Below are 55,694 nucleotides of genomic sequence, written 5' to 3' on the forward strand. Positions count from 1 at the left end.
GCAACACCCTGTCCTGGGGATGCACCTGGAACACACGCCGCTGGGCAATGTGCAGGTTCGCCAGCGACTCATGGCTGTTGATGATGGCTTTCGGCTGCCCCGTGGTGCCGCTGGTGAACACGACGTACGCGGTGTTGCCCGGCATGACACCCGTGATCGGCGGTTCGGGTGCAGGAGTGGCCATGTCCAACAGGGTGACAGCCGCGGAGACATCGAGCCCTTCGATCCGGTCGGCGGTCATGTCATCGGTGAGGACCACCCGCACGTGCGCCTGCTCAAGCATCGTCTTCAGGCGTTCGGTGGGGCACGCGGGGTCCGCCAGGAGGAAGGCGCCGCCCGCCTTGGCAACAGCCAGTAGCGCCACGACGAGGTCCACGGATCGTCGCATGGTGAGGGCGACGACAGACTCGGGTTCGACGCCGAGCGCGCGCAGACGGTGTGCGTTGCCGTTCGCGAGCGCGTCGATCCTGGCGTACGAGTAGGGCACGCCTTGGTCCTCGACCGCAATGGCGTCCGGTGTCAGACGGGATCGTTCCTCGAACAGCAGATGCCAGCAGACCAAGGCGGAGGTGCCGACCAGGGCGCTGGTGTCGTTCCATTCCGGGACCAGCTGGTGCCGTTCGAGTTCGGTGAGCGGCTTCGGCTCTTGGGGGACATCCTGTGCCCCAACCGGTGGATCGATGCTGGGCGCGTTCTCCCTGGTCCCGCGCTGAACAGTCATCCTGGCACGGGCTCGGGACCGCGTGTTGCCATGCGGGCCCCACTGGACGGCGTCTGACGGCCCGTCGAGCGGTGTGAACTCCTGGTACTGCTCGATGAAGCCCTGAATCGCCCATCCGGCCAGTCGTTCCGCGAAGGGCGCGCCGAGGCAGTAGTGCGCTCCCGCTCCGAAGCCCAGGTGACGCCCCTCACTGCGGCCTATGTCGAAGACGAGCGGCTCCGTGAACTTCCGTGGGTCGAGGTTGGCAGCGCCAAGTAGCACGATGACACTCGCTCCGGCCTTGAGCTGCGCCCCGCCGACCTCGACATCGCGCACCACATGGCGTCCGACGTACTGACTCGATCCGTCGATGCGCATCAGCTCGTCCACCGTGGAGTCGATGAGGGACGGCTCGGCGCGCAGTCGCTTGAGCTGCTCAGGTTGCTCGGCGAGCAGCAGTAGGCCGGTGGACACCAGGTGAGTGAGGGTCTGATAGCCGCCGGCGAGCAGAACCATGGCGTTGCTCGCGACCAACTGCAGGAGTTCCTCGGGCGGTTCTCCAGAGGAAACCGAGCGAGGGCTGAAGTCGCCCTGCAGGCCGGTCGCGAGGGCGGAGAGGAGGTCGTCGCCAGGCGTGGCCAGACGCTCGGCCGTCAGCCGGCGGAGTCCGGCGAGTGCCTCGTCGATGACCGGAACGATCTCGATGTCCGTCCGGCTGGGAAAGGTGGACACACTGCTCAGCAGCCGCTCGTAGGCATCCGCCCACCGGGTCAGTTCCTCGCCCCGGCCGTCCATGCCCAGCAGATGCGTCATCAGGCACGTCGGCAACTGCTCGGCGAAGTCCGCCACAACGTCGACGGTCCCGTGATCGGGCAGCGAGCGCAGCAACTCGGCGACCATGTCCCGCATGGCGGGATCGTGCCGCCGCACGCTCGCCCGGGTGAACTGCCCGCGCAGCGCGTCCCGGATTCTGGTGTGCTCGGGCGGATCGCTGAACAGGAACTGCGCCGACAGCATTTCTGCGGTCGGCAGGAAATGTTCCATGCCACGCCGCTGCAGATCTGCGGGAGGATGATGACGGGCAGAGGAGAAGACCCGGCCGTTGGAAAGGATCTCGGCCGATTCGGAATAGCCGGAGCACACCCAGACGCCTCCTACTTCGTCGTAGAAGATTGACGGAAGCTCCGCAATCGCGTTCCAGTACAGTTGCGGATCGGCAATGACGTCAGCACGCCGAAGGTTGTGGACTCCGTGTCGCACCCGGTCATAGCCTGAAACGGGTGCGGGACGCCTGGGTACCACTGTCTGTCCCAGTTCATCTGCGCCGGGGGTCATCTTGTCACGTCCCTTGCTGGTGTCTCGTGATCTGGTTTGTGTGGCAGGGCGCGCCAGCCCGGTAACGTCGTACGGCGGGAATCCCGGGAACTCGATGACGTCGGCGGTGTTGATCTGCGTGTTCATTGAGTCAGTGCGATACAGGTCGTGGAGCCCGGGACCGCAGGGCGCCGGTGCTCGACCAGGACGACGCTTGTGCTGTCGGTGCTGCTCACCGCTGTGTGTCCGCCTCCAGGGCCTCTGCGAGGCCCGCGACGGTGGGGTTTCTGAAGACCAGGACCGGCGAGACCCGGCGCCCGAGTCGCTCGCTGAGCCGGCCCGCGACCGTGGTGATGGTCAACGAGGTGCCGCCGACGTGAAAAAAGTCGTCCTGCGGCCCGAAGTCGTCCTCGACGCCCAGGCACTCCCGCCACACATCGACGACGAGGAGCTGCTGCTTGGTGACGGCCCGGCCGGTGGCGGAGCCCGGGACGGGCACCGGACGTGGGTCGGGCAGTGCGTCCCGGTCGACCTTGCCGTTCGGGGTGAGAGGGATCTCGCCGATCACGGTGTAGCTCTGCGGCAGCATGTACGGCGGCAGTTGCTCCGCCAGATGGGCGCGCAGTTCCGCCGGGTCCGGGACGGGCCGGTCGGGGTCCTCGGGTATCAGGTAGGCCGCCAGCTGGTCCACACCGGCGGGCGTGCGGCGCACGGCCACCACACAGTCGGCCAAGGCGGGGTGGCTCTGGAGTGCTGACTCGATCTCGCCGAGCTCGATGCGGAACCCGCGCACCTTGACCTGGTGGTCGTTGCGGCCGAGAAAGACCAGATTGCCGTCGGGCAACAGCCGGACAACGTCACCTGTGGCGTACATACGGGCGCCGGGCTCCCCGGCGTACGGGTCGGGCAGATACGCCCCGGCCGTGCGGGCCGGCCTGCCGAGATAGCCGCGGCCGACAGCGCTGCCGCCGACGTACAGTTCGCCGCGACAGCCCGGGGCGACCGGGCGCAGCCTTGGGTCCAGCACGTAGAGGTGCGCGTTGTCGGTCGCCCGGCCGAACGGGACGCTGGGGCGATGGCTGTGCCGGTCCAGCAGTTCCTCGGTGATCGGGCAGAACGCCGAGGTGACGGTCGCTTCGGTGGGCCCGTACTCGTTGAAGACCTGGCATTCCGGCGCGGTGGCGGACAGGATGCGGCGGGCCACATCGTGCGGCACGGCTTCGGCGCCGGTGAACACCAGGCGTACGGAGCCGAGTCGGGGAGCGGGATCCGTACCGGATTCCAGCAGGATCCGCATCTGCGAGGGTGTCGCGTTGAGCGTGGTGATGCCGCGCTCGGCGACCTCTCGCAGGAACTCCTCGGGGTCGTAGGCGGCGGTGGGGCTCGCCAGGTGCAGTTCGGCGCCGGACACCAGGCACTGGAAGATCTCCCAGACCGAGTTGTCGAACGCCACCGAGTGGTTGAGCAGGGCCCGGTCCCGCCCGGTGAGCCTGCACAGCCGCTGGTTCCACTCCAGGAAGCCGGTGATGTTGGCGTGGGTGATCGCGACGCCCTTGGGGTTGCCGGTCGAGCCGGACGTGTAGATCACGTAGGCCAGGTGGTGGGGCTGTGTCTCCTCGGTCGGCCCGAGGTCCGCGCCGGGTTCCTGGTCCACCGCCACAAGACGCACGCCGTCACCGATCAGGGCCGAGCTGGGGTGCCCCGGGTCCGCGACGACCAGGCGTACGCCCGAGTCGGCCAGCAGGTACCGGAGCCGGTCCGTCGGGTAGCCGGGGTCGAGCGGGACGTAGGCACCGCCCGCCTTCAGCACGCCCAGCAGGGCGACCACCAGGTCCACCGAGCGTTCCAGGCAGACGGCGACCAGGCTTTCGGGGCGCACGCCCTGGGCCCGCAGCTCCCGGGCCAGGGCCGAGGCCCGCGCGTCGGTCTCGGCGAACGTCAGCGACCGGCCGTCGCCCACGACGCAGATCGCGTCCGGGGTGGTCCGCACCTGGCGGTCCCACAGGCGGACCAGGGTGGTCGGCTCGGGCAGCGGCTCGGCCCGGTTGCCGATGGAGAGGGCACGAAGCTCATCGGCCGAGACGATCTCCAGCTCGGACAGTCGGGCCGTGGCGCCGGACACCATCTGCTCGATCACCCGCAGGAAGTGCCGGCCGAGGGCCCGCACGAAGTCGGCTTCGAACAGGTCAGTGGCGTACTCGATGGAGATGCTGAGGTCACCGGCCCCAGCGGCGTGGTCCGTCACGTCGAAGGCGAGGTCGAAGCGGGCAGTGCCGAGCCGGCCTTCCAGCTCCTTGCGGTCGTACAGCTCGGTGACGTGACCGGCTTTCGGCTCCTCGTGCAGGGCGAACAGCACCTGGAAGAGCGGGTTGCGGCTCAGATCGCGCTCCGGGCTCAGCTCCGCCACCAGCTTCTCGAAGGGCAGCTCCTGATGCGCGTACGCCTGCCGCGCGACCTCGCGGACCCGGCCCAGCAGCTCGCGCCAGGTCGGGTCGCCCGACAGGTCGGTGCGCAGGACGATGGTGTTCACGAAGTAGCCCACCACATCGTCCAGTTCCGGGCGGGAGCGACCGCCTGCCAGGGTGCCGACGGCGACATCGCTCTCGTCGGCGTACCGGCCGAGCAGCACCTGCAACGGGGCCAGCAGACCCATGAACAGGGTGACCCCCTCGGCCCGGCACAGCGTGCGCAGCCGCTGCGTCAAGTCGACAGGGATGCGCAGCAGCTCGCGGCGACCGCGGTGGCCGGCGACGGCAGGCCGGGCTCGGCTGATCGGCAGCTCCAGGACGGGCACGCCGGACAGCCGGGTGCGCCAGTGGTCGAGCAGCCGCTCCAGCTCGGCGCGGGTGAGTCGCTCACGCTGCCAGGCCGCGTAGTCGGCGTACGTCACCGGCAGTGGTTCGGGGGTGGGGCGACGGCCGGCGGTGAACTCCGTGTAGAGCTCGCCCAGTTCCCGCACCATCAGGTCCACCGATGCGCCGTCGCAAGCAATGTGATGAACCGTCAACAGCGTGGTGTCACGACTCGGGGTGCGCAGTACGTCCGCGCGCAGCAGCGGTGGGCGGTCGAGGGCGAAGGGGGCGCGGATCCGCTCGGTCACCAGCGCGTCCAGGTCCTCCTCGGCGACCTCGGTGCAGCGCAGCGGCACCGGTCCCGGCTCGCGCACTTCGGGACGGACTCGGCCGTCGACGGCGACGAGCGCCGTGCGCAGCGCCGGGTGCCGGCGCACCAGCGCGGACAGGCAGTCCTGCAGCAGCGTCAGGTCGACGCGCCCGCCGGGCAGGCCGAGGGCAACCGGCAGGTGGTAGGCGGGACTTGCGTCGTTCAGCTGCTCGAAGAAGCAGATCCGTTCCTGTCCGAAGGAGAGTTCGGCGGTCGCGGCCGCGGGTATCGGCTCGTCCTCCGAGGGCGCCACGCCATCCAGGGAGGCAGCGAGCGCGGCCGGTGTCGGATGCGCGAAGACCGACGGCGTGTCGACCGGCAAGCCGAGTTCCGCACGCAGCCGGGCCACGACCCGTACCGCGGTGAGCGACTGGCCGCCCAGGCCGAAGAAGTCGTCGTACGGGGACACGTCGTCGAGCCCGAGCACCTCGGCCCACACGCGGCGCACCGCCGCGGTGTGCGGCGGCAGCGGGGCGGCGTCGGGCATCGGCCCGCGCGCCCGGACCGGGCTGTGCGGGATCCGCTGCACGGCGCCGCGGTCGGTCTTGCCCGCGGGGGTGCGGGGCAGCGCGTCGAGCACTGCGTAGCCTTGGGCCACCATGTGGGCGGGCAGCCGCTGTGCGAGGTGGTCACGGACCTGGCGGGGGAGGTCCTCGGATACGTTCCGCTCATCGGATACGTTCCACGCGTCATGCGCGGGCACGAGGTACGCCACCAACTGGTCACCGGCGGCTGCCTCGCGGTCGACGACCACCACGGCGTCCGTGACGAGGGGGTGGCTGCGCACGCAGGCCTCGATCTCGCCGAGCTCGATGCGGAAGCCGCGCACCTTGACCTGGTGGTCGTTGCGTCCCAGCACCTCCAGCTTGCCGTCGGCGGCCCAGCGGGCGAGATCCCCGGTCCGGTACAGGCGTCCGGAGGAGTCCCCGAACGGATCGGGCACGAACCGGTCGGCGGTCAGCGCGGGCCGGTTGAGGTAGCCGCGCGCCACGCCCGCGCCGCCGATCCACAGCTCTCCGGTGACACCCGGACCGGCCTCGCGCCCACCCTCGTCGACGACGTGCAGCCGGGTGTTGGACAGGGCAGTGCCGACCGTGACCCGGTCGGCCACGGCGTCGATACGGGCGACGGTGGCCCACACCGTCGCCTCGGTCGGCCCGTACAGGTTCCACAGGGTGCCGCCGGTGGCGAGCAGGTCGCGGGCCAGCTGCGGATCGAGCGGCTCGCCGCCCGACAGCAACACCCGCCCGCTCCCGTCCGTCCAGCCGGACGCCAGCAGCATCCGCCAGGTGCTGGGCGTCGCCTGGACGACGCTCACACCCGCCTCGGCGATGGTGGCGGCCAACAGCTCGGGGTCGGTGTTGGCGGCGCGCGGCGCCATCACCACCGTCGCTCCCCGGGTCAGCGGCAGGAACAGCTCCAGGATCGAGATGTCGAAGGACAGCGGGGTCAGCGCGAGGACCCGGTCATCCGCCCCGAGGCCGGGGCGTTCGGCCACACTCCGCAGGAACGAGGCGAGCGCCGCGTGGTCGACGGCGACACCCTTGGGCAGGCCGGTCGAACCGGAGGTGTAGATGACGTAAGCCAGGTGGTGCGGGTGTACCACCGGGGCCACCGGTGCGGCAGGTTCCGCGCGAATGCCCTCACATTCCGCGGGAATGTCCTCGACCAGCAGGACGTCGGCCATGCCGGACGCCAGGGCCTGCGCGCGGTGGTCCGCGTCGCACAGCCACAACCCGGCCCCCGAGTCGGTGGTCATGTGCCGCAGCCGGTCGGCCGGGTAGCTCGGGTCGAGCGGCAGGTACGCGGCGCCCGACTTCAGGATGCCGATCAGGGCCACGGCCATCTCGACGGAACGGCCGAGACAGACGCCGACCAGGTTCTCCGGTCCGATGCCGCGTGCCCGCAGCTCGGCGGCGAGTGCCGTGGCCCGGCGGTCCACGTCGGCGTAGGTGGCGCGGTGTGCTCCCGCGACGACGGCGACCGCGTCGGGTGTCGCGGCTGCCTGCTGCTCCCACAGTGCGACGAGGGTGGTCGGCGCCATGAACGATCCTTTCTCAGCCCCGTGCGGGGAAGGTGCGCGTAATCGTCTCTGCCAGCTGCCGTTCAGCGCCGCGCACATAAAGGTGAGGGGCGCCCGGGAACAAGCGCAGTTCGAAGTCGGCCGAGGTGTGTTTGCGCCAGCCGACGAGCTCCGTCGCGTCGACGCTGTGGTCGTCCGAACCGGCCAGAACGGTCAGGGGGCAGGGGAGGGGTGCCTCGGCCCGGTGCGTGTACGCCTCGCACAGCGTCAGGTCCGCGCGCAGCAGCGGCAGGAGCAGCTCCTGCAACTCGGGATCCACGCCGTCGAATTCGGCTGTGGCGAGCAGCTTGTCGTCCGGCAAGGTGTGCCGCGGGTCCCGGTCCGGCAGGCCGGGGGCGCGCATGCCCGACAGGAACAGGCGATCGGGTAGGGGCGCGCCGAGTGCACGCAGCCGCCGGGCCGTCTCGAAGGCGATCAGGGAGCCCATGCTGTGCCCGAAGAAGGCGTACGGCAGGTCCGCGTGGTCCGCGATGAGCGGCGCGAGCGCGCCCACGGCCTCGTCCAGGGACGTCAAGGCCGGCTCGGCGAGCCGGGTCTCCCGGCCGGGCAACTGGACCGTACAGACTTCGACGGTGTCCGGCAGGTACGCCGCCAGCCGATAGGCGGAGGCGCCGGCTCCGGCGTGGGGGAAGACGAACAGGCGTCGCTGTGCGGTGAGTTGACGGCTGCCGAGCCCGCGTATCCAGGTCGCCGCCAGGTCAGCGGCCGTCATCGTGACGCTCGCGCCGAGCGCGGGGTCAGGTCGGTCCACACCTGCTCGATGTGGTCCAGGCACTCCTGGCGGGTGCCCTGCGTGCCGGTGGCGGTCCAGCCGGCGGGCAGGGCACGGTCGGCGAACCAGACCGAGTACTGCTCCTCGTGGTTCACCACCACGATGTACGGGTCTCCGGCGTCGGCGTTGGCGTCGGCGTCGGCGTCGGCGTTGGCAGGGCGCGGGGCGGGTGAGGCGCTCATGTGTCAGACCCCCACCCCGGTGAAGAAGTCGCTCTGGTGATGGCCTCGGCCCGCGGCGACGACCCGGTCGTGTGCCCACTTGCCGACGGCGAGGTCGAGTACGCCGAGTCCGAACGGCGAGAAGATCGCCGGGCGTCCGAGGTCCCGGCGCAGCCGTCCGCGCAGCAGGTCGCCGAGGGTGCCGTCGATGAAGTCCCGGTTGCCGGTGCGCTGTTCGGTCAGGTGCAGCGAGGTGCGCTCGCGTACGGCGTGGTCGACGTCGTCGGTGAAGTTCTGGGCGGCGAGGATCATCTCGGGGGAGAGGTCGCGCAGGGACAGGTGCAGGACCACCGGGTTGTGGGCCAGCAGCCGGGGGTCGTGCAGGTGCGGTTCGCCGGCCACGGTGGTCAGCAACACCAGGTCGCAGTCGGTGAACGCGTCGTCCACCTTGTCGGCGACCACGATCTCGGCCTTGGTCTGCTCGGCCATGGCGGCACCGAAGCGGCCCGCCGCAGCCGGGTCGAGGTCGAAGAGCCGGAAGCCGTCGATCTCCCAGTCGAGATCACGAACGAACCGCCATACGTGCTGGGCGATCAGACCCGTGCCCACGATGCCGACACGGCGGGCACGGCGCGCGCCGAGCAGCGTCTGCGCGCCGAGCACCGCGGAGGCCGCGGTCCGCGTCGCCGAGACGATGGACGACTCCATGCACGCGAACGGGTAGCCGGTGACGCAGTCGTTGAGGATCAGCGTGGCCGAGGCGCGGGGGATTCCGTGCTGCGTGTTGTCCGGAAAACTGGCGATCCACTTGTTGCCGGCGACCTCGAACTCGCCGCCCAGATAGGCAGGCAGGGAGATGATGCGCGACCGGTTCTGGTGCGGGAAGCGCAGGAACGAGCTGTGCGGGTTCGAGCTCCGTCCGGCGTCGTGCGCGAGGTAGGCGGCACGGACGACCTCGAGGAGCTCCGGACGGTGACGGTCCGTCTCGGCGGCGATGTCGCCTGCGCCGATCACGGTCATGGGCGGTGGGGCCAGGGGGGACACAGGGGGGTTCTCCTTCAGTTGACGGCCAGGGCTTCGATACCGGCGGGCTGTACCGCATCCGCGCCCAGTTGCTGGACCCACGCGGGGTCGTAGACGGTCTGGGCGTAGGCATGGCCGCGGTCGGCGGCGATGAAGGCGACCCGAGGACGAGGTGCACCGAGACGGGGTGCGCCGGGACGGGGTGCGCTGCGACGGGGTGCGCCGGGACGGTGACGAGCGAAGTAGTCCTGGACGGCGGCATAGGTGCTGCCCGTCGAACCGCCCGCATACAAGCCGTACTTGGCGACCAGGGCGCCGCAGGCCTCAACGGCGCGCACCTCGGGGACGATCTCGACGTGGTCGATCAGCGCCTGACCACACAGCGGCGGCACGATGCTGGAGCCGATGCCGGGGATCCGCCTCTTCTTAGGCGGACCACCGAAGATCACCGAGCCCTCGGTGTCGACAGCTACGACCACGCAGCCCGGGTACGTCTCCTTGATCCGGTGGGAGAGCCCGGCGATCGTGCCGCCCGTGCCCACGCCGACGAAGAGGTAGTCGAGCGGGCCGGCCTGCGCGATCAACTCACCCGCGGTGAAGCGGTAATGCGCGTCGCGAGCATCAGGATTGGCATACTGGTTGGGCCAGTAGGCCGAGTCGAGGTCGACCAGGAGCTCCCGCACCCGGGACAGTCGAGACTTGAGGTAGCTGTCCGCCGCATCACGGATGGAAACCTTCTCCACTCGTTCGCACAGCAGCCGGAGTTGGGTCTCGGTGGCCTCGTTGCAGTTCGGATCGATGACCGGGACGAACGAGATGCCGAGCATGCGGCAGTAAAATGCCAGAGCGAGCGCGAAATTGCCGGACGACGACTCCACCACCGTGGTGTCGCGCGTTATCTCCCCGCGCCCGATCGCCTGTTCCAGAATCCACCGTGCCGAACGGTCTTTGGTACTTCCGGCAGGATTGCAGAATTCCAGCTTGACGACGAGGTCGCACCGCTCGTCCGCCAGGGGAATCAACGGAGTTTCCGTGAGGCCCCTGCGGAGTTCCATTGTCCGTTCGATCAGAAATTGATCAGCGCGCCTGTGGAGCATGGGGCGAGTCTGGCAGGGGGGCGGTCGAGGCGGCTCAACTGCGACTCAAGTGCGGTGCAGCAAAAGGTTGTCGGTGGTACGAGGGGACGCTGTCGTCCTGTGGCTCCGCGGTGAGCACCGCTTTTGTCTGCCGGGGATGGTGCGCTTGAGTGCCTAAGGGCTGTCCCGCTATCGGCGTCCTGTTCGACGTAGGGTCTGCAGGACGGTGCGGCTGGCGCTGTTGTCTCGGCGACACGAGAGGGCATCGTTGAACCCGAACCCCACCTGCTGTTTCTGCTATCAGGTCATCGATCTCGACCAGGACGGGGCAGCGACCGAGCTCAGGCTCGGTGCGATTGACCCGCTGCGAGGCGGTGCCGTGCGCCAGCAGGACTACTCACACTCCGGCTGCCTGCGCGAACGGGTCCACCCGCACATCGACCTGTGGTTCGAGTTCTGAGGCCGCGCTGACCTCCAGGACTGGCGACCCGTAGGTGCGATGATCCTGCGATGCCTCGTGTGATCACCGCGTCGGAACCGTCTTGGATAGCCCCGTTCACCGGGCTGAGCCCGCGCGACTTCAGCCGGCTGATGACCGTACTGCGCCGCGAGGGTGCGGACACGGTACGGCCCGGACGGCCGTGGGGCCTGCCGCTGGAGGACCGGGTTCTGCTGGTCGCGGCCTATTGGCGCACCAACCTGACGTTGCGGCAGCTCGCGCTGCTGTTCGGGGTGTCCAAGTCGGCGGCCGACCGGATCATTGACCACGTCGGCCCGCTCTTTGCGCTCAAGGCCCGGCGGCGGTTCCGCAAGGACGCAGTGCTGATCGTCGACGGCACCCTGATTCCCACCCGCGACCACATCGTTGCCGCGCAGTCCAAGAACTACAGGTACTCCACCAACCACCAGGTCGTCATCGATGCCGACACCCGCCTGATCGTAGCCATCGGCACACCGCTTCCGGGCAACCGCAACGACTGCAAGGCATGGGAGGAGTCCGGCACCAAGGCCGTCGTTGGCAGGACGACCACCATCGCTGACGGCGGCTACCCAGGAACGGGCCTGATCATCCCGCACCGTCGACCACGCGGAGGCGAACTGACCGAGTGGCAGGCCGCGCATAACCACAAGCACAAGCAGGTCCGCGCCCGCGTCGAGCACGTCTTCGCCCACATGAAGACCTGGAAGATCCTCCGCGACTGCCGGCTCAAGGGCGACGGCGTTCACCACGCCATGCTCGGTATCGCTCGCCTGCACAACCTCCTCCAGGCCACATAGGAAGCTCACGAGCCCTTAAATCACCCCGCTGTATCCCTCCGAAGATCAATTACGGGACAGCTCTTAGCCGGGCGAGAAGAGCCGATTTCACGTAGTCGCGGGAGAGATCGCTAGTCGAAGAGAGTGACAGCGAACGGGAGAACCACAGTTCCTGGGCCGTTTCGAAGTCCGACAGCCTGTGCAGGGCCTGCAAGATGATCGTGGCGGAAGCAGGGTCTGTGGCGGCACGTTCGGGCGTCCGTTCGTCGACGGATACGTGTCCGCGGACATCTCAGCCGGGAAGAGCTCGCTACGATGCTCGGCCGGGAACGCGAACACGCTCCCGGCCGGGACCAGATCCCGTCAGGTCTCCCACACGTTTGGCCCGACCATCTCGCCGACCCACTCGCCTATGGCCACATGACGAGTCTGGCCCTGCCGCTCACGTGGCAGGGCCATAACCCAAGATCTTCATCGACCGTCTAGGGGGCTTTTGATGGATCTGGGTGTTCCGGGACGCTCAGCCGCCGTACTCGATGGCCGCGCCGCCGACGCCGGTGCTCAACGGGCCGCAGCCGATACTGACAGTGGTGGTCCCGCCCGGCGTCACGTAGTACCAATTCGAGTAAGCGTCCGGGGACCAGCCGCAGATGGCGTGTACGGAGAACGCATGCAGCTGCGTCCCGGGGTTGAAGCACTCGCCGTAGGCGCGATTGTCCGCGACCCAGGCCCTGCACTGCAGCACATTTCCCTCCGCGGCCGCCGCGGGTGAGGCGGTCACAAGACCGGCTCCGCCAGCGAGAGCGATCCCCGCTGCTCCGGTGACGAGTGCGCGTTTCCAGAGGATCTTCATGTCCTGCCCTTCTGTTCCGCCCTGTGCCGGGCGTCCTGCGCGAAAGGCTAGGAGACAGGCAGGCGGGTGGGACCCTGACAGATGTCAGGGCTCCCGAGCATGGACACGGCGAGGCCCGGTGTGCTGCGCACGATGGTCACGGCAGTCCTCGAGAAACGCTCCCCTCGCGCACAGGCCGAGGGGATGGGGGTGAAGGAGAGTGAGGGCTGGGCCTTTCGGGCCAGGACGTGGCTGCGTGCTGCTCGCTGCCACCCGCCCAGATCGTCATCCGGTAGACCCGCGGGCGGAGCCCTTCACAGCGTGATCATGGCATCACACTGGCCGGGGAGAGGCGATCACCCCTCCGTGGAGATCGCGGTCAAAAGGGCGGTTCGCTGCTGCAGCCGCCCGCACACAGATCTGCGTCTTGATCGTCAGGCAGCACATCTGTGCCTTCTCCCCAGGACTTGAGACCACGGCCAGCAATGAAGCGATACGAACGGTTGTCGCTGGAGACCAACACATCACGGACCAGCGGCGTAAGACGGGCACGCTGCTGAACGAGCTCCGGGGCGTCCAGGAGCGAAACAGCCGCAGCAATGGCCGCTTCCTGAACAGCAAGGTCTGGAGCGTGGAGGAAAGCAGAGACAGCCTGGAAGAGCCTGGGACGCAGTGCCCGGACCTGGACGGACTCTGGATGCTCCTCCAGGCAAAGCCCCACATCTGCCATTTTCGCCTCTGCCTCGCTGTCGACCTCGATGGCCACCGACGTCACCCAGGCCAACAAGGCAGCGCGCAGCGGAAGGGCTTGGCCGTCACGATCGGCTACAACGGTGCCCGTGCGCGGGTCGCTGAGGATCGCCGCCACATACAGTGCCGCAGGCACGGTCGCGGAGTAGATAGTGTTCTGGTGATGCACCGGGTCGTTGAGGTGCCGCAGAGCCCTGGCCTGCGCGCCGGCGTCGTCCGCCAACAGTCCGGCCAGCAGAGCAGGGGTTCCTGCGGCCGACCCACAGGCATGCTCGAGCGAAGCCCAGTCGGCCCCCGCCAACAGATCCCATGGGTTTGGCAGCAGATCGTCAGCATCCGTGATCGTCACACGTTGAGTATGGCTGTTGCTCCCACGCCTGCCCCTGCCACCTCATGCGCATTGCGGGACAAGCCTTAGGGCTCGGCATTGATGGTCGTCGTTGTCGAGTTCGGCTTGCACGGTCCGTCCGGTGCGACTGGTCGTGGCGATGGTCCGGAGCATGACTTCATGGCTGGTCAGGGGCCTGCCACGCCAGACATGTACTCACTTTACGGGTGCGGCGCCACGGTTGGCGGGGGCAGGTCCAGCACCCGGGCCAAGGCCCCCGTGACAGGGACCGCGTGGTCAGGCAGGTGCTGAGAGAGCCAGTCGCCAGCGAGGGCATGAAAATCGGCCAGGTCACGCTCCGCTCCGGCGAGCAGGCGTCGCAGCTCCCCGACGGTCAGCTCGATCATCGGGCTGTCGTCCTGCTCCGCGTCGAGAGTCAACCGCACCATCTCGCCGAGGCGTTCGGCGGACGGAGCAGGGTTGTGTCCGAAGGAGGCATAGCCGCTGCCGTCGACGACTTCGTACCAGTCGCGCCACTCCTCCAGACCGTTGCAGCAGCCCGGTAGGAACTCGGTACAAGTGGAGGTCTGCGTGACCCGCAGGCCGCCGGCTGCGTAGAGAGTGTCGAAGGTGAGCAGTCCGTGCAGGAAGGCATCGAGGGGCTCGGCGGGCCGGGGCGGGCGGTCGTCCTCCGGGTCGATGTCATTGCAGCCGACGATGCGCATCAGCGCCGTCCCGACCTCGGCCGGTTTGAGGGTGCCACTGAGTGGCAGGAAGCTGAACGGCTCGACCTCGGTGACAGGCCAGAGGTCGAAGCCGTCAGGGGGGTAGATCTCCAGGACGGGCTGCATCACGATCACCTGGAGCATTGTTCCGAATCTCCGCTGATACCGCCTCCCGATAACGGCGCATCCAGCAGGTCAGATCAACGAAGTCCCAACTGGAGAAGAACGGAACCCCATCGATAGACCTCAGAGGCGAAGTCGATCGGTGCACGTACCGCTATCTGCGCCGACGGCGAGTCGTGCACGGTCACCTCCACCGGGTCAGCGGGAACCACGTCCACCCAGGCACTGCGGCCACCGGCCGGTCACGCAGCCCCCTCCTCGGCCTGAAGGGCATCGAGGCAGCGCTCCCGCTCGTCCAGATCCTCATGCGATACCTGCAGACCGACCCGCCCGTTGACGAAGCCGCTCATCAGAAGGATTTCGGCTGGCTAGTACCGCTCTTCGCCCATCGTCAGAGGCGCACCGGGCATCTCACCTCAACGGCGACGCCCTGGACCGTATCTGCGAACCGGAAGAGCGCGAACGTCTACACTCCGTCAACCACGCTTGTCTCTTACGTACTTGATGGACCAGGTTGCCCTTGATCCTCTCTCACGCACCGACCAGGACGACAGCATCGGCCTGACGTGCGGGACAGCCCTTCAGGCAGTCACCTCGGTGCCGTCGCCTGGGACAGAGCGGGGGCCGCGCTGAAGAGCGTGGACGGAGGCGCGGACCTGGTCTGCAACCACCTCGGGTGTGGAGCTGTCCAGCTTGCCGTCGAGGTGCAGGAACGCCAGGCCGTGGACGAGGGCCCACCCAGTGGTCGACAGCGCCTCCGAGTTGTCCGCACCCGGGAAGGCGTCGCGGACGATGCCTTGCACGTACGCGGTGATCACGGCAGTCGCGGCGACGCGTTCCTCGCTGGTCGGGTCGCAGGGCTCGGCGGACATCGCACGGAACAGAGCCGGGTGATCGAGCGCGAACTGCACGTAGACGACCACGGCCATCAACGGGTAGTTCCACGGGGAGATGATGGCGACGACACCCTTGGGGTGGCGCAGTTCGGTGGTGTGGGTGAGGGCGGGAATCGCGCCGCGCCGCCGCTTGGGTTTGAGGTACTTGGCGGCGTTGCGAGCGTAGTAGCGGGAGGTGATCGCGATGTCGACCACTTCGAGGTGCGCGTCGCGGCGAGTTTTGCCGTTCTCGGCCTGGGTGAGGTCGAGGGCTTCGTCCTGGCGGGCCAGGACGAGGTCGTGGTAGCGCAGCAGGATCTCTTGCGCTCGTCGAGCGGCATGGCCGCCCAGACCTTCTGTGCGGTGCGGGCGCGGGCGAACGCCTCCTCGACGTCTGCGGGCTTCGAGAGCGGCAAGTCGGCGAGCGGGACACCGGTGTAGGGGGCGTGGGTGGTGACCCGCGCGCGCGTCCGCAGCGGTCGAGACCCGAGCGGCCAGACGCTGGGAGCGTGGTGGGGGTGATGGACGCGGGCAGCCTCGGGCTGCGGGCAGAGGTGGGGCGGGTGGCGTGGTCGGTGGCCATGACGGGGGTTCCTCGCTACTTGTTCCGGCTATGGACCGAGGTGGGGACCGGCATGTGCAGGGCGAGCCGGCCTTCGGTCATGACATCGAACTGAATGGTCCTGAACGGCTTCAGCGATCGCAGGTCGTCGGTTACGCGGCCTTCTCCGACCTCGAGGGCGATGCCGCGGGTCGCGCGGGTCGTGCCGGCGCTGAGCACATGGGTCTGGCTCTGGGTCGAATGCCATGCGCCGTTGATCGTCGTGTACATCGTGCGCCGGGCCGTCGAAATCGTGCAGTAGAAGTTCGGGGTGAGCGTGGGGCCGATCGGAGAGTCGATCTGATCAACTCCATCCGGCGCGTAGGAGCGTGGAGTTGGACCAGGTTCTGCCTCAGCTGCCGTGCAGTGCTGTCCTCAGCGCGTCGACGGCGAGTGTGCGGGTCACGTTGGCGGCGCGGGTGTCACGGAGGCTGTCCAGGAGCAGGAATTTGATGGACCATCCCGGCGACGCGCCAGGAGATGACGTCGGCGCGGCCTGTTCGCCGACTGCTCTCCCTCGGCTTCTGCGAATCGCCGGCACGTTCTGGTTGATCGCCACGTTCGCCGCAACAGTCGGCTGCGGCTACCACCACGGCGTGGATCTGCAATTTGAACGCGGAGCTTGCTCGCCGACGCCAGGGCTGAGCCGTGGACAGCACCCCCCGGGCCGGCGCGAGGGCGTTGGCTGGGTGGGGTAGGTCAACAGGCGGCTCCTTCAAGAGGAGCAACCGCGTCTGCGCAGGGCTGGGTAAGATCCGCGGGTCGTCTTACAGGGGGAGGGGCCATGGCTGAGGACCGCGAAGTCACCAACAACAGCATCAACAGCGCTGCCGACGTGGTGGGGGAGGCGGTGGTGCAGTTGGCGTACCGGCCATCGCCCGCCGATACATTGGTCGGTCTGCGGGCCCGGCAGCGGATCAAGCGGTGGGGGCTTGTCCTACGAAGCGTGTTCCTCACCCTGTGGGTCGCCCAGTGGCTGTTGGGCACCGTAAGCCGGGGCAGTGTCGACGTGTTCTCAACGGTTCTGTTCCTGCTCGTTGTCCTGGTGGTAGGGGGCTATCCGCGGTTGCAGGCCGCCCAGGTGCAGCGGCTCGTCGGATGGCAGGGCGAGTACCGCACAGTGGTGTCTTCGGCTGGTATCACCACCAGCAGTGACCACAGCACGCTCATCCAGAAGTGGTCGGTCCTGCAGGGCTACCGGGAGACGCGCGGCCACTTCGTCCTGCTCAGCCGGGACCCCAACATCATGTGCATTGAGGTCCTGCCCAAGCATGGGCTGAGCACGGCTGACGACGTGGACCGGCTGCGTGCCCTCCTGGACCGGCACTCCAGCCGCGTCTGACATCCGGGCCGCCCTGCCCCAGGACGACGACCTGCCAGCCGTCAGGAGGTGGCAGCCCGCCTGGGGTCGGGCCTGGACAGCCCTCCCTATCCTCTGCCGACCTGCGGAAACGCCGTCTGGCTGGCTTTTCGGAGGTGTGGGGACAGCAGACCGGTGAGGGTGGCGCCGGGCTGCTTGGGTCAGGGTGGAGCTGCGGCCGGTGGTTTTCAGGCACCCGTCGGTGTCGAAGCGTCCCAGCAGCACACTGCGGGGGCGCCGCGGGGGAGCCGGTGACGGCGCCTACGATCGCGTCCTGGCTCTGGTGCACCTTGTACTTCCGCCACCCGCGCACAGCAGGCTGGTAATGCCTGTCGAGCCGTTCGAAGAGCAGTCCCTCCAGGCCGACCGCCGTCCACGTCAGCCATTCGCGGACGGTGTCCGGGTCGTTGGTCGAGGGGCACAGCGCCTGGTGGACGGCATCCGGAGCCAGCGAGTACTCGAAGAGGGACGGGGGCAGTGTCGTGATCGCGGAGCTGTAGGCGACGAACCGAGCCTGCTTGTCGGGGTGCTGTTCAACCAGTGGCAGTGCTCGACCGGTCTGATGTCGCGGCCGCCCACCGTCCGCAACGGATCTCACCGAACCCGGCGATGCCCCCGGCACGGTCGAAAGATCTGAACCATTACCGGGAATCAGGCCGCGACGAGCTCCTGCTCGCGGTCCGGCGTCTTGACCTTGGGCGTCTTGTTCGGCAGCGAGAGCCGAAAGACCTTGCGCCACGCGGAGAACACCTGCTTGGGCAGCGGCCCGGTGACGTACTCCAGCTCGTACTTCTCGAACAGCGCGCGCACCTTCACCGCGACCTCGGCGTACCGGTTGCTCGGGAGGTCCGGGAACAGGTGGTGCTCGATCTGGTGCGACAGGTTGCCGGTCATGAAGTGCATGGCCTTGCTGCCGCTGATGTTCGCCGAGCCCATCATCTGGCGCAGGTACCACTGGCCGCGCGTCTCGCCCTTGATCGACCGGCGCTCGAAGACCTGCACGCCCTCGGGGAAGTGCCCGCACATGATCACCGAGTGGGTCCAGAGGTTGCGGACCAGGTTCGCGGTGAACGTGGCGCCGAGCGTGGTGAGGAACGACGGGCCCGACAGCAGCGGGTGGATCACGTAGTCCTTGAGCACCTGCTTGCGGATCTTGCGACCCACGTCCTTGGCCCGCGCGCGGAACTCCGGGTTCTTGCGCCGGCGCTTGTGCAGGTTCTTGCCGAGCTCCAGGTCGTACGCTGCGATGCCGTACTCGAAGAAGCAGGCGTTGATGAAGTTCCACAGCGGCTGGCCGAGGTGGATCGGGTGCCACTTCTGGTCCTCGTCGACGCGCATGATGCCGTAGCCGAGGTCGTTGTCCTTGCCGATCACGTTGGTGTACGTGTGGTGCAGCTCGTTGTGTGAGTGCTTCCACTGGTCGGACGGCGAGACGTGATCCCAGTCCCAGGTGGTGGAGTGGATCTTCGGGTCCCGCATCCAGTCCCACTGGCCGTGCAGGACGTTGTGACCGATCTCCATGTTGTCCATGATCTTCGCCACGGACAGCCCGGCGGTGCCGATCAGCCACGCGGGCGGGAAGAACGAGAACAGCAGCACGCCCCGGCTGACCAGCTCCAGCTTGCGCTGCGTCGAGATGACCTTACGGATATAGGCGGCGTCTTTCTCGCCGCGGCCGGCGATCACCTCCTCGCGGATCGCGTCCAGCTCGCGGCCGAGCTCCTCGATCTGCTCCGCGGTCAGGTGGGCGGTGGGGTCGATGGCGGTCAAGGTGCTCCTACCGTTCGATGTCGCAGGGGCCCGCGGCGGCGGACACGCAGGTCTGGATGAGGACGCCCGGCTCGGCCTCGGTGATCTCGCCGGTGCGCAGGTCGCGGACGGCGCCCGCCTTGAGCGGCGTGACGCAGCCGAAGCAGATGCCCATGCGGCACCCGGAGGGCATGAGCACGCCGGCCTCCTCGCCGATATCCAGCAACGGCGTGGCGCCGTCCGCGTCGACGGTCTTGCCGGTGGTGCTGAACGTGACCTCGCCGCCGTCGCCGGCGACGACGATGGTGGGGCGGAAGCGTTCGGTGTGCAGGCGCTCTCGTACGCCGTGCTCGGTCCAGTGCTTTTCGGCGGCGTCAAGCAGGCCTGCGGGCCCGCAGGCCCAGGTCTCGCGCTCGGCCCAGTCGGGCACGAGTTCGTCGAGACGGGCGATGTCGAGCATGCCGTCCGTGTCGGTGTGCACCTCGGTGAGTCGCAGCTTCTTGTCCGCGACCAGGTCGTGCAGTTCGTTGCGGAAGATCACGTCCTGCGGCTGTGGCGCGCAGTGGACCATGACGACGTCGTCGAACTCGATGTCGCGCAGCATGCCCATCACGGGTGTGATGCCGCTGCCGGCCGTCAGGTAGAGCACCTTGGCGGGCTTGGCCTGCGGCAGCACGAAGTCACCGGCCGGCTGGTCGAGCTGGATCAGCGTGCCGGGTTTCGCCCTGCGGACCAGGTGGTTGCTGACCTTGCCGTCCGGGATCGCCTTCACGGTGATCGTGACGCGGCCGTCCTGGCGGTTTGTCGGCGAGGTGAGGGAGTAGGCACGCCACAGGCGCACCCCGTCGACGTCGACCCCGATCCGCACGTACTGACCGGCTGTGTGGCCGCGCCAGCCCCGTCCCGGCCTGATCACGATGGTCGCGGCGTCAGGCGTCTCGGGGTGCACGGCCTCGATGCGCCCACGCAAGTCAGCGCCCGCACGCAGCGGGCTGACCAGGTCGAGGTAGTCCGACGGCAGCAGCGGCGTCGTGACCATCTCCAGCAGTTTCCACGCCCTGCTGCGGAGGGCTGCACTCGTCATGACTCCAGCTTGCTGTGCCTCAGGGCGTAAAGTCCTGACCGCAGGACGTAAATCTGGTCGACCAAATTGTTCGCAGGGAATAAAAAGTGAGCCATGTGATCCGGAGGGCCAGCGAGCTGGCCCTGGATGAGACGACGGTCACCGTACTTCGGGCCGCGCTGAAGACCACCGCCGACGAGGTCGTCCAGGCGATCATCGACGAGGTCCCTTCCTACGCCAATGCCCTTTCGGGCCGCATGGGCGGCACCATCCGCCGAGCCGTCCGCACCGCCCTGGGGCACTACCTGGACCTCGCGAGCGGGAGCGCCACGGGCGGCGACGGCGGTGACGCGGCCTACGAGCTGGGCCGCGGCGAGGTCCGCGACGGCCGTTCGATGGACGCCCTGCTCAGCGCCTACCGCGTCGGTGCCCGCGTGGCCTGGCGATGCCTGGCAGCGGGTGCCGTGCCCGCAGGTCTGCCCGCCGCCGAGGTCGCCAAGTTCGCCGAGCTGACCTTCGCCTACATCGACGAGCTCTCCGCCGCGAGCGCCGCGGGCCACGCCGACGAACTGGCCGCTCAGGGCAGGGCCCACGAGCGCCACCTGGAACACCTGGCCCGCGACCTCCTCGCCGGCGCGAGCCCGGACGTGCTGCTGGCCTCTGTTCAACGGGCCGGGTGGCAGCCTCCGGTTTCACTGACCGCGGTCCTGCTGCCCGCCGCCCAGGCCCGGCCTGCCTACCGCGCGCTCGACCCGAGCACCCTCGTCCTCGACGATCTGCCGGACGCCACCGGTGTGCTGCTCGTCCCCGATGCCGACCGATCACATCTCTTGCGGCAGCTGACCGACCGCACCGCCGTGGTCGGCCCGGCCCGGCCATGGACTCGTGCGTCCGCCTCGTACGCCCGAGCCGTACGCGCGCGCTCCCTCTCCTCTGATATTCGCGACACCGAGGACCACCTGCCCGAGCTGGTGCTGAGCGCTGACGCGGACGCGTTCGCAGACCTGCGTGCCCGAGCCCTCGCACCGTTGCGGACCTTGCCTGACGCGACCGCACGGCGGCTGGAGGAGACGTTGCGGGCGTGGCTGCTGCACCAGGGCAGGCGGGACGAGGTGGCGTCGGCGTTGTTCGTCCATCCCCAGACAGTCCGGTACCGGATGTCGCAGCTGCGGGAGCTGTTTCCGGATCTCGCATCGCCACAGCGGGTCCTTGAACTGACGCTGGCGCTCGGTCTTCGGGTCAGCTGACGCGGAATTCGACCGTCCACGCCTGCGGCCGCGAGCAGTCCAGGAATCGTGCCTCGTTCTCGGTCCATCGGCTGGCTCACGCGGCCCGGGGAGCCCGAGCTCACCGCTGATGACCTCCCGCCCGGCGGCTCAGCGGGCCCCGGGAGTCGCATGCCGCCACTGCCTGACCCGACAAGCCACCGAACAGTACCTGCTCTTGGCGCGGCCCCCCGTTCCAACGGGGAGCCACACACCGGACAGTGCCGCTGCAGCGACTGCCCGACGACTCCGGACACACCGCAGGCCAGACCTGCTCACGTTCCTGTGTGGTGTCCAGGATCGGCCGTCGAGGGTGGGGCGCTTGTCGAGTCGAGCCGGACCGAGGGGCACCGGAACTGGGTGTCCGCGCCGTGTTCGTCCGACATCACTGACCTGCACATCAGCCGTGCGGGTTGGTGGTGATGGAGGGCGTATGCGACCCCCGCTACGGGCCGATCACGCTGGGGCTGACAGCATCCACCGTCGGCCAGCCGGTCACCAGGGTTGGCTCCCTCTTCGGGTGGCACCCGTGTCAGGTTCCTGCCGCAGGTCCAGGAAGCAGCGCAGCCGTACTCCGGGCTCACCGGGCTGCGGGGTTGTACGGTCCGTCGGCGCAATCGCCCATCGGGCGGCGAGCAGTTCCCGGACGGCGAAGGCGGTCTGGTCGTCGTAGGCCGCGACCTCGACCACGACCGGCCCCGGCTCCGCCACGTGTGCTTCGTTGCTCGGCCTCATGCACGGCACGACGCGTCGTCGCCCGCGGAAGTACTTCCATTTCGGTGGCTTCACCCGACCGAGTCGGGCGCTATCCGTTCGTCAGGAGGGGGAGTGCGGTCGGGCTGACGGCTGCTGAGGTATCGCATGCCTGGGCCCCACTTCTCCAGGGCGCGGCTCATGCACCATTTACACAGCGGCTGACCGCCGCGGCCGTACTTGTGCGTCTTGCGGTGGCATGTGGAGCACGGCCCGACCTGGTCACCGGGGCAGGCAAGCGCGGACGGGTCCGGCTCGGTGACCGCGGGCGGGGGAGTTGTCATCGTATTTCCTTGTTCTGGGTGACACGTACCCATCACCTCGACCGCAGGATAGCCCGCCCCTTGGTGCGGCTGTTCGAGCCAAGCTCCGGACGGTACGGGTGGCTAAGTCGAGGATGTGCAGCCGGGTGTCGGGCTGGCAGTGGATGCAGGCCCGCAATCCCGCGGTGAGCAGTCGGCGTGCTTCCTCGCGGCTGACGGGGCGGCGCCGGTGGCCGGCCATGTGGCAGTCGCCGGCATGGACTTCGATGGGCGGTCGCCCGTCGCCGATGCCGAGTTCGACGATCCACTCCGGCGGCGGCGGCCGGCTGTGCCGGCCGTGCTCCTGTTCTGCCTGCCGCTTGTGAAGGGCTGCGATCTTGCGGTCGATGCGCTCCACCCACAGGGCATGCCAGACCCGCAGGGTGTGCAGGCGCTCCAGGTCGGGCGGCAGGTCATCGAACACATTTTTGATTCTATGCTCATGATCCACCGTCTGCGCCCCTCGCGTGTTCGATTTTACGTTCGATAACGTGAGGGTGGAAGGTGGTGTCATGACGGCGGGCGTACCGGCACACGAGATGTCCACGGTGATGCATGTACGGTCTCCGGACCGGCTTGCAGAGGAGATGTATCTGCAGGTCCTTGAGCAGCTGGCGGAGATCTCCCCGGTCGTGCAGGCGCTGCCGCCCACGGCGGCCCTGGTGGAGCTGAAGGGTGCGCTGCGCTATCACGGCCCCGACACGCGCCGCCTGGGCGAGGTCCTGCGTGTGCGGACTCTCTCCCGCCTCGGAGTCGACGTACGCGTCGGGATCGGATCCTCGATCACGGTCGCGGCCACCGCCTCCGCCCAGGTCCGTCCCCCGGGCGGCGTCCTCGCCATCAACCCGGACCAGGCCGCCGAATGGCTGGGCACACTGCCCGTCGACGCCCTGCACGGCATCGGCCCCCGGCAAGCAGAAGTACTACGCGACTACGGCATCCACTCCGTGGGTCTGCTTGCCGCGCTCCCGCCCGCCACCATTCATCGCCTGCTCGGCGGCCGCGCCGGCCGCATCGCCGCCGACCGGGCCCGCGGCATCGACCCCCGCCCCGTCGTACCCCGCGCCCTGCCCGTCGCCGCGACCGTCCGCCACGCTTTCCCCCTGCACACCCTGGACGGCGCGGTGGTCCGGGCCGCCCTCCTCGACCTCGTGGTCCGGCTCGGGATGCAGCTACGCCGCCGCGACCAGGCAGCCCGCGCGCTGACCATCACGCTGACGTTCGCCGGGAACAGCAGCTGGACCCGGACCCGCCGTCTCACCGAGCCGTCCGCACACGACGACGACCTGCGCGCCCTCGCCTACCAGTTGATGGACGGTGCCGGCCTGCAGCGCGGACGGCTGACCGCCCTCGCCCTCAAGGGCGAGGACCTCATCTGCGCCGACCAGGTCGCCCAGCAGATCAGCCTCGACCACGGCCGCGAAGCAAGGCTGGTCGCCGAAACAGCCATCGACCGAGTCCGCGACAAGTTCGGCTCCCGCGTCATCGGCCCTGCCGCCGTGTTTCGTCGCGCCTCATGACCCGCCCCACCCATGTAGGTGAGTCGTGATCCTCAACCCGCCCGGGCTCGGGGCCGGTTCGGCACAGCGGCTGCCGCACTGGCCCTGTCTCCAGGCCGTCGACGAAGCCCTCATCGGACGGGGCGTCCCGCCCGGTCCGGTCCGCGCCGACCGCACCTACCCCCGACGCGGCGACACGATGTACCTCGTGCTCGTGTGGGGCGTCAGCTGCACCGGCGGCGTGGGCGGCCTCCGTTTCAACTGGGAGGAAGAGAGCGGCTGGTCCTACGCGCTGCTCGGGGTCAGCCCGTCCATCGCGACCCCGACCCAGCCGCTCACCGCATTGCACCGGGTATTCGCAGCGCCGGACGACGTCGCCGCGGTGGGCTGAACACCTCGTACGCAACTGGCGTACGCCCACCGGCGAGTACGGCGGAATGGGACCAGGCAACACACGCGCGGGTCACGATCGAACGGTTCCGCGTCACTGTGAAGAAGCTTGGCGGCCTCTGGACAGGCGCCGAGTGAACGGACCGCAGCCGACCGCGCCCCCCGCGGTCCTAGGCCGCGACCTTGCTGCTCACTTTCTTGGTCGCGATCTTGGACGGGGTGGACGGTGAGCCGGCGAGTCGAGGGTCCGGCGGATCTCCCACCGGAGGACGACGTCCACTCTTCGGCAAGGTGGCGCACGGGTGCAGGACGACCTGCTCGATGCCTACGCGCAGCGCACCGCGGTCAGCTGGTGACAGATCGTTCCGTGTCCGGGTCGGCTTCCTGAGTGGCGGCCCAGGTGGCGAGCAGACGCAGTCCTTCTTCGGAGGGCGAGCCGGGCTCGGCGGTGTAGATGGTGAGGGTGAGGCCGGGGACGGCGGCCATCTCCAGGCCCTCAAAGGCCAGGGAGAGGTCGCCGACGGCGTGGTGGTGGAAGTGCTTGGTGCCGGTGCCGTGGTGGCGGACGTTGTGCGCACCCCACCGGGTGCGAAAGGCGTCGCTGCGGGTGCACAGTTCCCCGACGAGATCGTGCAGGTCCTTGTCGTGGGGGTTGCGGCCGGCTTCCGCACGCACGATGGCGACGGTGACGTCGGCGAAGGCGTCCCAGTCCGGGTAGAAGCGGCGGGAGACGGGATCGAGGAAGGTGAAGCGGGCCAGGTTCTGCTGGTTGTCGGGTGTGGCGTAGACGTCGGTGTAGAAGGCGCGGAAGAGCTGGTTGGCGGCGAGGATGTCCATCCGGCCGTTGCGGACGAACGCCGGTCCGGCGGTGATCGCGTCCAGGGTCCATCGCAGGCTGCGGTGCGGTGTCCACGGCCGGGTCGCGGCACGGCGGCGGGGACGCGTGAGGGCGTCGGAGCCGTCGGCGGCCTGGGCCAGGTTCAGCAGGTGGGCGCGTTCGGCGTCGTCGAGCTGCAAGGCGCGGGCGAGGGCTTCGAGGACGGCCGGGGAGACTCCGGCGAGGTTGCCGCGCTCCAGCTTGGAGTAGTACTCGACGCTCATGTCGGCGAGTGCCGCGACCTCGCTGCGGCGCAGGCCCGGCACACGGCGGCGGGATCCGGAGGGCAGGCCCGCCTGCTCGGGGGTGATCTTCGCGCGCCGCGAGGTGAGGAACTCGCGGACCTCCTCACGGTTGTCCATGCCTTCGACGGTACGTCCCGCGCGCAGCCATAGGGATGTACTGCCAGTACACCCCTTGTCAGTGACTCGCTGCGCGCGTGAAGAGCGGGTTACCTGGAAGGCGTGGTGCTTCTCCTTCCGGCCGCGAAGGCGGAGAAGGCGGAGTTCCGCACCCGGCTCGGGCGGTCCGCCACCCGTGCTCCGGGGTCCGCACCCTGTACCCGGCACGCAAAGGAACCTCTCATGCGCGGCGCAGTGATTCACGCTCCCGGCGACATCCGCTTCGAGACTCTGGAGGACCCGAAAATCCTCAAGCCGACCGATGCGATCATCCGCACCGCGGTGACCTGTGTCTGCGGGTCGGACCTGTGGCCGTACCGCGGTGCGGAACCGACCGATCACGCCCATCCCATGGGCCACGAGTACGTGGGCTTCGTGGAGGAGGTCGGGCCTGAGGTGACCGCGGTGAAGCCGGGCCAGTTCGTCGTCGGCTCGTTCGCGACCTCCGACAACACCTGTGCGAACTGCCGCAACGGGTTCCAGTCGAGCTGTCTGAACCGCGAGTTCATGTCCACCTGTCAGGCCGACTACGTCCTCATCCCCAACGCCCAGGGCACGCTCGTCGCCACTGACGCGATTCCGGACGAACGGTTCTGGCCCGGCCTGCTCGCGGTCTCGGACGTGATGGGAACCGGCTGGTGGGCTGCGGAGGCCGCCGAGGTCAAGCCCGGCTCGACCGTTGTGGTCGTCGGTGACGGCGCGGTTGGCCTGTGCGCGGTGATCGCGGCGAAGGAGATGGGCGCGGAGCGCATCATCGCCATGTCCCGCCACGCCTCCCGGCAAGAGCTGGCCCGCGAGTTCGGTGCGACAGACATCGTCGCTGAACGCGGCGAGGCGGGTGTGGCCCCGATCAAGGAGATGACCGGCGGCATTGGCGCGGACAGCGTCCTGGAGTGCGTCGGCACTGCCCAGTCGATGCAGCAGGCCCTGCACTCCACCCGCCCTGGCGGCAACGTCGGCTTCGTCGGCGTCCCCCACGAGGTCGCCGTCGATGGGCAGGAGCTGTTCTTCTCCCACGTCGGCCTGCGCGGCGGCCCCGCGCCCGTGCGCCGCTACCTGCCCGACCTGGTCAACCGAGTTCTGACCGGCGCTATCGACCCCGGCAGGGTCTTCGACCTCACCCTGCCCCTCGACCAGGTCGCCGAGGGCTACAAGGCCATGGACGAACGCCGCGCCATCAAGACTCTCCTCACCCCCTGAACCTCCTACCGCACAGAGAGCGATCATGCAGATCACCCGCAGTTCGATCGACACCGTGAAAGGTCCGGCCGACTGGTTCACCGGCGACGTCTACATCGACGCCGTGGCCGCAGCGCCCGCCCCGTCCCGGGTCACCTCCAACCTGGTGCACTTCATGCCCGGCGCCCGCACCCACTGGCACCGCCACCCGCTGGGCCAGACCGTCTTCGTCACCGAAGGGATCGGCCTGTGCCAGCGCCGGGGTGGACCGGTGGAAGTCATCCGGCCCGGCGACCGCGTCCTGTTCGAGGCCGACGAGGAGCACTGGCACGGAGCCGCGCCGAACCGGCTGATGGTCCACGTGGCCATCAACGAGGGCGACGACGACCACGCCGTCGTGCACTGGCTGAGCCCCGTCACCGATCAGGAATACGCCGCCGCACCGGCCACCGGCTGATCCGGGACAGGTCCGTCGACCGCACTCACGCCCTGCCCCCTGACCCGCTGCGGCTGGCCGCCTTCCCACGCCTCGTATCTCTTCGCCCAAGGACTCACCATGACCACGTTCGCACTGGTCGGCGCAGGCCCCGGCCTGGGACTGGCTGTCGCCCGCCGATTCGGCAAGGCAGGCCACAGCGTCGCACTCCTCGCCCGCAACAACGATCGACTCAACGAACTGGTGGCGGCACTGGGCAGCGACGGAATCCGTGCCCGCGGCTACTCTGCCGACGTCCTCGACCCCGACTCGCTGACCTCGGCCCTGCACACAGCGGCCGATCTGGGCCCCGTGGAGATCTTGCAGTACAGCCCGGTGCCGCGGGCGGACTTCATGAAGCCGGTGCTGGAGACCAGTGCCGCCGACCTGGATGCTCCGCTGTCGTTCTCCGTGAAGGGCCCTCTCACCTGCGTGAACGCTGTTCTGCCCGGAATGCGGGAGCTCGGCAGGGGCACGCTGCTGTTCGTCAACGGCGGCAGCGCGGTCCGCCCGCACCCAGACCGGGCCGGCACTTCGATCGCGTTCGCCGCCGAGAGCGCCTATGCGGCGATGCTCCACACCGCGCTCGCGTCGGAGAACATCCACGCCGCGCAGCTCATCGTCCCCGGCGCGATCAGTTTCGACTCCGAGCGCTCAAGCCCCGAGGTCCTCGCCGAGCGGCTGCACGGCCTGCACACCGACCGCAAGGGCTTCCGCCACTACGCCGAGCCCATGCCGAAGCCGTAGGACGGCACCCTTGACTTCCCCCCTTCGCCGGGCCCTGACCGCCACCGCCACCGCCGGCCTAGTGCTGCTGTCCGCGACCGCCTGCTCCGACGACTCACCGGCCGAGCAGCCCTCCTCCACAGCCGTCTCATCGTCCGCCCCGGCGTCCGGGCAGTCGCAGACTTCGGCTTCGGCGAGCCCGTCCGGCTCGGACAGGAACACTCCGATGGACATCCGCATCACCATCGACGGCCGGCCCGTCGACGCGGCCTTGAACGACAGTCCTGCCGCCCGTGACCTTGCCTCCCTGCTCCCGCTCACCCTGGACCTGGAGGACTTCCACGGAACCGAGCGGATCGCCGACCCGCCGAGCAGGCTGACCACCGAGGACGCCCCCGAACCGCAAGCACCGAAGACCGGGGACCTCACCTACTACGCCCCCTGGGGCAACCTCGCCATCTTCTACAAGGACGGCCCCTCCGCCTCCTCCGACCTGCTGATCCTCGGCCACATCGACGCCGACGCCGACCTGCTGTCCGGAGCCGACCGGATCACCATCGAGGCTGCCTCCTGACCTCGCCCACCACCTCTCTTCGTACGGGAAGAAGTTTCCGCATGCCCTCCGCCACCGTGCCCGCCCCCGCCCGATTGCCCTTTGTCGTCTGGGTGCTCGCCGCCGGCACGTTCCTGATGGGCACCACCGAGTTCGTCATCGCCGGCCTGCTGTCCGAGATGGCCGCCGACCTGAATGTGAGTGTGTCGCACGCCGGTCTGCTGATCACCGCGTTCGCCGTCGGGATGATCGTCGGTGGGCCCACGATGGCCATGGCCACCCTGCGTCTGCCCCGGCGCCACACTCTCATCGGCGCACTGACCGTCTTCGCTCTCGGGCACGCCGTTGCCGCGCTCAGCACGTCCTTCAATGTCGTGCTCACCGCTCGGGTGGTGACCGCCCTGGCCACCGGCGCGTTCTGGGCCGTCGGCTTCGTGATCGCCACCACCGCCGCCGGGCCCGCGAGCGCCACGCGGGCGGTCGGCGTGATGATGGGCGGCCTCACGCTGGCCAACGTCGTAGGCGTGCCGATCGGCTCGTTCGTCGGCCAGTACACCGGCTGGCGCGGCCCGTTCTGGGCGCTGGCCGTCCTCGCCGCGCTGGCCGCCGCCTTCGTCGGGCGGTTCATCCCCCGTCTCGAGCGGCGGGCCGAGATCTCGGTGCGGGCCGAGGTACGGGCCCTTGGGCAGGGCCGGCTGTGGCTGGCGCTCGGCGCTGCCGTGCTGATCATGGGCGGTGTGCTGGCGACGTACACGTACATCACACCACTGCTGACCGAACGAGCGGGCATCCCGGCCGGCGCCGTGCCGCTGGTGTTGATTGCCTTCGGCGTCGGCGCGCTGGGCGGCACCGCGATCGGCGGCAGGCTCGGGGATCGCCACCCGATGGCCACGACCATCATCGCGGCGGCGGCCACCGCCCTCATCCTGCTGGCCCTGATCCCGGCCTCGAACAGCCCGGTGGCCGCCGTGGCCCTTGTCTTCGCCATGGCACTGAGCGGATTCACCGTCAACCCGGTCGTCACCTCCCTCGCCGTCCGCTTCGCCGGCGACGCGCCCACCCTCACCTCGGCGCTGACCACCTCCGCGTACAACACCGGCATCGCCGCGGGTTCGGCCCTCGCGGCCCAGGCGCTGGACTCCTCACTCGGGTTCACCGGCCCAGCCCTGACCGGCTCGGTCTTCGCCGCGCTCACCCTGCTGCCATTGATCGCCCTCGCCCTCAGCGGCACCACCCGCCCCTCCCGGATCGTCGCCCACCACACCACCGGCACCGGTGAACCGCAGCAGGCAGCCGATGCACCTGCGACGACGGCGCGCTGAACTCCACGCCCGTACACCTTTGTTGGGAGCACCCATCTTGAATCCCACCTACGACTTCTCCGGACAGGTCGCCTTCGTCACCGGCGCCGGCTCCGGCATGGGCCTGGCCACCGCCCGCGCCTTCGCCGCCTCGGGAGCCGCCGTCACGCTCGCCGACATCAACGAGGACGGCGTCAACGCCGCCGCCAAGCAACTTGCCGACGACGGCCACCAGGTACTCGCGCTGGTCTGCGACGTCACCGACGAGGACCAGGTCGCCGCCGCCGTCGACCGCACCGTGGAGACGTTCGGGCGGCTCGACATGGCCTACAACAACGCCGGGATCATGCCGCCGCACACCGACGCCGCCGAGGAGATCGCGGAGCAGTTCGACCGCGTCCAGGCCATCAACCTGCGCGGCATCTGGGCGAGCGTGAAGCACGAACTGCGCCACATGCGCGGCCAGGGCAGCGGCGCGATCGTCAACTGCTCCTCCCTCGGCGGCCTCGTCGGCAACCCCGGCCGCGCCGCCTACCACGCCACCAAGCACGGCGTGATCGGCCTGACCAAGAGCGCCGCCCTCGAATACGGCTCCCGCGGAGTCCGGATCAACGCCGTCTGCCCCGGCACGATCAGCACCCCGATGGTGGACGCCATGGTCGAAGGCGGAGAACTCGACCGCAGCCACGCCGAAGCGGGCCAGGCCATCGACCGGCTCGGTACTGCTGAAGAGATCGCCCAGGCCGTGCTGTGGCTGTGCAGCGACGGCGCCGGCTACGTCACCGGCATCGCCCTCCCCGTCGACGGCGGCTACACCGCCCAGTAACCACCCGGGCCGCTCCGACACCCACCCGCGTCCCGCTCCCGCTCTCGAACAGGCCGAACCGAACCCGCGTAAGCCTCTTGCCCGCCAAGAGGCAATGCCGCCATGCCCCGCACGGGCGCTACCGCTGTGCTGTTGACCGTTCCCACGACGCGAAGGTCTCCCCACATGCCCACCGAACCCGTCCCGCAAGAATCCGCCGCCGTACCCCCCGACCCGGAGCCGCGTACAGCGCCGACCCGGCGCACCTTCATCGCCACCGGTACCGCCGTCGGCACCGCCGTGGCCGGCGGCGTCCTCGGCACCGACCTCCTGACCAAGCCCGAAGCGGCAGCCGCCGCCTCGGCGCCCTCCAGCCGCCTCATCGTGACCGTCAATGGCACCCGCCACACGGTCACGGTCGACAACCGCACCTCCCTGCTGGACCTGCTGCGCGAGCACCTGGGCCTGACCGGCTCGAAGAAGGGCTGCGACGCGGGCGCCTGCGGGGCCTGCACCGTCCTGGTCGACGGACGTCGGCAGAACGCCTGCCTCACCCTCGCCGTACGGACCGAAGGTGCCGAGGTCACCACGATCGAGGGCCTGGCCGACGGCGACCAACTCCACCCGCTGCAACAGGCGTTCATCGACCAGGACGCCTTCCAGTGCGGTTACTGCACCCCGGGCCAGATCCTCTCCGGCGTCGCCTGCATCCAGGAGGGCCACAGCGGCTCCCGGGAGGAGATCGCCGAATGGATGAGCGGCAACATCTGCCGCTGCGGCTGCTACCCGAAGATCGTGAACGCCGTCCAGCAGGCCGCCGGAAAGAAGTGAGGACCGCCGCCCATGCATCCCTTCACCTACACCCGCGCCGCCGGCACACGTGAGGCCCTGGCCGCAGGACGGCGCGGCGGCCGGTACATCGCCGGGGGCACCACCCTGGTCGACCTGATGCGCGAAGGCGTCGAGCACCCCGACACCGTTGTCGACATCAGCACCCTGCCCCTGGACGAGATCCGGGCCACCGAGCGCGGCGGCCTCCACCTCGGGGCCCTGGTCACCATGGCCCGGGCCGCCGCCCACCCCACGGTGCGCACCCTGTTCCCGGTCATCTCCCAGGCGCTGGAGCTGAGCGCGTCCGCACAGTTGCGGAACATGGCCACCATCGGTGGGAACATCATGCAGCGCACCCGCTGTACCTACTTCCGCGACGTCACCGCCCCCTGCAACAAACGCGACCCCGGCAGCGGCTGCGCCGCCCGCGACGGATACAACCGCACCCACGCGATCCTCGGAACCTCCACAGCATGCGTGGCCACACACCCCTCGGACGCCGCCGTCGCCTTCGCCGCCCTGGGGGCGAGTGTCCACCTGCTCGGCCCCCGCAGCGAGCGCAATCTGCCCCTCGCCGACTTCCTGCTGAAGCCCGGCAGCACCCCGCAGCGCGAACAGGCCCTACAACGCGGCGAATTGATCACCCGAGTGGAGATTCCGGCGCTTCCGCGCCCGCTGGCCTCCGGCTATCTGAAGGTCCGCGACCGGCAGTCCTACGAGTTCGCCCTCACCTCAGCCGCCGTCGCCCTACATGTACGGCGCGGCGTGATCCGCGATGCCAAGGTCGCAGCCGGCGGGGTCGGCACCGTCCCTTGGCAACTGCACGCGGTCGAGGACCACCTCATCGGCGAACGGCCCTCCGCCGCCCTGTGGAAAGCCGCCGCGGAGAAGGCAGCAGACGGAGCACATCCGCTCGCCCACAACCGGTTCAAGGTCGAGCTGCTGAAGCGGACCGTCGAACGCCAACTGCGCACCGTTGGAGGACACGCATGAGCCCGCAGCCGCAGGCCGCCGTCGGCGCCCCGCTCTCGCGTGTGGATGGCCGCCTCAAAGTCACCGGCCAGGCCCGCTACGCCGCCGAACACGTCGTCGAGGGCACCGTCCACGCCGTCATCGTCGACGCGAGCATCGGCCGTGGCCGCATCACCGCCATCGACGCCCGCCAGGCCGAAGCACAGCCCGGCGTACTGCGAGTACTCCACCACCGCAATGCGCCGAACCTCCCCTACCGCGACAACGCCGCCTCGAACAACCCGCCCGGCCGGAGGTTGCGGGTCTTCCAGGACGACCGTGTCCTCTTCCACGGTCAGCCCGTCGCCGTCGTGATCGCCACCACCCTGGAGGCCGCCCAGCACGGTGCCCGCCTGGTCAAGATCGACTATTGGGCCGAGAAGCCCGACACCAGTCTGAGAGATGCCACACCCGACAGGCCCACCACTTACGCGCGTGGCGACGCCGGGGCCGCTCTGAGCAAGGCGCCGGTGCGCCTGGACCTGACCTACCGCACGGCCCGCAACCACCACAATCCGATGGAGCCGCACGCCACCATCGCCCGCTGGGAGGGCGGCCGGCACACCTGATTTCTCCCAGGAGGCTCCGCCCTTTAGGGCGGGGAGGAATGGGTTCTTGGCGCGTAGCCGCGCAGCGGCGGAGTTCTCTTCGCATCTGTTCTGGCCTGCGCTCTCTTTCGTTGTCAGTGGCGGGTGCTAGACGAGTAGTTCCGATGTGTTCAGTGATCGAACGCGATAAGCGACCGCAGGAGGGGTGCGCCGGTCTTGTGGTTGTGCCAGATGACCGAGGTTATTGCGAGTGGTTCAGGTCGCCCTCGTGGAACTCGGCGTCGGCCCCGAACTGCACTGCCCAGGCGTGCGTTTCGCGCGGCGACGCGACACCGCCCAAGGCAACGGCTGGGAGCGATGGCACCTTGGCGCGCTTCCGCAGCTCCTGCCACTGCTCGTGCCGGAGGCAGAGATAGGTTAGCCCGTCGAGCACCGCGGCCACCTCGATGTCGTGGACCTCGGCACGGGAGAGGTCGAGGCCGCGGAGCCGCGGGAAGGTGCGCAGTACGTACGGGTCGACGGGGCGCTCCGAGACGAGCGTGAGGGCGCGCAGCGTCGGGTGATTCGCCAGCGGTGCCAGGTCGACCGGTTCACTGGTGGCCGTTTCGTGGTCGGTCGGCGCCGGTTGGGGTGAGTCGAGGGTGAGCTGGAGTGCCTCGATGGGAGCCTGGCGCAAAGATGTGAGGTCGCGGTGGAGATCGCTGCCGGGGAGCGTTATCCGCTGCGTTGTGTTGCTGACGGTGGCGCGGCGCTCGCGCGGCAGGCCTGTCTCGACGCGCAGGAAGAGGTGGAGGTCCCCGCGATCCATGCCTTTTTGGTCCAGGTACTGGTCGAGCAGGGCGGGGTCGAGGGCCTTCGGGTCCAGACCGTCGAAGTCCGGGGTGTCGAGATCGTTGGTGCGGAGGGTGTAGTCGCCGCGCCGGAGCGCGTCGACGTGGTGTCGCAGCAGTGTGGTGACGGAGTCGGCGACGTAAAACGCCCCGTGGTCCCGGTCGAGACGGATGATCTGACCGGGCCGTCCTGTGGGGCCGGGGTCCAGGTCGACGGCGAGGAAGTCGCCTCCGGTGTCGGTGGCGAACCTGAACCATCCGTCGCGGTGCACCGACCGCCGCACCGTTCCCGGCGGATCGGAGTCGGGGGCTGTCTTCGATAGCGGGTCGTCCGTCCACTTCAGCGTGGGAAACCAGAAGTGAGACTGGTCAAGTGTGTGCGCCAGTGAGAACCAGGTCTGGTTCTCGAAGAGCATGCCCTCGTTGTACTCGCCGTCGGCCTCGCCGTAGAGGGCCATCAGATCGGGCGGCAGGGCGACGTCATGCTCCTGCAGAAGCCGCGTCCGTGAGGCCGTGTTCAGTGGCGGGTTCAGGTGGCCCTTGTGCCCGAGGATCTGGGTGCGCAGGCGAAGGTACTCACGGAACAGATGGACGGCCTCGTCTGGGTCGCCCGCGTACGTCGGGTCCGTGGGCCCTTCCTGCTCGTCGCCCGGCTCGGGCGGTCGGTTTTCCGGGTCGAGCACGAGAAGCAACCGGTCGGCTGTGGAGAATGTGCGTTCGGCCGCCGGGCTGGTGAAGGCCTCGAAATGGCCGGAGGCCTCGACGAGGAGTTCGATGCCGAGTCGGCCCGGTGCCACCTTGCCGAAGTAGAGCGCCCAGTACGCATCGCCGGTGACGTCTACGTCCACGCCGGCCTTGCGACCGTTGGACAGCTCGTACCAGCCGGCGTACTGGGACGACTGGGATCTGCTTCCCGCAGCGCTCACCCGCCCGCGCTGCCATCCCTCCGGTGCGGTCCCGGCCACCTTGTGCGCAAGGCGTTCGAGAAGCTGGGCAAGACTGATCTGCCGTCGACGTGTCATGTGAGGATTTATAACAGCAGCTGATGACAACCGAGTTCAGGCTCTGGACGAGTATTTCCGAGAGGACGTCTGAGATCGTTGTGTGTGACGAACGAGCACTTGGACGCCCTCATCACCGAACTGTATGTGAAGATCGATGACGTGATCGGAGGGAACCGATGGCTGGGCAGGCCACCGGTGTTGAGTGACTCCGAGTTGGTGTGTCTGGCGGTCGCCCAGGCCCTGCTGGGCTTCTCTTCGGAGGCGCGCTGGCTGCGCTTCGCCCGCAACAATCTGGGGCCGATGTTCCCGTACCTGCCAAAGCGGCCGGGGTATAACAAGCGGCTGCGGGCTGCGTTGCCGCTGCTCAAGAAGGCGATACGTCTGCTCGCGACGGACACCGACTCCTGGTTCGACAACCATTGGATCGTCGACTCCACGCCGGTTCCGTGCGGGATGTCTCGGCCGACGGTGAAGCGGTCGGAGCTGGCCGGCTGGGCCGAGTACGGGTACTGCGCCTCGCACTCGCGGTTCTTCTGGGGCCTGCGGTTGTTCCTGGTCTGCACCCCGACGGGCATGCCGATCGCCTGGGCCCTGGCCAACCCGAAGATCGACGAGCGGGAGGTTTTGGCCGCGATGTTGGACCGAGAACCGCACCTGGCCGTCGACCGGCCCAGCCTGCTGCTGATCGCCGACAAGGGGTTCGCCTCCAAAGAGTTCGAGACCGATCTCGTCTTCCGGGGCGTCGAGTTGCTCCGGCCGTCCTTCAAGCGGGAGAAGCGCCGCGCTGGCGAGTCCCTGCTGAAGTCGGTACGACAGCTGATCGAGTCAGTCAACGACACCCTCAAAGGCCAGCTCGACCTGGAACAGCACGGCGGACGCACTTTCGAGGGCGTCGCCGTCCGTGTCGCCCAACGCATCCTCGCGATGGCCTCGGCCATCTGGCACAACCACAAGACCGGCGCACCCGTCCTGCGGTCGCTTACCGCATTCGATCACTGAACACATCGGAACTACTCGTCTAGGTTCTGGATCATGACGGTGACACCGCTAGCCGATGGGGCCGGGCACGCCCGGTATACGTACCGGCTTCGTGTGTCGTCCACCGCGCTGGCCGAACTCGAGGACGAGTGGGCGCGGTGTCGATGGGTGTGGAATGAATGCGTGGCGATGTCCCGCAAGGTCCACGGTCTGAACCGGGACGCGGCGGAGAAGATCACGTGTGGTCCGGCGCAGCTCGACAGGATGCTGACCGAGGCGCGGCGGGCGATGACGTGGCTGCGCGAAGGGGCAAGTGTCCCGCAGCAGCAGATCATCCGGGACTTCGCGAAGTCCCGGGCGAAGGCTTTGAAGGACATCAAGGCGAAGCTGCCGATGCGGCAGCGGGCCGGGATGCCCCGCATCAAGCGCAAGCGGGATGCACTGCCGACGCTGAACTACACCATCCGCGGATTCCGCCTGAAGGATGGCCGTCTGTATCTGGCCGGCGGAATCGTGCTCACGGTGGTGTGGTCTCGGGATCTGCCGTCTTTGCCGTCGAGCGTGCGGGTGTACCGGGACAGCCTCGGCCACTGGTACGCGTCGTTTGTCGTCGCCATCGAGACCGAGCCGTTGCCCGCCACGGGCCGCGTGATCGGCATCGACTGGGGCGTGAAAAAGACCGCCACCACCACGTCCGACACCCACGACCTGGCGCACGCGCAGCACGGGAAGACGGCCGCGCAGAAGCTGGCCCGCTACCAGCGGCAGGTGGCCCGGCGCCGAACCCCCAAGAACCGGCCCGACACCGCCGGATACCGCAAGGCCCGCAAGGCGGCGGCGAAGGTGTCGAAGAAGATCGCGCGGCAGCGGCAGGACACCGGCCGCAAGTGGGCCAAGACCGTAGCCAGCGACTTCGACCACCTCGCGGTGGAAGACTTCCGGCCCCGCTTCCTTTCGAAGTCGACCATGGCCCGCAAGGCCGCTGACGCTGCGATCAGCGACAAAGACCGCGCTGGTCGAGATGGCCCGCAAGCACGGCCGCACCGTCCACCTTGTCGACCCCGCGCACACCACCATGGACTGCGCACAGTGCGGAGCGAGAGCCAAGCACGCACTGCCCCTTTCTGAACGAACGTATACGTGCACTGCCTGCGGGGCCGTCTCCCCGAGAGACAAGAACTCCGCACGCGTGATGCTCGTCCGGGCTGGTCTCAACCCGGCTAGTGCTGATCTTGTAAGCGCTGCCCCCTGCTAGGGGTCAGCCGAAGTGAGCTAGGAATCCCCGCCCTTCAGGGCCGGGAGGATGTCAATGTCTGGGACAAGACCCACCAGTGGGTGGTGGGAACCCAGACCGATTTGGCCGCCAGCTTCGACCTGCCACTGGACTCGGTGCGCGTCATCTCCCCGTTCGTCGGCGGCGCGTTCGGCACCGGACTGCGCTGCTGGCCCCACACCACCATCGCCGCCCTCGCCGCCCGGATGGTCAAGCGCCCCGTGACGCTGGTCCTCAGCCGCCGCCAGATGTACTTCGGCAACGGATTCCGCATCCGCCCGCCTCCCGCGACGGAGAACCCCATCGACGGGTGCCACCGCCGCTCTCCTCAGCCGCAGCACGGCCCGCCTCACGGTCTGCGTACCCCGTGAACCCCCTTGACTACGAGACTGCTTCTCGGCGAGCGAGAGGTGCGTCAGGGCAGAGGTACGGAGCGATTTCGTCACGGTACATGGCGCGGATGCTCGGACATGTCGCCCTTCTCCGAGGGACGTGAAATCGCCGATGGCGGGCATTCGGATGTTCCCCGAGAAGGAGGATGCCATGAGCGTGACCGACCAGACGCTGGCCGACGAGCCGCAGCCCGCCTGCCCCTCTTGTCGCAAGGCGGGAGGACATAGAACCCCGGAACCGCAGGAACCGGAACGGGAACGTCTGAATCGCCGGTGGAACGAGATCCTGCAGGAGACGAGGGTCGCGCAGACCGGCGTGCAGATCCTCTTCGGTTTTCTGCTGAGCGTGGCGTTCACTGCGCACTTCCACCAGTTGGAAACCTTCGATCACGTGGTCTACGTGATCACTGTGATACTCGGGGCCTCCGCTACTGGGGCGTTGATTGCGCCGGTGTCCATACACCGGCTGCTGTCCGGACAGCGCATGAAGGACCACATCGTCAGGGTTGCGGGCAGGCTGATGGTGTTCGGAATGGTGCTTCTCGCGTTGACGATCGGCGGCACGCTTCTGCTTCTCCTCCATGTCGTCGTGCCGAGCCTTCTCGCCGAATTGCTGGTCGGCGGGGTCATGTTGTGGTTCGCCTTGTGCTGGTACGGATTGCCGGTCTGGCTTCGCCGACGCAACGCACGCGGCGACCAGGCATGAAAGCACGGCGAGTTCGGTAGTTCCGCCCGTGGAGTACGCGGGTACCCGGCATGGACATCTGCTCGTCAGCGGCATCGGCGCCTTCGCCCCTGCCGTCGTGCATGGCCTCGTGTGCTGAGGGCAAACGACAGACCCGTCTCACGTTCAGGAGTTGCATGATGATGATCGTCGGAATCGTCGCGCTGTGCGTCGTTCTCGCCCTTCTCGCTTTCCTTCTACCTCGCCTGTCTCACCATCCGCAACGCGGCACCCAGCGCACACTCGGCGCCGGAGCACGGGCCGGTGGGAAGGCCCCCGGCTTCCTGGGGCGCGTTCTCAGTAAGCCTTTCCGCAGCAGTTCCAAGGCTGCCGGCCGCAGCGGTTCGGCTGGTCGACGGGCCCGCGGCCGCATGCCGTTCTGACCGGTGCATGTTTCCTCGTGAGCGTCAGAGGCTCAATGCGCCTCGCCGTTGTAGTACCAGGACGCGTGCAACGCGCCGATCGAGGTGAACATGTCCCTCGTGCCTTCGACGCCGGCAGTGCGGCCGCCTTGCAGCCTTGCCGCTGCTTCGGAACACCTGGATGGTCAGCCGTGCGGGTGGCCCGCCGGTCAGGGTGGACAGGGTCCACTGGGCCTGACGGCTTCGGGCCACCGCTTGCGGGCCGCCTGCCGGTGTGTTCCCACCTCCATCCGTACGAGCCGGCATAGATGCAGGGTGAGGGGGTAGACGCGGGTCGGCGCCGGTCGCATACGGCGGGCAACGGCGGTTGGTCTTGTTGGTGGGAGGGATTTGTCATGGCGCTCATGAGCGCGGAGGCGACGGACACGCAGGCGTGCGAGTTGCCAGAGGTTGCCGCTCCTTCCCGGGTGGCGCCGAAGGACGCACGCGAGCTGTCCAGGATGTTCTTCGATCAGCTGGCGGTGTTGGAGGAGGGCTCGCGCGAGTACAGCTATGCGCGGAACACATTGATCGAGATGAACATGTCCTTGGTCCGTTTCGCGGCCGGGCGGTTCCGCAGCCGTGGGCCTGAGGAGATGGAGGACATCGTTCAGGTTGGCATGATCGGTCTGATCAAGGCCATCGACCGGTTTGAGCTGACCCGTGAGGTCGAGTTCACCTCATTCGCCATCCCCTACATCGTGGGGGAGATCAAGCGGTTCTTCCGTGACACCACCTGGGCCGTGCACGTCCCTCGCCGACTTCAAGAGGCCCGCGTCCAACTGGCCCGCGCCACCGAGGAACTCCGCAGCCGCCTGGGCCGCACGCCGACAGTCAAGGAACTGTCGGAGCTGATGAGCCTGCCCGAGGACGAGGTCATCGAGGCCCGCCTGGCCGCCAACGGCTACAACTCCTCCTCCCTGGACGCTGCGGTCACCTCCAGCGACGACGGCGAGAGCGTCCTGCAGGACTTCATCGGTACTGAGGACCAGGCGCTTGAGCTGGTGGAGGACTTCCACGCCCTGGCTCCGCTGATCGCCGAACTGGAAGAGCGGGACCGGCAGATCATCCACCTGCGGTTCGTGGAGGAACTCACCCAGGCCCAGATCGGCGAGCGCCTGGGCGTCTCGCAGATGCACGTCTCCCGGCTGCTGTCGCGCACCCTCGCCCGGTTGCGGGAAGGCATGCTCGTCAACAACTGAGAGGACGCCCCGGGCAGGGCGGGCACGCCGACGCCGGTCGACGGACCGGCGATTCCTGAATGGCGGACAGGCGAAGCGCTCCTGCTACCTCAAACGCCCCTAATTGGCGGGCTTGCGCAGGTAAAGATGAGCGGCGACTTGCTTGCCGGTATCCAGGGCGACGGTGTGCAGCCGGTCGCACAGCCGGGTAACCAGGCGCAGGCCGTGCCCGCCGACGCGGCGGGCGTCGTGTGTCAGCAGTTCGGGCGGGCGCGGGGACGTGTCGCGCACGGTGATGCGAAGCAAGGCGGAGTCGGGTGTCACTTCGAGCACCAGGCTTCCCGGGCCCGGTGCGTGGCGCAGCGCATTGGTGACCAGTTCAGTGACGATGAGTTGTGCGTCCTGGCCAGACCGGCGGTCGGGGTCGTAGCCGGCCCTGGCCAGCAGCGCGCGTACGGCCGCGCGGGCTTGGGCGAGCGATGTGTCCGTGTGCCAGGTGGTGCTCCGTCGCAGGGGCGCCGCAGGGTCTCGTTCGTACGATGATCGATTATCCAGCGGTGTGACCATAAGACTCTTCCCGTGGGTTGTTCCTTGTCGTTTACGTCGAGGTTGTCGTTATCGCGCAATTGCGTGTACCCGCTGTCGCCTTGTTCATGATGCTTCCGGTTGCACGGCGCGATGCTGACTCGGACTTCGAACTTGCCGGCCGCGGCAGTCTGAGTCATCAAGCGGATCAGACCGCACCTGTGCGCACCAGGCGGTCAGAGCGCGAGCAAGAAGCGGTTGCTTGCTGAATTGAGAAGGGTCTCCCGGATTGTTTGCGGGAAGGCCCTTCTGCCGGGGGAGGAGGGTACGTTGGTGCTTGAAGGCGTCCTTGGCCTTTTCCTTTGCCTCACGGGCGTCACCCGTGCTCTTTTCTGCCTGTCCCTCGGCGGCCATGCGGTCGTTGCCGGTGGGGCTTCCAGGGCGTCCTTGGTCTTGCCCTCGCCTGCTCGGTCTTCGCCCTGGCCTTCTCGCCGACAGTCATGGAACATGCCTCCTCGTAGCGTTTGGTGTCGCTGTCGCGGAGAACCCACTCGTTCCCCCGCTTTCCCTTCACAAACAAGGCGTTACGCGGGAATGAGTGGTTGATGTCCGGGCAGTCGGAGGGCAGGAGGTTGATAACTATGGTTCCCCTGCTTCTTGTTCTGCTTCTCGCGGTAATTCTTTTCGGCGCCGGATTCGCCGTCAAGATCCTCTGGTGGGTAGCCATCGCCGTCCTGGTGGTGTGGCTGCTCGGCTTCGTCATGCGCTCCACCAGCGCCGGCGGTGGCCGCGGCCGCTGGTATCGATGGTGATCCGAACTTCGAGCGCACCCTTCGTAGGGCCTGGCCGTCATGACGGCCAGGCCCTACGTTCGCTCAGCCCCGGACGAAGGCGCAAAGACGGACTTAGGGTGTGACGGTTGCGGGCCGGTCACGCGCGAAAGAACCCGCGCATCGGTGACGCTCTTGCCGCGGGAACGGCGATAGGCCCGCCAGTAATCGGCGCGCGCGCCCATCCCAGCTCTCAGCGATGAGTCATTCATCACTCTCCCCGGGCCAGCCAGACGGGTCGGTGTCCCATCTGTCCCAAAGCGCCAGGTTCAAGGCGTGCACGGCGGAGCCAGGCGGGCTGCCTGCTTCGGCAACTGCACTGTTTATGTGTGCGATGCGTGAGGAAGGCGGGTGCGGTGGAGAAGGTGAGTCCCGGCCGTACAAGAGCGGTGGGCGGGGTCTGCGAGGGTGAGGGCATGGATATCGAGCGCAGGAACAATGTCACTGTCACCGGCAACCCACAGGGGCCGACAGTGGTGCTGGCTCACGGGTTCGGCTGTGATCAGAACATGTGGCGGCTCACGGTGCCGGCTCTGGTCGAGGACTATCAGGTGGTGCTGTTCGACTACGTGGGTTCGGGGCGCGCAGATCTGTCCGCGTTCTCGGAGGACCGTTACGCCACTCTGGGGGGTTATGCCCGAGACGTGGTGGAGGTGTGTGAAGCGCTCGACCTGCGCGATGCGGTGTTCGTGGGGCACTCGGTCAGCGCGATGATCGGGGTGCTCGCCGCGGACATGGCGCCGGAACGGATCGGGGCGCTGGTGATGGTCGCACCGTCGCCGCGCTACATCGACGACGACGGCTACCGGGGCGGGTTCAGCGCGGAGGACATCGACGAACTGCTGGCGTCCTTGGAGTCGAACTATCTGGGCTGGTCGGCGGCGATGGCCCCGGTGATCATGGGTAACGCGGAGCGTCCCGAGCTGGGTGAGGAGCTGACGAACAGCTTCTGCGCCACCGACCCGGACATGGCACGTGTCTTCGCCCGGACCACGTTCCTGTCGGATTCGAGGGACGACCTGAAAACCGTTCAGGTGCCGACACTGGTGCTGGAATGCACCCAGGACGTCATCGCCCCCCGCGAGGTCGGAGCCTTCGTCCACCAGGCGATTCCCGGCTCGACGTTGGTCACTCTCGATGCGACCGGTCACTGCCCGCACCTGTCCGCGCCGGAGGCCACCAATGAGGCGATCACCGGCTTCCTGGCGGACTTGCGGTGATGTGCCGGACCGGGCAGCTGCCCGACCCGCAGGGCGCAGGCGACGAGGGAACATCCAATGCGACGTTCGCCGCGCTGCTGGAGGACAGCGTCGAGGAGTTGTACGAAAGCGCACCGTGCGGGTATCTGTCCACGCTGATGGACGGCACCATCGCGAAGATCAACACCACGCTGCTGCGCTGGCTCGGCCTGGAGCAGGAGGAGGTGGTGGGGCGTTTGCGGTTCACCGACCTCCTGACCGTGGGCGGAAAGCTGTACCACGAGACGCACTTCGCTCCGCTGCTGCGGATGCAGGGCGAGATCGGCGGCATCGCCCTGGAGATCAAGCAGGTCGGCGGCGACCGGATGCCGGTGCTGGTTTCCTCAGCGGTCAAACACGGCACCAGCGGCGAACCGTTGCTGATCCGCACCACCGTCTTCGACGCCCGGGACCGCCGCGCCTACGAAGCCGAACTCCTCCGAGCCCGGAAGGCGGCCGAAGCAGCGCGTAAGCAGGCGGAGGCCGACCGGGCCCGGCTCCAAGACGCCCTCGCCGTTCTCCAGCAGTCGCTGCTGCCCGACTCCCTGCCGTCGGTGCCCGGTGTGGAGACGGCCGCCCACTACCGCACCGCCTCTCCCGACCGCCTCGGTGGCGACTTCTATGACCTCTTTCCGATAGACGGCAAGCGCTTCGGGTTCTTCCTCGGCGATGTATGCGGCAAGGGCCCGCAGGCCGCCGCGGTCACCTCGCTGACCCGCTACACCCTGCGCGCCGCCGCCTTGCACGACCCCGACCCCGTCTCCGCCCTGTCCACCCTCAACAAGGTGCTCCACGAGCGTTACAGCGGCGGCGATCCGCGCTACTGCACCGCCATATTCGGCATCATCGAACCCGACCTCGCGACCGGACAGGCCAACGTCCGACTCGCCTCGGGCGGACACCCCTCAGCCCTCATCCTGCGTGCCGGAGGCACGGCCGACTTCCTGCACACCCCCGGCGGCCTCCTCGTCGGCATCCTTCCCTCCGCACCATTCAGCACCGCCACCACCACCCTCGACCCCGGCGACACCCTCCTGCTCTACACCGACGGCCTCACCGAGGCCCGTACCGGTGAAGACCGCACCACCCTGTACGGCGACGAGGCCCTGCGTGCCTTCGCCATCGGCCAAGCCGGCAAGCCCGCAGATGCCGTCATCCAGGCCCTGGGCGGCCTGCTGGACGACTTCGGCGACGGCCTCGACGACGACACGGCGCTACTCGCCCTCGGCGTCCCCACCGCCCGCTCTACGACGAAGAACACGGAATGAGCCTGCTGAAGATCACCACCCGAGACGCCGCGACCGGTCCCGTTCTGGAGATCACCGGCGAACTCGACTACGCCAACACCTCCGAGCTGCGCGACCTGCTCACCACCCTCACCCTCCAGCCGGGCCAACGCCTCGTCCTGGACCTGGCCGGCATGGACTTCTGCGACTCCAGCGGTCTCACCGCCCTGATTGCCGCGCGGAACCTCGCCCACGCCGCCCGGGCAGACATCGCACTCGCCGCCGTTCCTGCCCACACCCTGCGCGTTCTGAACGTCGTCGGACTCGACCAGATCTTCCCCATCCTTCCTGACAGCCACGCCGCCACCCAGCCCTGACCGCCGGAGCGGTGCCATATACGGCGGAGGGAGCCAGTGGACACCCGCGACGCCTGCACGTCGCACCACCGGTAGCGCTGACTACGAATTCGATGGAACCGCAGGTGGGCACGGGAGAGACACGCGGATGCCGACAAGAGGCAGCACAGTGTGGACTCGTCGAATGACCAGCACCGGCCCGGCGGCCTGAGGCCGACACGGGTCACGGGCGCGCCCTGGGCACGGCCAGTCGGAGATACGGGCGTGTCGACCTGCTCGAAATCGACGAACTCGTTCACTGGCGAGGCGCAGTTCGGCTGCGCTCAGGCAGGCGGGCAGCGAGTACCACCGTGTCGCGAGGGGCGCGCCATCCGCACTCTGCGCCGCCGCCCGATTGAACGAGACGCACCCGGCCTTCCTTGGCCGGGTGCGTTGACCCTGCCGGCCAGCACGGTCCGGAGATCGCGATGGCCGTTGCTGAGGGTTTTGGAGTCCAGCGTGAGCCAATCGGAACACGCCTCACTGCCCGTATCCTCCTCGCGGAGCAGCCGAGTGGCGCCTGTGCCGGGCACCGGTCCCGGAAGGACGGCGCGACCGGTCAGGGGCCTCGCCGTTCTCCGATGGCGTGGCGGGCGAGGGCCGAGTTCGACCTCGGCCTGGAGGCTTTCGGCTGCCGTGGTGGCGAGAGTCGGCTCGGGATCCGTAGAGGGAGCCATGCGCGTGGTGAGGGCCCGGCGCCGGGCGCCGGCGGAGCCAGGCCCTCACGAGGAGTCGCGCTCCCGCCGGGGGAACGAATGGCCAGGGCGCGATGACCGTCTCGAGGAAATCCGGGCCGTCCAGAGTGCAGCGTGCTCACCCGTCCGGATGCGCTGGGCAGCGTGTGCGCGGGGGCAGCCGCCAGGATGGAGGGTGCTGTCCCATGGACGAGGGAGAGGTATGACCGAGACCGACTCCGACAGGCCTGGGAGCGGTCGGCCCTCGGGGCGCCGCGAATCGAGGGCGGGCATGGCCGATCTTCGGCGGGTCGGTGCGAATCCGGATTTCTGGTATCCGGTGGCGGTGTCCGGGAGCGTGCGCCGCAAGCGGGTGTTTGCGACTGCCTTCGCCGGGGAGCGCATCGTGCTCTACCGCGGTGAGAGCGGTGCTGTGCACGCGCTGGAGGACCGGTGTGCCCACCGTCAGGTGCCGCTGAGCATGGGCGTCGTGGAGGGCGAGACCCTGCGTTGCGGATATCACGCTTGGGTCTATCGAGGCGATGGCCGGCTCTCGCAGATCCCGTACCTGTCCAAAGGTGATGGTCGGCCGCCGCGTGGCGTGCGCAGCTATCCCGTACGCGAGGCGTACGGATTGGTGTTCGTCTTCCCAGGCGATGCAGACAAGGCGGCGGTCACCGCGCTGCCTGACCTGCCAGCGTTCGGCTCGGCGAAGTACAAGGTCATGACCTTCTCGCGCACCGTTCGCTGCCACTACTCGTTCATGCACGAGAACCTGCTTGACATGAACCACCAGTTTCTCCACCGGGGCGTCGTCGGCAGACTCCATCCCGAGTTGCTGGGATACCGGACCGGCCCGCGGTCGGTGGAGGCCAGGTACCTGTTCACCCATGACGGGGGAAAGCGAAACAGGGGTGCCGGCCTGCTGGCCGCCGAGGGCATCGGCAGGGGTGACTCCAGCGACGTCATGACTATCCGAACCGAGTATCCGTACCAGACGCTCGACCTGGTCCCGGAGGGTGCCGAGCATCCGTCGTTCCGCCTCTGGGCCGCGTACGTGCCCGAGGACGCCGAGCAGCGTACATGTCACACCTACGGCCTCCTCATGATCGAGAAGCCCGGGATTCCCGGGATCCTGAATCTGGTGTGGCCCCTGATCAGGCGTTTCGCCGAGCGTGTGTTCGCCGAGGACCGCATGGCCGTTGAGGCGGAGCAGCGGGCGTGGGGGGAACAGGGTGAGGACCGTAATCATGAGGTCTTTCCTCTGATCCTGGACGTGCGCGAGGTGCTGCGCGCCAACGGTGTACCGCTACGCTCCTCCCCTGTTGCGTGTGGCATCGCTCCGGGCGGCCAGGCGACGGTACTCGGTTACCACCAGGCGGCACCCGAGGGCTTCGACGGCCCGCAGCCCTTGTCGTGTCGCTGGGCAGGGCGTCTGGGGGAAGCCTGAATGGATCGGAACGATCGGCCCCGGCCTCTCCGACGGGGCCGGCCCCGCCAGGCGTGTGCTCCTCAGACACCACTGAGGCTGGAGAAGAGCCCCCGGCTCCCACAGCACCCTTCGGCCCGTACCCGCCAGGCTGGGTGCGACACCACCGCCATACGGGGAAGCCGGAGAGGGCTCCTCTGCGACGGCCCGCTCTTCGGCTCACGCCCAACCGGTATTGCGTCGCCTCTGATCAGGTTCCTGGACACGGGGCCGCGTCGCCATGTGGCACTCGCTCGAGAATACGGGGACCGCAGGATGGCCAGGGTCAGGCCCAGCGCGAGTCGGTCGGCGGCGGCAACCCTCGTGACCAAGAGGTCTGCCACTGCTCATCACATATGACCTCGGATCACCCTGGCGGATCGGCTCGGGTAGGAAGAAGTTGGATGCGGTCACCGGCTACCCGCGCGCGGCACGCGTAACGGCGGTGGGCAGCTGTGCTATTGGGAGGGCGGGGCGAAGTCGACTTCCTTCGCCACCACGATGAGGGCACCCATGTTGCGGTCCATCATCTCCAGGGCCGCCGCCTCCAGATGCGGATGGATGGAGGCGACGGCGTCCCGCGGCACGGTGACGGTCAGGTGGCGGATGTGTGCGTCCAGGGCCGAATACAGGATGCACTGCTCGGTCACCTGTCCGCACAGCACCACGTGTCGCACCTGCAGCTGCGACAGGAGATAGGGCAAGGGTGTCTCGTAGAAGATCGAGTGACGGGCCTTCACCACGAAGAGCGAATCGTCGTCGGGCTTGATCGGTTCGATCAGGTCTGCGTGCCGCCCCGCCAGGGCGGTGTCGACGAGTTCTCCGTGGTGGGAGCGCCATACCCCGAAGTTGTCGTTCGCGTAGATCACGGGCACGTCCGCCTCCCGCGCCCGGCTGATCAGGTCCACCAGAACGGGCACGACGCGTCGGGCGGACGGCACGAGCAGCTCGGCGTCCTCGTGGTCGTAGGTGTTGATCATGTCGATCACGATGAGGGCGAGCCTCGTCGTGTCCGCGGAGCCGTTCACGGTCTCTCCCGCCTTCGGGGCGCCGCCGGCTGCGCGTTCGGATTGTCACCGCACGGTACGGGGGCCGCACCTGCTCTCGGTGACCAGTGAGCCGAGCTTGCCCGTCGTGTGGTGTCAGGTGGTCAGCAGGCGGTTGAAGAAGGCGCGGTAGTGGCGCAGGGCTTGGCGCAGGTCCTCTGTGTTCGCCTGTTCGCCGCGGTTCCACTGTCCTTCGAGTTCTTGCTTGTGGTCGGCGAAGGTGGTGGCGAGCTGTTGCATCACGTCGGCGACGAGTGCGTCGGCGGTGTGTACGGCCTCGCGGGGGTCGTCGACGAACCTGTTCTGCACGTCCTGCCAGCGTGTGCGGAAGCCTTCCTCGTCCTTTGGGGTAAGGAGCTGAGGGGCCTCGTCCTCCGCGTGGCCGTCCTGGTTCGTGGCTTGCTGCTGTGTGCCGGCGTCGGCTTGCACCACCTCGTCCTCCCGGCCCGTGTCGGCCACCGAGGCCTCGTCGTCGGCGGGCCTGCCCGGCGTGGCCGTGCTCTCGCCGGGGAAGGTCGGCACGGCGGGCCGTGCGCTCGCGGCGCTCTCCCGCGTGGACGGGTCGCGGGGTCGTGCGAGGTCGTCGGTGGACAGGCCACTCTCGGCGGCGGTGTTCGGTATGTCCTTGCGTTGCATTTCTCCTCCGTTCCCGGAGGCCCGGGGCCTCCCGGGAGGGCGTGGGGCCCGTTCGTTAAGGGTTCACGCATGGGCGTGGCGGCGGGGTTCGCCCCCGTCGGAGAGCAGCTCGTCGAACAGGGCCCTGTAGTGGACCATGGCCCCCCGCAGCTGTTCGGTGGTCGCCTCGTGCCGGGTGCTGAGCGCGTCGACATCGTGGGCGGCCCGGTAGTGCTCGAGGGTGCGGCTGTGCTGGACCGAGAGGTCCTTGAGCTGTTGCTCAAAGTCCTCGGTCGGGTAGCCACGCTCGTGCATCAGTGAGGTGACCAGTCGGTCCGCGTCGTGCACGGCGTCTTCCGGACGGTCCACGAACTCATCCTGCACGCCGGTCCACTCCCTGGTGTACCGATCCCGGGAGCTGCTGGTCAGCGGCTTGATGTCCAGTGAGTCATGCCGCTTCTCGCGGGCCCTGAGCTCACGCTCGCCGACCGTGCGGCTGTCGGCGTCCTCGATCGTTCGTTCATACTCCGGGCCGAACCGCTCGCGGAGCTTTCTGCGGCGCACGAGCATCGAGGCCGCAACGAGTGCCACGACGATCACGACCGCAATGGGAATGATGATCGCCAGAAGTGTCCCTGTTGACATCGCGCAAGCCTCCCAATGTCGCCCTTTTGCCTCTTTACTACGAATGGCTGTTTCTCCGCTTTTGAAACGAGGTGCGGAGACGAATCGGTGCGGTCAGGCGCGTCGGCCGGGCCGGGGCTGCGACGCTAATCGTGGTGTGAGAGGCCGGGCCGTCACGCGTCGATCATCGAAGACGCGGCCTTCCGGGCCGCGCTCGGGTCTGAGTGCGCGCTCATGGCCACGAGGGTTCCCCTACCTCCTTTACCTCCTTGTTCAAGGTGGGCGGGTGCTGGTTCGGGCGTTCGGAACGAGGTCGTGGGCGTCACTTCGACGCGAGTTCGGGTGTCACCTGCGGTGCCTCTGCATGATCAACGCCGGTGCGAACTGAGGTCACATGTCGCCGTGTCAGCCCCTCAGGGCTGATGCGGCGGGCTGATCGTTGGCGTAGGTGTGTCCGTCATGTGCACTGAGATTGATCACGGCCCCTGGTCGGCGATTTCTGCGTTCGGATGAGGCTGGGCGAGCTGGCGGTGACGGCCGATTTCTGAACCTTGTGATGGTATGTCGCGAATACGTGTATATGTGGTGCTCAGTCGGATACTCGTGCGCAATGGCACGGACACTGAAACGGCATGTAAGGCACGACGAACGCAGCGCGACCGACACGAGGGCCGAAACCGAGCGGACACCTGAGCCCGGGCCGGACGAGCAGGTGGAGCGGCGGGCGCCGGACACTCCGACGGACCTGCCCAAGCGCTCCTGGGGGGCGGTGCTGAAAGGCACCTTGAAGGAGTTCAAGAAGGACGAGCTGACCGACCGGGCCGCAGCGCTCACCTACTACAGCATCCTGGCACTGTTCCCGGCGCTGCTGGCGCTGATCTCACTGCTCGGGGTAGTCGGGCAGTCGGCGTCCCAGCAGGTGCTGGACAACATCCAGAACCTCGCCCCGGGCGCGGCGCGAGACGTCCTGACCAGCGCGGTGCAGCAGATGCAAGGCAACGCCGGCCTCGGCTCGGTCATGGCGATCGTGGGTCTGCTGCTCGCAGTGTGGTCGGCCTCCGGCTATGTCGCCGCGTTCATAAGGTCCGCCAACGCGGTGTACGACGTCCCGGAGGGCCGCCCGGTGTGGAAGGTGCTGCCGGTCCGCGTCGGTGTGACCGTGGTGCTGATGGTCATGGCGGTGATCAGCGCGGTGATCGTCGTGTTCACCGGCGGCCTGGCCCGCCAGGTCGGCGAGACGCTGGGGGTCGGCGACACAGCGCTCACGGTGTGGTCGATCGCGAAGTGGCCGGTGCTGATCGTCCTGGTCACGATCATGATCGCGATCCTGTACTGGGCGACGCCCAACGCAAAGGTGCGCGGCTTCCGCTGGGTCACGCCGGGCAGCTTCCTGGCGCTGGTGATCTGGATGATCGCCTCGGCCGGGTTCGCGTTGTACGTGGCGAACTTCGCCTCGTACAACAAGACCTACGGCACCTTCGCCGGCGTGATCATCTTCCTGGTGTGGCTGTGGATAACGAATCTGGCCATCCTGCTGGGCCTGGAGTTCGACGCCGAGCTGGCCCGCCAGCGCGCCGTCGCGGGCGGTCACCCTGCCGACGACGAGCCGTACGTACAGCCCCGCGATACCCGCAAGTGGGACGAGGAGGACCACCGCCGCCTTGACTCCTCTGCGGAGGCCGGCGACGGCCCGCCGGACCTGCGCCAAACGCCGAGCAAGGAAAGGTGAACACCCATGACAGCACAGGACTCCCACCGAACGGACAGCGGAGCGACGGAACCGGTGGGCGACCTGGTCCAGCGTGCGTCTCAGCAGTTGTCACAGCTGGTCCGCGACGAGATGCGCCTGGCACAGGCGGAGATGACCGAGAAGGGCAAGCGGTTCGGCAAGGGCGGTGGCCTGTTCGGCGGCGCCGGCCTGATCGGTGTCCTCACTCTGCAGGCACTGGTGGCCACCGTGATTGCCGCGCTGTCGCTCACCATGGACATATGGGTGGCGGCTCTGATCGTCACCGGTGTCCTGGCCGCCATCACCGCCCTGATGGCTGCTCTGGGCAAGAAGCAGATCAGCAGGGCATCCCCGCCCGCTCCCGAACGAACCCTGGACAGCGTCAAGTCCGACGTGGCCGAGATCAAGGAGAAGGCCCAGCGATGACCCCGGACAAGAAGCAAAAGGGCGATGAAGCAGCCACCTCCCCCGAGGAACTGCGAGAAAAGGTCGAGGCGACCCGCGAGGAGCTCGGCGAGACAGTCGAGGCACTCTCGGCGAAGACCGACGTCAAGACCCGCGCCCACGAGAAGACGACGGCCGTCAAGCAGCAGGTCGCCGACAAGACCACCCTGGCCAAAGCCCAACTCAAGGACAGGGCGACCCACGCCGCTCACGCGGTGCAGGACAGGGCTCCGGAACCGGTGCGTGCCAAGGCCGTTGCCGCGACCGAGCAGGTTCGCGGCAAGGCCGTGCACGTCGCCGAGCTGGCCCGGGACAAGACACCGGAACCGGTCCGCGAGAAGGCCGGCCAGGGCATGGAGGCGGCGTGGGCCAAACGCACCCCGCTGCTCGCAGCCGCCGGCGGGCTCATCGCGCTACTGCTCATCCGACGTGCCAGGAGGCATTGATGAAAGCCTCGAAGATCGCGTACAAGCCGGTCGGCATGGCCATGGGCGCCGTCAGTGGTGTCCTGGCCGGTGCGATGTTCAAGCAGGTCTGGAAGCGGCTGGGGCACGAGGAGGACGCTCCCGACGCCACCGACGAGCACCGAGCCTGGCGCGAGGTGGTGTCGGCAGCCGTCCTGCAGGGTGCGATCTTCGCCGGCGTCAAAGCCGCCGTCGACCGCGGCGGCGCCACCGCCACCCGCCGCCTGACCGGCACCTGGCCCGGCTGACCGACCGGGCGCGTCCGCACAACCCCGGCGTGGCGAACGCCAACGGTGACCGGTCAGGACGGGATAGCGTGCGGCAAGAAGTGCGCTCTGCCCCAGGCGTGCGCCAACTTCTGTCAGCGTCCTCCCGCTACCCGACCATGGGGGCCGGGGCCGTACATTCACTCAGCCCGGCGAGTGCAGGCATCGGTTCCTGCTGTGTCGTAGCGACCACGGCCTCCGCTACATCGTGCCGGCGCATTCGCGCATCGCCACGGCGACCTGCACGCTGCGACGAACGGTGACAAGCCTGTCCACCACCGCTCGTGCCTCGGCCGACAGCCTGCTCCACATCATCCGCGTCTACATTGAACCGGCTGATGAGCTATAACCCCAGGCCGGAGCCCCGGACATCAAACACACCCGCCGGGACAAAGAACGCTCTTTCAGCCTTCGGTGACGCGGATGATCGTTTTGCCTGGGGTGCGCTTGCCGGGCCTGAACGCCGAGGCTGCCTCGGTGAGCGGTCGGACGGCGCCGATGATCGGCTTGAGGCGGCCGTCCCGCAGGCGTTGGGCGAGGTCGGCCAGGCGGGCCCGGTCGGGTTCGACGACGAAAAAGACGGCTCGTCCGTCGTGGGGGTGGACGGTGACCGGTTCGGCGATGGTGACCAGGGTGCCGCCGGGGCGGACCAGTGCGGTGGAGCGTTCGAGGATCTCGCCGCCGATCACGTCGAACACGACGTCGATCTCGCCGATGTCGTCCAGTTTCTCGGTCTGGAGGTCGACGAAGGCGTCCGCGCCCAGGCCGAGGGCGGTGTCGCGGTCGCGGGCCCGGCCGGTGCCGATCACTCGGGCTCCGGCCTCGCGGGCCAGTTGCACGGCGATGGAGCCGACGCCGCCCGCGGCGCCGTGGATGAGCACGCTCTGGCCGGTGGTCAGGTGGGCGTGGTCGAACAGGGCTTGCCAGGCGGTGAGCCCGGAGATCGGCAGCGCGGCGGCGGTGACGTGGTCGATGTCGGCCGGGAGCGGGGTGAGGTTGCGGGCTTCGACCGCCGTGTACTGGGCCAGTGAGCCGTTGCGGGTCCAGTCCGTCAGACCGAACACGCGCTGCCCGACCGTCAGGCCGGTGGTGCCGTAGCCGAGCTCGGTGACCACGCCGGACAGCTCGTGGCCGGGCACGCTAGGGGTGCGGTCACGACCGGCCCGGTCGGTCCAGGTGCTGGGCCACTCCAGCTCGCCGGGGGTGAATCCGGCGGCGTGGACCTCCACGATCACGTCGTTCTCGGCGGCGTGCGGGTGGGGCAGCTCGGAGAGGGTCAGGCCGTTGACGCCGGCGTCACGGTCCTGGACGGTGATGGCTTGCATGAGGGGCTCCTGTGAGCAGGGGGACGGTCGGGGAGCGGGTAGAGCGCCTGGCGGGCGCGGGCATCGGCCCGCAGAAGGCCGACAGTCCGATCGCCGTTGTGAGCAGTCCCAGCGCTGTCCGCGCCTGTCTGCCACTGCACGCAGCGGCGGGCGATGGACGGCTGACGGGTGCCGTTGTGATCACGTTTTCGACCTTAGGACGGATGCGGCCCGGACGACTGGGCCACTTGCACGCGCTGCCGGTGGGCCATTGCGCTGGGGTCGGTCGGCGGTGTCGGGCAGGCGGTCGTGGATGAGGTTCCTGAAGGCGGATCCTGGGTGCTCTTCTTGAGCGGTTTGATCCGGTCGTCGACCGGCCGCGCATTGCGGCATTTCGGCGAGACTGGTGCGGAGCCTGGGGTCCCCGTGTGCTCGGCATAACGGGCTGCCGCGACCAGGCGTCTGTACGAGTGCGTGGTGGACTGCCTCGCCGGCAGGGCGTCCATCGTGCCGGCGGCACAGTGCATCCGGTGGAAGAGACCGGAGCAGGTCGTTGTGCTGTCGTAGGCCGTTCACGCCGTTGGGATCATCCGGGGAAGACTTGCAGTCCCCTCTTCCCCTCTCGGGTGGGGGGCAGGGCTCACTGGTGGTCAGAGCTTCCTCGGCGCTCAGGTGGGTCCAGCACCTGTTCTGGCATGGGCCGCTGTTCGCACGTGAAGTCGCGGGGGTTTGGGTGGAGTCAGGGTTTGTGAGGCAGGGGGCGTCAGTGTGCCGTTCGGCGTGCTGTGTCCTCTCGCCATTGCCGGCCGATGGATCGCATCAGGGCCGGGTACACACCCAGGTACCGGAAGGGTTTGATGCCGGCCATGTAGAGGGAGCCGAGGCGGCCGTTGGGTTTGACCAGGACGGCCATCTGGCCGCGGTAGCCGCCGTTGCCGTCGGGGACCCAGCCGATGTGCATGACCCCGTGCATGGTGTTGTTGGCGTACTCGGCGGCCCACTCGTCGTGTGTCTCGAAGACCGAGGTGAAGGGCGCCGCTGCAAGGTCGGGCCCGCGCGGGCCTTCGCGCAGGTCGTCCGGCAGCCGGTCGCGCAGTGTCGCCACCCGGCCGCCGACGCCCGAGTCCGGCTTGTCCCAGCCGAGCAGTGTGCCTAGCTTCCAGCGCACCGCGAACAGGAAGCGGCCCACGGGGTTGCCGCCGTCCGGTCCGTCCGTGCCGTTGGCCATCTGCCGGACCAGGTGGTGCAGGTCGTCGGGGCCGCCCGGGGTCGGCAGCGCCCACAGGTCCTCGAGCCGGAAGTCGCCGGTGATTTCGTGGATCCGCCAGGGGCGGGAGGTGTGGTCGCTTGAGGGCAGGCGCAGATCGCTCATGACGGACCCCTGTCTATACGGTGGCGTATATATCGAGCATAGACCCATCTATACGGCTCCGTATACTTGCCGGGGCAGATGAAGGGGAGACACGGCATGGGTGCGATCCGTACACCGCGGGACAAGTGGATCGAGGAGGGGCTGCGGGCGCTGGCCGGCGGCGGCCCCGAGGCGGTCCGGGTCGAGGTCCTCGCCCAGGCGCTCGGTGTCAGCAAGGGCGGTTTCTACGGCTACTTCCGTAACCGTGCCGCCCTGCTGGAGGAGATGCTCGACACCTGGGAGCGCGGGGTCACCGAGGATGTCATCGAGCGGATCGAGCGCGAGAGGGGTGACGCCCGTGAGCGGCTCGGGCGTCTCTTCGACTTCGTGGGGTCGGGCGAGACGCCCGTGACCAGTGCCGGGGTCGAGCTTGCGATCCGTGACTGGGCCCGGCGCGACGAAGGCGTCGCGCGGTGCCTGCGCCGGGCCGACAACCGGCGCATGGACTATCTGCGCGAGCTCTACGGGGCCTTCTGCCCCGACGAGGGCGATGTCGAGGCCCGCTGCCTGATCACCTTCTCACTGCGTATCGGCGACCACCTCATCGCAGCCGACAACGGCCCGCGCAGCCGCACGGAAGTCCTGGCCGCGGTCAGGAAGCGGTTGTTGGGCTGAGCGGCTCTGATGAGATGTGCTGCTGGTCTTTTGTGGTGTGCGTGGTGGCGGGTCGGTACCCGGCCGACGGTTTCGGTGGTGGTGCGGGTGCGCTCGGGACGCTCTCGTTCGCCGACCGCGCGGTGCAGGGCCGGTGATGTTGTCGCGCTTGGTGCCGGTACCGCGCCGCCCGCTGCACCAGCACCATTGATACAAGCCCACGCGGGCCGACCCCATGCGCCTGCCTCATCCATGCGCCGCACACCTCTCGCTCTTCGCCTTCATCGCCAAGGCCAGCGCATCCCGGGCAGTCGAAGCCGGTGTTTTCGTGGTTCATCCGCCTGATCGCCCGCGGGCATCCACGAGCGCGCGCTCACGCATCAGCACCCGGCTACGCTCTTCGCCGCGCCTCAGCGGACCGCGGGGTGGTGGTAGGGGTCGAAGTGCGGTTCGCCCTCGGGCTCGGGCCCGACCTGGGGTTCGGGGGCTGGCTGGTCGTCGCGGGAGGCGTTCAAGAGACTTGCCCTTCACCGTCCGGGCGCGCGACGCCGACGACTTTGCGGTGAGTGGGCATCGGCAGCACGGTCACCGTGGCCTGGGGGCGGTCACCCGACCGCCCCGAGTCTCCGCAAGTTTGGGGCTGTTCCTGGGTCATGGATGGACTGGGGTTTCGGCTGCGCGGATTGTCGGGCTGGGGTGGCCACCCCCGCTGGGTGGTGGCCACCCCAGCGGGGGTGGTGGCTGCGGGTTTTTGACTTGTCGTCGGCTGGCTGGGGTGTCATGGTCCTGGTCTCTGGCTGCTCTCCTTGTGTGGCTGCGGTGAGTGCGGCTGGGCCGTGAGCGGTCCGGCCTTCGTGGGGCGACTTCGGCAAGTCTGTCCGTGGTGGGTGTGTGTGCCCGCTACAGTTCCTGCTGTGAGGCGCTGATCAGGGCAGATCCAGGTGCCCGGGGGTGGCGTCTTAGTCGCGTGCGGTGCGTTGTCAATGCCCGACACGCGCGCAGAAGTGTGACGGGGTGTCAGTGAGTCCCCCCGTTTGGCCCAGCTCTGCTGCCAAGTCGCTTCTGCTGTCACTTTTTGATGGTCCGTCACATGTGTCGTTCCGGGTTCTTGAACGCCCGATCGGCCCCTTTCTGGTGTCTGTCACAGATTTCTGAAGTGGCGACAGTTTCCGGCGTGAGTAGGTTCTT

General features: G+C 68.4%; 50 protein-coding genes and 8 pseudogenes (1 of these 58 running past the window's edge). 31 read left to right on the top strand and 27 right to left on the bottom strand.

Annotated features, from left to right (window positions below; translation table 11 throughout):
* The 6 genes from ACZ7L5_RS19515 to ACZ7L5_RS19540 form a co-directional block, all read right to left on the bottom strand.
* Positions 1-1,744, bottom strand: the 5' portion of a protein-coding gene (locus tag ACZ7L5_RS19515) for an amino acid adenylation domain-containing protein (RefSeq protein ID WP_471518063.1). Its footprint begins 1,223 nt before the window's first position; only the first 1,744 of its 2,967 coding nucleotides appear in the window; it begins with the start codon at positions 1,742-1,744; the stop codon falls past the left edge of the window.
* Between the two features lie 502 nt (positions 1,745-2,246).
* Positions 2,247-7,220 carry an amino acid adenylation domain-containing protein gene (locus ACZ7L5_RS19520; RefSeq protein WP_471518064.1) on the bottom strand — a complete coding sequence of 1,658 codons (4,974 nt, stop codon included), beginning with the start codon at positions 7,218-7,220 and terminating at the stop codon, positions 2,247-2,249.
* Positions 7,221-7,233: 13 nt separating this feature from the next.
* The gene (locus tag ACZ7L5_RS19525) at positions 7,234-8,010 is read right to left on the bottom strand and encodes a thioesterase II family protein (RefSeq protein ID WP_471518065.1); all 777 of its coding nucleotides are present in this window, start codon (positions 8,008-8,010) and stop codon (positions 7,234-7,236) included.
* Positions 7,968-8,213, bottom strand: coding sequence for an MbtH family protein (locus ACZ7L5_RS19530; RefSeq protein ID WP_471518066.1), 246 nt, complete (start codon positions 8,211-8,213; stop codon positions 7,968-7,970). The genes ACZ7L5_RS19525 and ACZ7L5_RS19530 overlap by 43 nt, the downstream gene beginning before the upstream one ends.
* Before the next feature lie 3 nt (positions 8,214-8,216).
* Positions 8,217-9,212, bottom strand: coding sequence for a 2,3-diaminopropionate biosynthesis protein SbnB (gene sbnB, locus ACZ7L5_RS19535; protein ID WP_471518137.1), 996 nt, complete (start codon positions 9,210-9,212; stop codon positions 8,217-8,219).
* A 38-nt stretch (positions 9,213-9,250) separates the two neighbouring features.
* A complete protein-coding gene (locus ACZ7L5_RS19540) occupies positions 9,251-10,312 on the bottom strand; it encodes a pyridoxal-phosphate dependent enzyme (RefSeq protein WP_471518067.1) in 1,062 nt (353 codons plus the stop codon).
* Between the two features lie 247 nt (positions 10,313-10,559).
* Here ACZ7L5_RS19540 and ACZ7L5_RS19545 point away from each other — a divergent pair, with 247 nt between their 5' ends.
* Positions 10,560-10,751 carry a hypothetical protein gene (locus ACZ7L5_RS19545; RefSeq protein ID WP_471518068.1) on the top strand — a complete coding sequence of 64 codons (192 nt, stop codon included), beginning with the start codon at positions 10,560-10,562 and terminating at the stop codon, positions 10,749-10,751.
* A gap of 50 nt (positions 10,752-10,801) precedes the next feature.
* Positions 10,802-11,569, top strand: coding sequence for a transposase (locus ACZ7L5_RS19550; protein ID WP_471518069.1), 768 nt, complete (start codon positions 10,802-10,804; stop codon positions 11,567-11,569).
* A 499-nt stretch (positions 11,570-12,068) separates the two neighbouring features.
* Here the strand turns inward: ACZ7L5_RS19550 and ACZ7L5_RS19555 are convergent, their stop codons facing one another.
* The 8 genes and pseudogenes from ACZ7L5_RS19555 to ACZ7L5_RS19590 form a co-directional block, all read right to left on the bottom strand.
* Entirely contained in the window at positions 12,069-12,401 is a 333-nt protein-coding gene (locus tag ACZ7L5_RS19555; protein ID WP_125523697.1) for a hypothetical protein, read from the bottom strand.
* Between the two features lie 358 nt (positions 12,402-12,759).
* The gene (locus tag ACZ7L5_RS19560) at positions 12,760-13,479 is read right to left on the bottom strand and encodes a hypothetical protein (protein ID WP_471518070.1); all 720 of its coding nucleotides are present in this window, start codon (positions 13,477-13,479) and stop codon (positions 12,760-12,762) included.
* 90 nt (positions 13,480-13,569) lie between these two features.
* Positions 13,570-13,665, bottom strand: a pseudogene (locus ACZ7L5_RS19565) (hypothetical protein); the annotation flags it as partial.
* A 14-nt stretch (positions 13,666-13,679) separates the two neighbouring features.
* Positions 13,680-14,327: a hypothetical protein gene (locus ACZ7L5_RS19570; RefSeq protein WP_471518071.1), complete on the bottom strand. Its 648-nt coding sequence runs from the start codon at positions 14,325-14,327 to the stop codon at positions 13,680-13,682.
* A 221-nt stretch (positions 14,328-14,548) separates the two neighbouring features.
* Complete coding sequence (locus ACZ7L5_RS19575; protein WP_471518072.1) at positions 14,549-14,656, bottom strand: hypothetical protein; 108 nt, start codon at positions 14,654-14,656, stop codon at positions 14,549-14,551.
* Between the two features lie 231 nt (positions 14,657-14,887).
* Positions 14,888-15,597, bottom strand: a pseudogene (locus ACZ7L5_RS19580) (TetR-like C-terminal domain-containing protein).
* Positions 15,598-15,779: 182 nt separating this feature from the next.
* Positions 15,780-16,016 (bottom strand): annotated as a pseudogene (locus tag ACZ7L5_RS19585) (acetoacetate decarboxylase family protein); the annotation flags it as partial.
* 118 nt (positions 16,017-16,134) lie between these two features.
* Positions 16,135-16,270 (bottom strand): annotated as a pseudogene (locus tag ACZ7L5_RS19590) (esterase); the annotation flags it as partial.
* A 296-nt stretch (positions 16,271-16,566) separates the two neighbouring features.
* Here ACZ7L5_RS19590 and ACZ7L5_RS19595 point away from each other — a divergent pair.
* Positions 16,567-17,124: a YcxB family protein gene (locus ACZ7L5_RS19595; protein ID WP_471518073.1), complete on the top strand. Its 558-nt coding sequence runs from the start codon at positions 16,567-16,569 to the stop codon at positions 17,122-17,124.
* A 669-nt stretch (positions 17,125-17,793) separates the two neighbouring features.
* Here ACZ7L5_RS19595 and ACZ7L5_RS19600 read toward each other — a convergent pair.
* On the bottom strand, positions 17,794-18,912 hold the full coding sequence (locus tag ACZ7L5_RS19600) for a fatty acid desaturase family protein (protein ID WP_471518074.1): 1,119 nt from the start codon (positions 18,910-18,912) through the stop codon (positions 17,794-17,796).
* 7 nt (positions 18,913-18,919) lie between these two features.
* Complete coding sequence (locus ACZ7L5_RS19605; RefSeq protein WP_471518075.1) at positions 18,920-19,975, bottom strand: ferredoxin reductase; 1,056 nt, start codon at positions 19,973-19,975, stop codon at positions 18,920-18,922.
* 86 nt (positions 19,976-20,061) lie between these two features.
* On the opposite strand from ACZ7L5_RS19605, the gene ACZ7L5_RS19610 reads away from it, so the two are divergent.
* Positions 20,062-21,201, top strand: coding sequence for a PucR family transcriptional regulator (locus ACZ7L5_RS19610; RefSeq protein ID WP_471518076.1), 1,140 nt, complete (start codon positions 20,062-20,064; stop codon positions 21,199-21,201).
* Between the two features lie 513 nt (positions 21,202-21,714).
* Here the strand turns inward: ACZ7L5_RS19610 and ACZ7L5_RS19615 are convergent.
* Both ACZ7L5_RS19615 and ACZ7L5_RS19620 read right to left on the bottom strand, forming a co-directional pair.
* Positions 21,715-21,954, bottom strand: a complete 240-nt coding sequence (locus ACZ7L5_RS19615) for a DUF6207 family protein (RefSeq protein ID WP_471518077.1) — start codon at positions 21,952-21,954, stop codon at positions 21,715-21,717.
* A gap of 240 nt (positions 21,955-22,194) precedes the next feature.
* The gene (locus ACZ7L5_RS19620; RefSeq protein ID WP_471518078.1) at positions 22,195-22,788 is read right to left on the bottom strand and encodes a DUF6233 domain-containing protein; all 594 of its coding nucleotides are present in this window, start codon (positions 22,786-22,788) and stop codon (positions 22,195-22,197) included.
* Between ACZ7L5_RS19620 and ACZ7L5_RS19625 the strand changes: the two genes are divergently transcribed.
* Complete coding sequence (locus ACZ7L5_RS19625) at positions 22,787-23,794, top strand: DNA polymerase Y family protein (protein WP_471518079.1); 1,008 nt, start codon at positions 22,787-22,789, stop codon at positions 23,792-23,794. The genes ACZ7L5_RS19620 and ACZ7L5_RS19625 overlap by 2 nt on opposite strands.
* A gap of 25 nt (positions 23,795-23,819) precedes the next feature.
* Positions 23,820-24,164: a hypothetical protein gene (locus ACZ7L5_RS19630; protein WP_471518080.1), complete on the top strand. Its 345-nt coding sequence runs from the start codon at positions 23,820-23,822 to the stop codon at positions 24,162-24,164.
* A gap of 344 nt (positions 24,165-24,508) precedes the next feature.
* On the opposite strand, the gene ACZ7L5_RS19635 is transcribed toward ACZ7L5_RS19630, so the two are convergent.
* A complete protein-coding gene (locus tag ACZ7L5_RS19635; protein WP_471518081.1) occupies positions 24,509-25,402 on the bottom strand; it encodes a helix-turn-helix transcriptional regulator in 894 nt (297 codons plus the stop codon).
* Between the two features lie 222 nt (positions 25,403-25,624).
* On the opposite strand from ACZ7L5_RS19635, the gene ACZ7L5_RS19640 reads away from it, so the two are divergent.
* The 9 genes and pseudogenes from ACZ7L5_RS19640 to ACZ7L5_RS19680 form a co-directional block, all read left to right on the top strand.
* Positions 25,625-26,641 (top strand): zinc-dependent alcohol dehydrogenase family protein, encoded by a 1,017-nt coding sequence (locus ACZ7L5_RS19640; protein ID WP_471518082.1) that lies wholly within the window; start codon positions 25,625-25,627, stop codon positions 26,639-26,641.
* A 25-nt stretch (positions 26,642-26,666) separates the two neighbouring features.
* Positions 26,667-27,077 (top strand): (R)-mandelonitrile lyase, encoded by a 411-nt coding sequence (locus tag ACZ7L5_RS19645; RefSeq protein ID WP_471518083.1) that lies wholly within the window; start codon positions 26,667-26,669, stop codon positions 27,075-27,077.
* Positions 27,078-27,176: 99 nt separating this feature from the next.
* Positions 27,177-27,842 (top strand): SDR family oxidoreductase, encoded by a 666-nt coding sequence (locus ACZ7L5_RS19650; RefSeq protein WP_471518084.1) that lies wholly within the window; start codon positions 27,177-27,179, stop codon positions 27,840-27,842.
* Between the two features lie 10 nt (positions 27,843-27,852).
* Positions 27,853-28,395, top strand: a complete 543-nt coding sequence (locus tag ACZ7L5_RS19655) for a cyclophilin-like fold protein (protein WP_471518085.1) — start codon at positions 27,853-27,855, stop codon at positions 28,393-28,395.
* 41 nt (positions 28,396-28,436) lie between these two features.
* Entirely contained in the window at positions 28,437-29,696 is a 1,260-nt protein-coding gene (locus ACZ7L5_RS19660) for an MFS transporter (RefSeq protein ID WP_471518086.1), read from the top strand.
* A 37-nt stretch (positions 29,697-29,733) separates the two neighbouring features.
* Positions 29,734-30,501, top strand: a complete 768-nt coding sequence (locus ACZ7L5_RS19665; protein ID WP_471518087.1) for an SDR family NAD(P)-dependent oxidoreductase — start codon at positions 29,734-29,736, stop codon at positions 30,499-30,501.
* A 165-nt stretch (positions 30,502-30,666) separates the two neighbouring features.
* Positions 30,667-31,311, top strand: a complete 645-nt coding sequence (locus tag ACZ7L5_RS19670; RefSeq protein WP_471518088.1) for a (2Fe-2S)-binding protein — start codon at positions 30,667-30,669, stop codon at positions 31,309-31,311.
* 12 nt (positions 31,312-31,323) lie between these two features.
* Positions 31,324-32,304 carry an FAD binding domain-containing protein gene (locus ACZ7L5_RS19675; protein ID WP_471518089.1) on the top strand — a complete coding sequence of 327 codons (981 nt, stop codon included), beginning with the start codon at positions 31,324-31,326 and terminating at the stop codon, positions 32,302-32,304.
* Positions 32,301-32,888: pseudogene (locus tag ACZ7L5_RS19680) on the top strand (molybdopterin cofactor-binding domain-containing protein); the annotation flags it as partial. The gene ACZ7L5_RS19675 and the pseudogene ACZ7L5_RS19680, both read left to right, overlap by 4 nt.
* Positions 32,889-33,111: 223 nt before the next feature.
* Here the strand turns inward: ACZ7L5_RS19680 and ACZ7L5_RS19685 are convergent.
* Positions 33,112-34,722 (bottom strand): SMI1/KNR4 family protein, encoded by a 1,611-nt coding sequence (locus ACZ7L5_RS19685; protein WP_471518090.1) that lies wholly within the window; start codon positions 34,720-34,722, stop codon positions 33,112-33,114.
* Between the two features lie 84 nt (positions 34,723-34,806).
* Between ACZ7L5_RS19685 and ACZ7L5_RS19690 the strand changes: the two genes are divergently transcribed.
* From ACZ7L5_RS19690 to ACZ7L5_RS19715, 6 genes and pseudogenes are all read left to right on the top strand, one after another.
* Positions 34,807-35,703 carry an IS982 family transposase gene (locus ACZ7L5_RS19690; protein ID WP_471518091.1) on the top strand — a complete coding sequence of 299 codons (897 nt, stop codon included), beginning with the start codon at positions 34,807-34,809 and terminating at the stop codon, positions 35,701-35,703.
* A 33-nt stretch (positions 35,704-35,736) separates the two neighbouring features.
* A pseudogene (locus tag ACZ7L5_RS19695) lies at positions 35,737-36,937 on the top strand (RNA-guided endonuclease InsQ/TnpB family protein).
* A pseudogene (locus tag ACZ7L5_RS19700) lies at positions 36,931-37,227 on the top strand (molybdopterin cofactor-binding domain-containing protein); the annotation flags it as partial. The pseudogenes ACZ7L5_RS19695 and ACZ7L5_RS19700, both read left to right, overlap by 7 nt.
* Positions 37,228-37,498: 271 nt before the next feature.
* Positions 37,499-38,053: a DUF6328 family protein gene (locus ACZ7L5_RS19705; RefSeq protein ID WP_471518092.1), complete on the top strand. Its 555-nt coding sequence runs from the start codon at positions 37,499-37,501 to the stop codon at positions 38,051-38,053.
* Between the two features lie 158 nt (positions 38,054-38,211).
* Positions 38,212-38,454, top strand: coding sequence for a DUF6411 family protein (locus ACZ7L5_RS19710; RefSeq protein WP_328876903.1), 243 nt, complete (start codon positions 38,212-38,214; stop codon positions 38,452-38,454).
* Between the two features lie 374 nt (positions 38,455-38,828).
* Positions 38,829-39,674 carry an RNA polymerase sigma factor SigF gene (locus ACZ7L5_RS19715; RefSeq protein WP_471518093.1) on the top strand — a complete coding sequence of 282 codons (846 nt, stop codon included), beginning with the start codon at positions 38,829-38,831 and terminating at the stop codon, positions 39,672-39,674.
* Between the two features lie 99 nt (positions 39,675-39,773).
* Here ACZ7L5_RS19715 and ACZ7L5_RS19720 read toward each other — a convergent pair whose 3' ends face one another.
* Together ACZ7L5_RS19720 and ACZ7L5_RS19725 are read right to left on the bottom strand one after the other, a co-directional pair.
* A complete protein-coding gene (locus tag ACZ7L5_RS19720) occupies positions 39,774-40,220 on the bottom strand; it encodes an ATP-binding protein (protein WP_471518094.1) in 447 nt (148 codons plus the stop codon).
* Between the two features lie 291 nt (positions 40,221-40,511).
* Positions 40,512-40,680 (bottom strand): annotated as a pseudogene (locus tag ACZ7L5_RS19725) (CsbD family protein); the annotation flags it as partial.
* Positions 40,681-40,819: 139 nt separating this feature from the next.
* Between ACZ7L5_RS19725 and ACZ7L5_RS19730 the strand changes: the two are divergent.
* From ACZ7L5_RS19730 to ACZ7L5_RS19750, 5 genes are all read left to right on the top strand, one after another.
* Entirely contained in the window at positions 40,820-40,990 is a 171-nt protein-coding gene (locus tag ACZ7L5_RS19730) for a hydrophobic protein (RefSeq protein WP_471518095.1), read from the top strand.
* Positions 40,991-41,424: 434 nt separating this feature from the next.
* Positions 41,425-42,228: an alpha/beta fold hydrolase gene (locus ACZ7L5_RS19735; RefSeq protein ID WP_471518096.1), complete on the top strand. Its 804-nt coding sequence runs from the start codon at positions 41,425-41,427 to the stop codon at positions 42,226-42,228.
* Entirely contained in the window at positions 42,228-43,514 is a 1,287-nt protein-coding gene (locus ACZ7L5_RS19740; RefSeq protein WP_471518097.1) for a SpoIIE family protein phosphatase, read from the top strand. Before ACZ7L5_RS19735 ends, ACZ7L5_RS19740 begins: the two co-directional genes overlap by 1 nt.
* A complete protein-coding gene (locus ACZ7L5_RS19745) occupies positions 43,511-43,849 on the top strand; it encodes an STAS domain-containing protein (RefSeq protein WP_471518098.1) in 339 nt (112 codons plus the stop codon). The genes ACZ7L5_RS19740 and ACZ7L5_RS19745 overlap by 4 nt, the downstream gene beginning before the upstream one ends.
* 915 nt (positions 43,850-44,764) lie before the next feature.
* Complete coding sequence (locus ACZ7L5_RS19750) at positions 44,765-45,991, top strand: Rieske 2Fe-2S domain-containing protein (RefSeq protein WP_471518099.1); 1,227 nt, start codon at positions 44,765-44,767, stop codon at positions 45,989-45,991.
* Positions 45,992-46,467: 476 nt separating this feature from the next.
* Here the strand turns inward: ACZ7L5_RS19750 and ACZ7L5_RS19755 are convergent, their stop codons facing one another.
* From ACZ7L5_RS19755 to ACZ7L5_RS19765, 3 genes are all read right to left on the bottom strand, one after another.
* Positions 46,468-47,037, bottom strand: a complete 570-nt coding sequence (locus ACZ7L5_RS19755) for a cysteine hydrolase family protein (RefSeq protein WP_471518100.1) — start codon at positions 47,035-47,037, stop codon at positions 46,468-46,470.
* Between the two features lie 114 nt (positions 47,038-47,151).
* A complete protein-coding gene (locus ACZ7L5_RS19760) occupies positions 47,152-47,691 on the bottom strand; it encodes a hypothetical protein (protein ID WP_471518101.1) in 540 nt (179 codons plus the stop codon).
* Positions 47,692-47,754: 63 nt separating this feature from the next.
* Positions 47,755-48,315: a hypothetical protein gene (locus ACZ7L5_RS19765; RefSeq protein ID WP_471518102.1), complete on the bottom strand. Its 561-nt coding sequence runs from the start codon at positions 48,313-48,315 to the stop codon at positions 47,755-47,757.
* 589 nt (positions 48,316-48,904) lie between these two features.
* On the opposite strand from ACZ7L5_RS19765, the gene ACZ7L5_RS19770 reads away from it, so the two are divergent.
* From ACZ7L5_RS19770 to ACZ7L5_RS19785, 4 genes are read left to right on the top strand one after another with little or no spacing between them, the layout of a single operon-like run.
* Positions 48,905-50,023: a YihY/virulence factor BrkB family protein gene (locus ACZ7L5_RS19770; protein WP_471518103.1), complete on the top strand. Its 1,119-nt coding sequence runs from the start codon at positions 48,905-48,907 to the stop codon at positions 50,021-50,023.
* A 6-nt stretch (positions 50,024-50,029) separates the two neighbouring features.
* On the top strand, positions 50,030-50,449 hold the full coding sequence (locus tag ACZ7L5_RS19775; protein WP_471518104.1) for a phage holin family protein: 420 nt from the start codon (positions 50,030-50,032) through the stop codon (positions 50,447-50,449).
* Positions 50,446-50,913, top strand: coding sequence for a DUF3618 domain-containing protein (locus tag ACZ7L5_RS19780; protein ID WP_471518105.1), 468 nt, complete (start codon positions 50,446-50,448; stop codon positions 50,911-50,913). The genes ACZ7L5_RS19775 and ACZ7L5_RS19780 overlap by 4 nt, the downstream gene beginning before the upstream one ends.
* Positions 50,913-51,179, top strand: coding sequence for a DUF4235 domain-containing protein (locus ACZ7L5_RS19785; protein WP_471518106.1), 267 nt, complete (start codon positions 50,913-50,915; stop codon positions 51,177-51,179). Before ACZ7L5_RS19780 ends, ACZ7L5_RS19785 begins: the two co-directional genes overlap by 1 nt.
* A gap of 422 nt (positions 51,180-51,601) precedes the next feature.
* On the opposite strand, the gene ACZ7L5_RS19790 is transcribed toward ACZ7L5_RS19785, so the two are convergent.
* A complete protein-coding gene (locus ACZ7L5_RS19790) occupies positions 51,602-52,522 on the bottom strand; it encodes an NADP-dependent oxidoreductase (protein ID WP_471518107.1) in 921 nt (306 codons plus the stop codon).
* A gap of 742 nt (positions 52,523-53,264) precedes the next feature.
* Complete coding sequence (locus ACZ7L5_RS19795; RefSeq protein ID WP_471518108.1) at positions 53,265-53,873, bottom strand: DUF2867 domain-containing protein; 609 nt, start codon at positions 53,871-53,873, stop codon at positions 53,265-53,267.
* 96 nt (positions 53,874-53,969) lie between these two features.
* Here ACZ7L5_RS19795 and ACZ7L5_RS19800 point away from each other — a divergent pair, with 96 nt between their 5' ends.
* Complete coding sequence (locus ACZ7L5_RS19800; protein WP_471518109.1) at positions 53,970-54,527, top strand: TetR/AcrR family transcriptional regulator; 558 nt, start codon at positions 53,970-53,972, stop codon at positions 54,525-54,527.
* Positions 54,528-55,694 lie beyond the last annotated feature (1,167 nt).

It is taken from the genome of Streptomyces sp. NPDC107528, assembly GCF_055639295.1.

Bases quoted from the DNA above. Each gene is read 5' to 3' on its own strand.
- ACZ7L5_RS19520 (WP_471518064.1), bottom strand. From the start codon at position 7,220: ATGGCGCCGACCACCCTCGTCGCACTGTGGGAGCAGCAGGCAGCCGCG.
- ACZ7L5_RS19530 (WP_471518066.1), bottom strand. From the start codon at position 8,213: ATGAGCGCCTCACCCGCCCCGCGCCCTGCCAACGCCGACGCCGACGCC.
- sbnB (WP_471518137.1), bottom strand. From the start codon at position 9,212: ATGACCGTGATCGGCGCAGGCGACATCGCCGCCGAGACGGACCGTCAC.
- ACZ7L5_RS19540 (WP_471518067.1), bottom strand. From the start codon at position 10,312: ATGCTCCACAGGCGCGCTGATCAATTTCTGATCGAACGGACAATGGAA.
- ACZ7L5_RS19550 (WP_471518069.1), top strand. From the start codon at position 10,802: ATGCCTCGTGTGATCACCGCGTCGGAACCGTCTTGGATAGCCCCGTTC.
- ACZ7L5_RS19555 (WP_125523697.1), bottom strand. From the start codon at position 12,401: ATGAAGATCCTCTGGAAACGCGCACTCGTCACCGGAGCAGCGGGGATC.
- ACZ7L5_RS19570 (WP_471518071.1), bottom strand. From the start codon at position 14,327: ATGCTCCAGGTGATCGTGATGCAGCCCGTCCTGGAGATCTACCCCCCT.
- ACZ7L5_RS19575 (WP_471518072.1), bottom strand. From the start codon at position 14,656: ATGAGCGGCTTCGTCAACGGGCGGGTCGGTCTGCAGGTATCGCATGAG.
- ACZ7L5_RS19595 (WP_471518073.1), top strand. From the start codon at position 16,567: ATGGCTGAGGACCGCGAAGTCACCAACAACAGCATCAACAGCGCTGCC.
- ACZ7L5_RS19605 (WP_471518075.1), bottom strand. From the start codon at position 19,975: ATGACGAGTGCAGCCCTCCGCAGCAGGGCGTGGAAACTGCTGGAGATG.
- ACZ7L5_RS19615 (WP_471518077.1), bottom strand. From the start codon at position 21,954: ATGAGGCCGAGCAACGAAGCACACGTGGCGGAGCCGGGGCCGGTCGTG.
- ACZ7L5_RS19625 (WP_471518079.1), top strand. From the start codon at position 22,787: ATGACGGCGGGCGTACCGGCACACGAGATGTCCACGGTGATGCATGTA.
- ACZ7L5_RS19620 (WP_471518078.1), bottom strand. From the start codon at position 22,788: ATGACACCACCTTCCACCCTCACGTTATCGAACGTAAAATCGAACACG.
- ACZ7L5_RS19635 (WP_471518081.1), bottom strand. From the start codon at position 25,402: ATGGACAACCGTGAGGAGGTCCGCGAGTTCCTCACCTCGCGGCGCGCG.
- ACZ7L5_RS19640 (WP_471518082.1), top strand. From the start codon at position 25,625: ATGCGCGGCGCAGTGATTCACGCTCCCGGCGACATCCGCTTCGAGACT.
- ACZ7L5_RS19645 (WP_471518083.1), top strand. From the start codon at position 26,667: ATGCAGATCACCCGCAGTTCGATCGACACCGTGAAAGGTCCGGCCGAC.
- ACZ7L5_RS19650 (WP_471518084.1), top strand. From the start codon at position 27,177: ATGACCACGTTCGCACTGGTCGGCGCAGGCCCCGGCCTGGGACTGGCT.
- ACZ7L5_RS19660 (WP_471518086.1), top strand. From the start codon at position 28,437: ATGCCCTCCGCCACCGTGCCCGCCCCCGCCCGATTGCCCTTTGTCGTC.
- ACZ7L5_RS19670 (WP_471518088.1), top strand. From the start codon at position 30,667: ATGCCCACCGAACCCGTCCCGCAAGAATCCGCCGCCGTACCCCCCGAC.
- ACZ7L5_RS19675 (WP_471518089.1), top strand. From the start codon at position 31,324: ATGCATCCCTTCACCTACACCCGCGCCGCCGGCACACGTGAGGCCCTG.
- ACZ7L5_RS19685 (WP_471518090.1), bottom strand. From the start codon at position 34,722: ATGACACGTCGACGGCAGATCAGTCTTGCCCAGCTTCTCGAACGCCTT.
- ACZ7L5_RS19705 (WP_471518092.1), top strand. From the start codon at position 37,499: ATGAGCGTGACCGACCAGACGCTGGCCGACGAGCCGCAGCCCGCCTGC.
- ACZ7L5_RS19710 (WP_328876903.1), top strand. From the start codon at position 38,212: ATGATGATCGTCGGAATCGTCGCGCTGTGCGTCGTTCTCGCCCTTCTC.
- ACZ7L5_RS19715 (WP_471518093.1), top strand. From the start codon at position 38,829: ATGGCGCTCATGAGCGCGGAGGCGACGGACACGCAGGCGTGCGAGTTG.
- ACZ7L5_RS19720 (WP_471518094.1), bottom strand. From the start codon at position 40,220: ATGGTCACACCGCTGGATAATCGATCATCGTACGAACGAGACCCTGCG.
- ACZ7L5_RS19730 (WP_471518095.1), top strand. From the start codon at position 40,820: ATGGTTCCCCTGCTTCTTGTTCTGCTTCTCGCGGTAATTCTTTTCGGC.
- ACZ7L5_RS19735 (WP_471518096.1), top strand. From the start codon at position 41,425: ATGGATATCGAGCGCAGGAACAATGTCACTGTCACCGGCAACCCACAG.
- ACZ7L5_RS19740 (WP_471518097.1), top strand. From the start codon at position 42,228: ATGTGCCGGACCGGGCAGCTGCCCGACCCGCAGGGCGCAGGCGACGAG.
- ACZ7L5_RS19745 (WP_471518098.1), top strand. From the start codon at position 43,511: ATGAGCCTGCTGAAGATCACCACCCGAGACGCCGCGACCGGTCCCGTT.
- ACZ7L5_RS19750 (WP_471518099.1), top strand. From the start codon at position 44,765: ATGACCGAGACCGACTCCGACAGGCCTGGGAGCGGTCGGCCCTCGGGG.
- ACZ7L5_RS19760 (WP_471518101.1), bottom strand. From the start codon at position 47,691: ATGCAACGCAAGGACATACCGAACACCGCCGCCGAGAGTGGCCTGTCC.
- ACZ7L5_RS19765 (WP_471518102.1), bottom strand. From the start codon at position 48,315: ATGTCAACAGGGACACTTCTGGCGATCATCATTCCCATTGCGGTCGTG.
- ACZ7L5_RS19770 (WP_471518103.1), top strand. From the start codon at position 48,905: ATGGCACGGACACTGAAACGGCATGTAAGGCACGACGAACGCAGCGCG.
- ACZ7L5_RS19775 (WP_471518104.1), top strand. From the start codon at position 50,030: ATGACAGCACAGGACTCCCACCGAACGGACAGCGGAGCGACGGAACCG.
- ACZ7L5_RS19780 (WP_471518105.1), top strand. From the start codon at position 50,446: ATGACCCCGGACAAGAAGCAAAAGGGCGATGAAGCAGCCACCTCCCCC.
- ACZ7L5_RS19785 (WP_471518106.1), top strand. From the start codon at position 50,913: ATGAAAGCCTCGAAGATCGCGTACAAGCCGGTCGGCATGGCCATGGGC.
- ACZ7L5_RS19790 (WP_471518107.1), bottom strand. From the start codon at position 52,522: ATGCAAGCCATCACCGTCCAGGACCGTGACGCCGGCGTCAACGGCCTG.
- ACZ7L5_RS19795 (WP_471518108.1), bottom strand. From the start codon at position 53,873: ATGAGCGATCTGCGCCTGCCCTCAAGCGACCACACCTCCCGCCCCTGG.
- ACZ7L5_RS19800 (WP_471518109.1), top strand. From the start codon at position 53,970: ATGGGTGCGATCCGTACACCGCGGGACAAGTGGATCGAGGAGGGGCTG.